Source organism: Anabaena sp. UHCC 0451 (assembly GCF_034931405.1).
Classification (GTDB): domain Bacteria; phylum Cyanobacteriota; class Cyanobacteriia; order Cyanobacteriales; family Nostocaceae; genus RDYJ01.
The window spans coordinates 858-44,892 of sequence record NZ_JAYGHA010000026.1 but is presented as its reverse complement, the minus strand read 5'-3'; the positions used below and the strand labels follow the sequence as shown (position 1 = coordinate 44,892).

Here is a 44,035-nt window from a genome sequence, read left to right as displayed (position 1 = left end):
GATTTTTTCAAAATTCAAATATGAGTCCTATAGTAACGGAGCTATATTAAGAGGAGTGGGTATTATGACTGAAAGAAAAGTTAATTTAGAACAAAGTTTGATTGCACAAGAAAAGGAACTTCTTAATCCTCCTAATGATAGTCCTATTCCTGAATTTGCTTTATATCGTGCGTTAAGAATGGCAGAATTAGCTATATTAGGCGAGTTAGAGCGTTTAAATAGTTCAAATAAGATGGTAGGATTACAATTAGAATATAAGGTTGTAGAGATTTCTGATACTGCTACTGAGGAAGAATCTCAACGCTTATATGAAGAAGCAAAATTATATAGTGTGGCGATAGGTAAAGCATTAATCAATTCTGCTAATTCAGGAAATATATCAAATAGTTTAAAAACAGACGTTAGAGATTCATTAGTAGAAAGATTATATGAATATCTCAATCAGTATCTTTTGGGTATTATTCCCATAAAAAAATTATATCTTAGGTTATTAATTAATTTTAGTTATCCTCAACCTTCAGTAAGAGAATCAGATAGGTTGCGAATGAACGCACCTATGAGTAATTTGAGAACTACAGAAAGTACAAACACAAATACATTAAGTTTTGAGTTATCAATTAATTATGATCCCAGTTGTGGTCAAGAATGTAATGATGGTCTACCTCATCTGCGAATCAACGGAAGATGCAAATGTTGAAAAACTCTTAACCAAACAATTATGTTTAGTTTATATCGTGAGTCAGTAATGCCTATGAATTTTCTAAAATTCCATTAATAATTCGTTTCCATTTTGGCTGAGATTGTTTTAGTTTGTTTAGTTTTTCTACTATATACAATTGTTGGGATTGTTCAAGCTGAAGTAATTTATCATGATATAATATAAGAATATTTTGACAATCTTGATCAATTTCTGGACAAAGTGTGTATAAATCTTCAATAGCACCCTCAAATTTTTTACAGTCAAAAAATCTGGTAGATGCTCTTACTTCTAATCCAAGAGATAAGTCAGATGCAACAGATTTATTGAACTCTTGTTCGGCTTGCTCACATTTGCTTTCTTTGGCTAATAAGATACCAATTTGAGCAAAAGATAAAGATTTAATTTCACTAGGAACTCTGTCAGAATTAGTTAATTCTGTATATATTAGTTTAGCTTTTGATTTCTCTCCTTTTTTATTATAAATATTTGCAATTTGAAAACGGATGTTATTGGCATTATTATCAATCTTTAATCCACATTCATAAGATTTTAGTGCTGCTTCTATATTAGTAAATCTTTGATCCTCGTAAAATAATCCTAATTCAAAATATAGCCTAGCAATTTCCTGATTTTTAGCTATTTCTTCGGACTTTTTTATATTACAATTAACAGTTTTATCTAAAGCATTATGAAGATATTCTTGAGATAGTACCAATTTATTAAGTTTATAATAAAAAATTTTGCTTAGTCCATAACTGGTAAATAAGTAAACTTTGTTAGCAAATTTATTATCTAAAATTTTACGAGTATTATTTTCTACATCTAAATCAAAAGTAAGAGGAATATCTGGCATATTATCATTAATAAATTCTATTCCACCTGTCAATGTTGATTCATTTAGCCAAATTATTAATACTAAATCTCTACTTTTTTTAGGGAAGAGTTGTTTACCAAGTTCTCTAGCCTCTAAATTATTGGTAATTTTTTGTTTTGTATTAGTAGTCAAACAAACGACAACTTTTGATGCGTTGGATGTAAGTTGATCATCTGGATTATCAAATTTTTGATATAAATAATTTTCTAATCTTGGTGAAATACTACCATTAAAGTTAGAGATAATAATTTTTATACTATTATCTTTTTTTTGTAATTCTGTATCATCACAAGATAAGCGGGGTTGATTAAAATTTTTATGCACAATAATACCAATGGGGATGATTAATATACCTAAAAACAAGTTAAGAAATAAAAATATTTTCTTCTTGTTTCGACTTTTTTGATCATCTTGATGATAGTCTGGATTTATTTTATTATCTTGAGAAGATTTTTCTAGCAAAATTTTAAGAGTTTCTTGTAATTCTATATTATCAGGAAGATTTTGAGAAATAGCATTCAGTAAATCTTGTAATTTTCCTCTAGTATCCGCCCATTCAATCAGCTTAAAAACTTTTTGTTTATTGGTACTTCCACCTGCAATATTATCTAAATTTTCTCCTAATTCAAGTCTAAGCAATATCTCCAGATCAGCTATGTCTGGATAACTATCAATAATTACTTTTAATAGTTGTTTACGAGCATCTGATGATAATTTCATAAATCAATCTCCTCATTAAACTGATTTTTTCTTGATATCTTCAACAGGATTAATTAAAGGAATAGTTAAATTATACAAAATCAACAAAATAGATCCATAAACAGGATTATAAAAACTCAAAGAATCAAAAGGTTCTCCTAATGCCAATACCCAAACAATAAAAGCTATAGTGGAAATGATCGTTTGTTTAATCGCTAGGGGCTTTTTTGGTTCAAAGGTTTGCTTGAGAATATAAAGAGCAGTTAGTCCAGTAAAGATAATGAATAAAATCCATAATATAGTATTTATGGGTATATTACTAGCACCTTTAATTAGTCCTGTAATCGCAATCCAAGCACCGACAATTTCCGTGGGAATATATTTAATTAACTTATCAAAATATCCGTCTAACTTGGCTTCTTCGCCTTTAGATTGTAGCTGATTGGTAATGATTCTGCGTCCCATAGTAGCTCCTTAAATTAATTTAAAAAATCTTTAATTTCTTGATATATATTAGCAAATAAAATCCCCTCTCTAATTGAGCCAAAGGTTTTCGCTTTTTGGGCATGATGTAATGCTACTAAATACCAATTTTCATCAAAACAAGGTGAACCACTTGATCCTACAGCGGTTTTATTCACATATTGAACTAAACCACTATTTTGGTAAACTCCTGTAATACCATCTTGACTAACTGATAATTTCATTGAGTCTCCTTCAGGATGTTGTAGGACACTGATTCCCATCTTTTCTATAGGTAATTTTTGACTATCCCAACGAGCAGGTTTAATGTCAGTTGCTTGAGTAATTTTCGCTTCTACTTGTAATAAAACATAATCCAAATCTTCTGTTTTACTAGAGCATAAAATTGGGTGTTCTCTATCTAATTGAAAAGATTTACCTTGGGTTTCTACTCTATTATCTGAAGTTAAGCAGCCAAATTTTAAAATGGCATTTAAAGCATTATTTTCTAGGTTATCTTCTTCACTATATTTTAAAACATGATAGTTAGTCAGGACTTTATTAGGAGTAATTAAAACTCCTGTTCCCATAATATTACGAGACGGAATTTCAATCCGACAAACTGAAGATGATTGGGCGATAGCTCGTTTTAAAAATCCTACATCCCAATAATCTGGTTCAGGTTGTAGCCAACTTTGGAGTTGAATTTCATCGGTTTCTCCACGCCAGTTAATATCGGGTCCAAAATCTGGTTTTTTGATGGCAGAATCTACAATAAACCGTTTCTTGATAACCATAGATTCATAAAATTCTTTGAGTTCTGGATTACCCGGATTTGTTTCATAAGCTGCTATAATTAGAAGGGAGATTTTGCCTCTAGGAATTGCCCATTTTGTGACTAGATTAAATACTAACTGGGTAAGATTGCCACCGCCGGCGATCGCCTCTAAATTTTCTGCTAATTCAAACTGAACCATCATTGCTAAATCCTCTTTAGTGGGATAAGCACTAATAATGGCATTCACTAATTTTTTTAACTCAGCACCAGATAGATTCATAGAATTTCTGTATAAAAACCTGTATCAAAAAGAAATTATAGGCTTTAATTGTTGCTTTTGGGGTAAAAGTTCAGAAAAGTTAGCGAGAAACTATGTTTGCATTAGACATATTTATTTTTTGGCTAAATATAAGCTAATAGAAAATTACATTTGAAGCCAATGTCTTCAGCACGCTACACGAACGCTACAAAAAAACCAAGATGAATCCAAATTTAACACAGGAAATACAGCAAGTAAATCTGCGTTTGAAGTCTGCGAAGGTTAGGGTAACAATTAGAGAATCTAATGGATGTCTGCAATTACGGGCAACTTTACCTATTAAACCGGGAGATGTGGATATAAGGGGAACGGGAAAAAAGCAATACAATCTCAGTTTAAATATTCCGGCAAATTTACCAGGCTTGAAAACGGCGGAAGAAGAAGCTTATGAGTTGGGTAAGTTAATTGCTAGAAAAAGTTTTGTTTGGAATGATAAATATTTGGGAAATGAGGCAATTAAAAAGGAGTTAAAAACTATTGGTGAGTTATTAGAAAAATTTGAGGAGGAATATTTTAAAACCCATAAACGCACGACTAAAAGTGAACATACTTTTTTCTATTATTTTTCTAGAATTAAGCGTTATACAAAAGTTGATGATTTGGCAATTGGGGAAGTTTTGATTAATGCAATTGAGAAAATAGATAAGGAATGGGCTAAATATAATGCTGTGAGAGCTATTTCTGTATTTTGTCAACTTTTTAAAATTGAAATTAATTTAACTAATTATTCTAAAGTTCCTGAAAGTAATTCTCGAAATATTCCTACAGATAAGGAAATAGTTACGGGATTTTACAAGTTTGATAAATATCTGAATAATCGAGGTAAACAAGTTAATCAAGATGTGAAAGATAGTTGGCAACTTTGGCGTTGGACTTATGGAATGTTGGCGGTTTTTGGTTTACGTCCCCGTGAGCTTTTTGTTAATCCTCATATTGATTGGTGGTTGAGTGATGAAAATATAGATTTAACTTGGAAGGTTGATAAAGATTGTAAAACTGGTGAAAGGGAAGCTTTACCTTTATATAAGGAATGGATTGATGAATTTGATTTAAGGAATCCTAAGTATTTAGAAATGTTGACTATAGCCATTAGTAAAAAAGACCAGAATAATCATGCAGAAATCACGGCTTTAATCCAAAGGGTGAGTTGGTGGTTTAGAAAAATTGGTTTGGATTTTAAACCTTATGATTTACGTCATGGTTGGGCAATTAGAGCGCATATTTTGGGAGTTCCTATTAAAGCTGCGGCGGATAATTTGGGTCATAGTGTGCAGATTCATACGAAAACTTATCAACGTTGGTTCTCTTTAGATATGCGGAAGTTGGCAATTAATCAGGCTTTGAGTAAACGGAATGAGGTGGAGTTGATTAAGGATGAAAATACGGGGTTAAAAATGGAGAATGAAAGGTTGAAGATTGAGGTTGAGAAGTTGAGGATGGAAATGGTTTATAAACGCAGTTAAGTAATGCACCATAACACTATTTAAATGCTTCAATTTGATCTGAATAAACATTGATTAGCTTGTGATCAGTGACTAACATTTCAATCTCTGTCCAAACTTTAGCTAGAAATGAGTGAAATTCACGTTTTCGCATATTTCCAAAACGTAGATGCACTATTTTAGGTGGAGAAGAATCAACCATCAACCGATCTGAAAAATCTGCATCTTTAGTAACAATCACCAATTCTTTTTCCTTTGCATACTCCCAGATTTGGGTATCACTTGGACTATTCCCTAAAATAGAAACATGAATGATGGGTAAAGATGGAGTAAATTGGATTTTAGTGGGGAGATTTTCATCAAATAAAAACCCATTCATGCAATTTTTCTCACTTCGTAATGATTCCCCATCAATTTTGCTGCGAATTGGATACAAGCATAAATATCTTCTCTTTCTAAAGATGGGTATTCTTCCAAAATTTCTTCGATAGAATCTCCTGCACCTAAAAATTCCATAATTGTTTGTACAGAAATTCGAGTGTTAGTAATAACAGGTTTTCCATTGCAAATATCTGGATGAATAGTTATCCGCTTTTGCATAACAGTTTTTCCTTTTTATAAACCTAGTGTTAAGTAGCTAAGAATAATATTATTTTACATAATTATTGGCAAGTTGTCATTATTTTTTAAAAAAGTTAAAATGTGTAATTAAATTTAGTTGGTGAATAATAGAAATTTAATTGTATTAATAAGGATGAAAAATACGGAGTTAAAAATAGAGTGATATAATATAATGATTTCTTGAATTGATATCTACCAGTATTTTACCTATATGGAACTAAGAGAAATAGACAAACTTAAAAATCTTGTCAGAACGGGTAAAGTTGGAGCTATTACCCTCGATACATCTATTTTTGATGCTCAGGGGCTGCGGTTAGAGTCAGGTTTACTTAAGCAACTAGAACAATTTCGAGATAGTGCTACAAGATTCATTCTTTCTGAAGTTGTCAAAAAAGAGACAATATCACATCTAACAGAGAAAGCAAAAGACGCACACAGCAACATTGACAAATCTCTCAAGCAAGCAAAGTAACACTGGCATATTAAGGATGAGGAACTTGAAAAAATAAAAAACTCTATTTTTGGTGATTATAAACCACAAGAATTCACATTTGAGAGATTCAGTAATTTTGAAAAGGCTACGTCTTTAGAGATAATTAATGCTCAAGACAATGTAATGATTGGTGATTTAATAGACAAATACTTTCAAGCAAAACCTCCATTTTCAGAAACAGGTAAGAAGAAAAATGAATTTCCTGATGCTATTGCTTTGATTTCTTTAGAAAACTGGGCTAATAAAAACAAAACAAAAATTTGTGTTGTTTCGTCTGATAATGATTGGAAAAATTTGTGTGAGGGTTCAGACAGACTTATTTATGTTGATGATTTTGCTGTAGCTCTAGGATTATTCCAACTTCAAGATGCTGATGATATATGTAGATATTTGTCAGAAAGGTATGAAAAAGGTGAGCTTGATAATGTACAACAAGCTATTACTAATGCTTTGGAGTATAAAATAAGTGATATTGATATTAGTCCAGAAGCAAATTCTGGCTTTTATTGGGAATTAGAATCAACAGAAATAAGTCTCAATGACTTTGAATTTATGCTAATTGATCCTCCTAATATAATATTTAGACCCGTGAACTTAGATGATAATATGTTGGTAGTTGAATCAAAATTGAGCATTGATGTCAATATCGAGTGTAGTTTTTCATTTTCTGTGTGGGATTCTATAGATAGAGATTATGTTTCAATGGGGAGTAGTAGTAACAATATTCAAACTAATTTGGATGTAGATATTTTAGTTTCATTTGTAGGTGATTTGAATAAAATTGGCGCAGAATTTGAGGTAAATGATGTTGAAATTGAGATGAAAACACCTGATGTCATTGATTTTGGAGAGGTAGAACCTGATTGGATCTATGAGGACTAGGATTCTTGAAAAGAATTATAAATACCGTGTGTGTAATCTCACTTCCCAAACCCTAAAGAGCGATCGCACCAAAATCTCAAATATCCTAAATATGGAAAGATGATAGAATTATTAAGATATCAGGGTTTTTTAGATGCACGTTATTACTCGCAAACGGTTGAATGAATTTGCTAAAATCCATTCAGATACAAAAAATGCTCTATCTCAGTGGTATCAATTAGTAAAGGAAAATGAATTTACCTCATTTGTAGAACTCCGGGAAATGTTTCCATCAGCAGATCAAGTTGGTAAATTAACAGTATTTAACATTGGTGGTAACAAAATTAGACTCATTGCTGCAATTCACTACAACCGCCAAAAAATCTATATTCGTGCAGTGTTAACTCATCCAGAATATGATCAAGGAAAATGGAAAGAATAATGCAAAGTTTAAACATCAATCAAACTATCACTGCTTGGTCATCCATTACCGAAAATGTTTTTGTCCCTCACACAGAAGCGGAATATGAACACTTAGTTGAGATACTTGATGCTCTTATTGATCAAATTGGTGAAGATGAAACTCATCCTCTCGCATCTCTTATGGAAGTCATTGGTGCATTAATTGAAAACTATGAAAATGAACATATTCCTGAATTATTGTGATCTATAAAAATATGCTAGAAAAACTCATACTTCATAATTTCAAAAGCCATAAATCTACAGAAGTCAATTTTGATAATTCCCGATTACATGGAATTGTAGGAAAAAACAGTGCTGGTAAAACAATTGATGCACTTGCTCCTTCTCAAGTCCACATCTTAAATAACAGTAAATCAGGTTTCACAATTGCTAAACGGTTGGATGAACATCCTGATGTAGAATGGGCAAAAGAAACCTTAACAACTGGTGAATTTTGGGATGCTGAAGGTGAAGATTGGGTGGTAGAAGGAGAAGTCAGTGATTGAGTTTATTGTCATAGTTGAAAGTGGTGCAGATTCTAGAACAGCGACTAAATTAGCCGAGCGAGTTTTGCAGGAAAAATTCGATTGGTTAGATGATTCAGTGGACTGTTTTAGAGTCAGGAACAGAATATTCATGTTGGAGAGACATTATCAAAATCATTGATGATGCAAAATCACAAATAAAATATAAACCTTCCAGATTTCTCGGTCATGATAGTAAGGGTGTGCCTTTAAAAGCTGATGGAGCAGCATCTATCAAGATTCTTAATTTAGTACGTTTTCTGCAAAAGAGACGACATATTAAAGCTGTTATATTTATCCGTGATTTAGATAATCAACCGGAACGTAAAGAAGGAATTGAACAAGCACGTTCAGAACATATTAATAAAACACCGAAATTAGAAATTATCATTGGTGCGGCTGATCCAAAACGTGAAGCATGGGTTTTAAATGGGTTTATTCCATCTAATCAACAAGAGGAACAAATTCTCGAAGAAATCAAAAATAAATTGAGTTTTGATCCTTGCATAGAGTCTCACAGATTACGTGCTACTTCTGAGAAAGAAGCTGAACGAATGAGAAATGTAAAAGTAGTTGTTGAACAACTTACAGGAAATGATATGGAACGGGAAAAGCAGTGTTGGGAAGAGACAAATTTAAAATATCTACGAGAAAGAGGAGTTGATACGGGTTTAAAAGATTATATTCAAGAAGTTGAGAAACGATTAGCTGCAATTATTTTATCTGAATGAGAAATATTATAGAGTTGAGAGCGATCGCACCCATAGATCCCAACAAGCGATACCTTCTCTATGAGATGTGACAACTAACCGTCAGTTATCTCTTATGAATGATAAGTAAATGTTATAGCATTTTATAAAAATCAGTAGCATTTTAATAGCTTTTATTGAAACAATAAACATCTAGAGGCATCTATAAATATAGTAGAGACAAAATTATCAACTGTCCCTACGATAATTTTCACCAGATATCTAATCTGGTTGACTGTGTTCATTAAGTTTGGTTAATGATAGGTTTCTCTATAAGTATGCAAATTAATCTTTCTGTCACAGCTGCTGCTATTGCCTTCTTAGCTGCTGCTCCATCAATGGCCAAAGCTCAAGTTAATAACATCATTATTGGTCAAACCTCATCAACCCCCAACACTTCAGTAGTCAATATGACCATCACTGAGTCTGAAGTCCTAGCAGCCCAAAAAGCCTGGGGCGACGCATTAGTTGCAATTTCCACCACCCACGATGAGAAGGGAAAAGCCGCAGCTAAGGCGTTGGCTAAAAAGGTTATCGATCAAGCCTATGGTTACCAGTTCGGAGCAGTGTTGTTCAAGCCGACTCTGACACAGACACCACAGACTTTCCGCACCACACGCGAAGGTGCATTGGCCTATTTCGTAGGTGGCGATCCGTCTTTCCCTAATGATAACGGCTTTGCTCTCAAAGGATGGCGAAAGGCGGAAATTCGCAACGCTGGAGTCTTCATTGTTGGTAATGTGGCTACAACAATGGGTAATGTCTTAATTACTGACAACAATGGTAAAGTAACGACTGTGGACAAGACCTGGAAGTTCGTCAAGGACAAGAATGGTAAATTGCGTATTGTTGTACACCATTCCTCCCTGCCCCACAAAAATTAAAATCACCTGTTTCATCAGAAAAATAACAGGTTGGTGAAAAATTCAGCACCTTTCCAGCTGAGTAAGTAATGGTGTTTCTTCTATACTGACTTATTGTAACTTAGTAGCGATCGCCTATGACTCGTAAATTGGCGTAAATGTTATATTGTAGGCGATCGCATTTTAACCAAAATCATGGCAGAAATATCCTTTACTGACAAAAACAAAATCGCTGAAATCATTAACACATCCAACCGATTAAAATATATTATGGATTTATAATATTGTTGATGAGTATTTGTAAGCAATTCTCGACTGTACATTTTTGTTTACCGTATGTCTAATGAAATACATAGGCAAATTTAATTGCAGACATCATCAATATGGATATTTTTGGAAGTTGCTATAATCAAAACAAACTTAAAAAATCCTGATATGATAGCCATTCCCCAACAACCGCAAAAAATGACCATTGAGGAATATCTCGCATGGGAACTTAACCAAGATATTCGCTATGAATATATCAACGGCGAAGTTTTTGCCATGACTGGTGGTACAATTCCCCATAATGATATTGCTCTCAATCTTTACAGACCTTTATACTCTCATCTCCGTCCTAGAGGTTGTCGAGTCAATGTATCAGATGTAAAAGTCCAAGTTACCTCTAAAAGCCCATATTTCTATCCTGATCTTATCGTTAGTTGTCACCCTGAAGACCTCAACGCCCGCAAATTTATTCAAAATCCTAAATTAATTGTGGAAGTTCTTTCTCCTGGTACAAGCAGTAAAGATAGAGGGGAAAAATTCAGATATTATTTAACAATGCCTAGTTTACAAGAATATATCTTGATTGATTCTGAAAAAATATCCGTTGAACGTTATTGTCGAGGAGAAGGAAGAATGTGGCTTTATTATCCTTACACTACTGGAGATATCATCACTTTATCAAGTATTGAATTTGAATTTCCGATTGAAATGCTTTATGATGGTGTTGGGTTGGAAACTGAATAAGAGAACTCCACAAAAAAGATGATCCAATAACTATGCTGGTTTAGTAAAAATTTCCACAAACCATTTTTTGACATGGGGGAGGCGGTGAATTTGTGTTTCAAGTTCTGCCATCGCTAAAGTTGTGAGTTTAACTCCTGTGGAGTAAACCTTGTCTACCAAATTGACAACTTCAAAGCTTCCACAACAGATCAGGGGAAACTCTGCTGTTTTTTTCGCCGGGAAGAAAAGCGATTAATTGTCATTTCCCGTCTTGTTGAAATTCGCTAAAGGTTCTATGTGTCTTTTTTAAGTCGAAATCAGTCGCCATTAAATCAATACCATCAATAATTTTACTGGGTTCGGCAATTCGCAAAGCCGTAAAACATTTGTCTCGATAATTGGGGTGATTTTGGAAAAAAAGTATCGCTTTTTTTAAAGGTTCAATTACAGGATAAGCTGATTCTGCCTTCTCAATAGCTGCTTGAGGAATGGGAGAATTGAGCCTTTGAATAGCCAAATCAATCAAATCTCTCGACTCTACTGAGGAATCATTCCATCTGTCAGAATTAGCTAAAAGTTTTTCTGCAAAACTGTCAATTTGATTTAAGCATGGGACAGGCGACCAACTGGGATAATTTGCTTCTCCCAATTCAATCCGTCCTTCCATAATTATCTCAAATTTAATCAGGGTTTCATCAACTATAATGGCAAATCTTATTCCGTACTGGTCAGCTTTAATTTCTCCAGGTAGGTTGAGATTATTTTGAGTGTTGAAAAGGGCATTATATTGATTTTCAGCTATTTTTTGTCGTAGTAGTCGGTAGCCAGTACCAGTAGAACAGAGAAAATCTATATCCTTGCTTAATCTATATTCTCCATGATTTAAACTAATCAGAGTCCCACCGCCAAAATATGCGCCACATTCTAATAAAAAATTAGCCTTTAATTGATTAAGAACATTTAAAATTTTTTGATGAAATTCCCTCTCAAACATTTTCGCGCCTAACCATGAATGATAATATTGAGCTAATTGTTGCACAAATAAGGCTTCTGTATGGCTCAAGTCGCCTAAAACTCCCCGGTAGTGCCACCCGCGTTCATATATTCTCAGTATTTCTAAAGGAGTAAGATTTTCGGTATTTTCTCTTTGCCAACATAATTTTTGCAAAAAGGGTAATTTTTCAAATTGGGTTAACATTTTCATCAATGAGATTGCAAACGCAGATGGACGCTTTAGGTTCTCCGTGAGTTGAATGATAGATTTTGGACGCATGAGGTCGGCTGCACACTGAAGTTATCTTCTCTCATTACTAGGATCAATCATTTTGTGGAGTTCTCTAACAATACTACAATTAATAGACTCTAGCAAATAAATATTACTGTAAAATAAAATTTAGTGACTTATTACGATTATGGCAAAACGTAAAAAAAGCAATTTTCAGTGGATTAAAGAAACTCTGGAATTAAAACCAGATCATCATTGGGAATCTCCCCCAGAATATAATATTTTTGTCGCAGGTAGAGGGGCTGTGCGTTTCAATGTTCCTCGCGGTTGGATCTCTGAACCAAAGGAAAAATCATTTAAGTTCATGGATAAAAAACCACCTGATGATGATTGTTGTTTAGAGGTATCTTACAATCATTTACCTCCTAATGATTGGACTCTATTTCCTCTCAAATCTACTTTAAAAAAAATCATGGAAGATGATAGCCGTGATGTGATTGCAAGAGGAGAAGTGATTACCGTCAAGCGACAAACTGCCCGAATTATGTGGTGTGAAATTAAATTTATTGATACTCAAGCCGAACCAAGGGAAGCTTTTTCTCGGACTTGCGTGGGTTTAGGTTCTAATATTCAATGTTTAATTACCTTTGATTATTGGGCAGATCAAGCGGAACAATTAATACCTGTTTGGGATGAAGTGATGCGGAGTTTGACACTGGGATTATATATTAGAGATCCCAGAACTGGTTTAGCTTTCCCTGATTAAAACGCCGAGAAAACAACCTCATCTTGAGTTTCTTGATCACAAGTGGAAATTGTAAGTTTGAAAAGTTGTGGATTTTAGTCAACATTATGTTCAATATTTTGGGTAAACTAGAAGCGACAAAATAACCCATTGCACAGATTAGTAATTCAATATTCATGGCAAATCCCACCGCAACCCTTGAAACTTCCCTTGGTACTATTACTCTTGAGCTATTTACCGATGTTATGCCCATAACGGCGGGAAATTTCATCAAATTGGCTAAAAGTGGCTTTTATGATGGTCTGCATTTCCACCGTGTGATTAAAAACTTCATGGTGCAGTTTGGTTGTCCTCACAGTAAAGATCCTAGCTCTCCTCGTGCAGGGACAGGTAATGGTCCTGATGGGTGCATTCAAGATGAGCATCCTGAAGACGGGAAAATTTCCAATGAACCAGGAACTCTATCTATGGCTAATACAGGGGCCCCTAATAGTGGAAGTTGCCAGTTTTTCATCAACACTGTTCACAACTCCTATTTAGATTGGTTTAGTGGCGGTCCATCCAAGCATCCTGTTTTTGGTCGAGTTACTGAAGGGATGGATGTTTTGAAAGCCATTGAAACGACTCCAACGGGACAAGGCGATCGCCCCAAAACTCCAGTTAAAATGATCAAAGTGACTATCCACGAATAAAATCAAGGATTTAGTGCGGAGAAACCTCCGCACACCGCTAATTTTTTGGCAAAATTCCATATTTCTCATTAAAGAACTCCACAGAAAAACTAATCTGATCAAACAAACTAACCTTGAGTTTCCTCTTCAGTAAAAATAGGAGGCCATAATTCAGAAACAGCTAATTCCCAACCGGGAAAAAGTTCATGTAAAGTTAAAATATCGCCATTATTTAAAATAGTTGGTTCACCTTGATGACGATAAACTGTTACAGTTTCCTCATCAGGATCAATTAAAATTCCAATCACAGCACCTAAGTTTATAAAGTTGAGAATTTTAGTAACTAAAGGTTTAATTCTATCACTTTGAGATTTAATTTCTACTACTAAATCTGGTACAAGTTCACCAAAATAACGGGGACTTTGACGCAGACGTGCAGCCCGAACAAAAGAAACATCTGGTGCGGTGAGATTGCTATCAGGTAAAATAAAACCACCAGCAGAATCAAATACTCTTCCTAAACGACGGGGATTTACCCAAGCAAAGAGAAAAGCTATCAACCGACTAGAAATTTCACTAGATACAATATCCGATGGACCCACAATAGAAATTCTCCCGTTTGTTAATTCAACATCATAATCTAACCCGGCTTCACTAAAAGCAGTTTGGACTTGTTCTACATCTTTGATTGTCATAATTAACATAAAATCATCCTCCTAATATACAAAGTTGGCGTAATTAAACCAAACACAATTTGATTTTATATTTCATTAAATTGAATCTGGATCAATATTTAACTCTCTCAATTTTGCGGCTAACCTTTGAGATTTTTTATCGGATATTTTCGCCTTTTCTGCTTCCATTGCTGCTCTTTTAGCTTCAATTTCTGCTCTTGTTGCTTCCATCTCTGCGCTTTCTTCTGGTGTAGGAACTAAAACTCCTGATGATGTAAAATATCTTAATAAACCATCATAAATCCCTAAATATAAACCCAATTCTTCACTCCATAAATGTCCTTTTTCGTTAGGTTCTAAGGGTTGATATTTGCCACTGATTAAATTAAATCCTGTAAATTCTAATGTATAAGGATCAAACCAAAAATAATCAGGTGTACGGAAAGTATCTTGATAAAGTAGTTTTTTAGTTTCTCTATCAGTTTTAGCTGTGGTTGGTGAAAGAATTTCGACAATGACATGAGGATATTTGCCATTTTCTTCCCACACTACCCAACTTTTTCTAGTTTTTCGTTCTGTTCCTAAAACCACGAAAAAATCTGGACCTCTAACATCTTCTGATTTCTTTTGATGAGGAGTATAGTAAATACTCAGGTTTCCAACAGCATAAAAATCAGTTCTCTCTTTCCATAACCATTCTAAACATTTGAAAAGGAGAATAATTTGACGTAAATGCAGTTCTGTTTCCACGGGAGGTTCATCACTATATAGGTCACTGGGTGGGAAAATGATATCTTCTGATATATCTTCTAAGGCGTTAGGTTGTAATTCCAGTGCTTGAGTAATCATCATGATATGATACCAAGTAATTATTTTTTTATTGTAGCATTAATTGTCAGATAGCGTAGCGCAAGCCATATCAAGATATCCAGGATTTTAGAATTTACAGGATTTTATTTATGATTTTATATTATTTAAGTGATCAGTGATAATTTCTAAAATTACTTGCTCAATATCTGGAATTTTAGATGGGACGATTTGATCTTGAATATGCTTATGATCTGCGTAACCCAAGTCAGGTTTGTGTTTTGCATTATCGTATCGAAATATTAAGTTGTTTTCATGATTTTGATAATGGAATGAATAAGACAGTTTTTCCACTGATTCTTGGAGATCAACATATTCTTTGAAAAATAGCCGTGATCCTTGTAAAAATTCTAAATTTCCCTGGATAAAACCAACATAATTTGATCTAGTATCTACTGAAAAATTAAAGGATAGAATCCATCCGTCATTCACATATTTTTGAATAATGGAAATGATATTAGATTGGTAATTGTTGAGTAACATATTCTATCGCTTCTAACTTTTGTAGAGAATTAGTTAATTTTTTCTTTATTTTTATCTCTCCAGACCAACTGACATATTCTTCGTCCCCCCCTTCCAGGTCTTCTGCTGTCCAATGACTTAAGAAAAATTCGGATGAAATTTGATATTTTGTTTCAAATTCTATTAACAATTTGTTGGTTTTTGCTATTGAGCGTTGTAGGCTTTTAATCTCTGATTCAATGGCTGCTTTAACTAGGTTTTGTACAATTTCAAGGTCAGGAGAATCGGATTTAATTTGTAGTTGCAGCATAAGGTTTACCTCAAATAAATTGTACTGGTTTACTTAATAATAACTTCTCTGAGATGTTTCGTTGTAATTTCAGTGCTTGAGTAATTATCATAATATGATAGCAAGTAATTATTTGTTTATTGTAGCATTAATTGTCAGAATCAGGATATCCAGGATTTTAGGATTTACAGGATGTAATTGATTATTTTTTCAAATTATATTGGGTTTTGCTGTTGCTTAACCCAAGCTTGTATCTTAGAGGTATGTTAGAGGAAGTGGTAGACCATGCCTCCAGGTTTATAAATTTGCTAGTATCAAATCTTGACACTGAGTGAAATTATACTGTAAAATTATACTGAATCAAATCAAATGGCAGTTTATATATTCATGATAAACCAACAAAATACAAGTAATAAAGTTATTCAAGAACTACAAAACCAAGTTAGCGAAAAAATCATCGCTTCTTTTGATATGGTTGCCCAAGATAGAAGTAATTATTTTGCTAAAAATCCTTATCAACATCAAAGAGCTTCCATAGAGTCAGCTAATTCAATTGTTAATGGCTATGCAACACGCAATGGAGGGATATCAGCAGCAGCTAATTTAGTACCAGGTCTAGGAATGTTAGCAATTGCTCCAGAAATTATTACAGTTATGCGAAACCAAATTGCCATGATTTATGATGTGGGTGTAGCTTATGATAAGCAGCAATATTTAAACAAAGAACTATTAGAATGAAAGTTGATGGTAGTATTGAGCCTCAAGAGAAAGAATATCTCAAGACGATTATTACTAATGCTAATTTAACATCGGCAGAAATTCAGGAAATCAAAAATTTATTATCTGCTCAGAGAATAGAGGTAGATTATTCAATAATAGCTAAATATCCTGATGATGCTTTAGGTTTATTAATTGATTTGATCGCACTTGCAAAGCGTGATGGTGATTTTCATATAACGGAAAAAATGTATATTAAACAAGTGGGAAAGTTAATGGGATTTTCTGAGGTAGATGTTGCAGAACTGATGTTATCTTAATTCAAGCTTCAGTAGTAGGGTGCGTCAGACCGATAAACTATAAATAAAAAGATAAATTAAAAATCTGACGCACCCTACGGCATATAATAATTTATCACCAATTCATTTTAATTATGTCGAACTATCGCCGAATAATGATACCAGGTGCAACATATTTTTTCACCCAAGTAACCTATAAAAGAATATCTTGGTTATGTACTGATATTGGGCGGGAGACTTTACGCAAGGGTTTACAAAGAACACAAAAATTATATCCGTTTTCTATTGATGCAATTGTACTGTTACCCGATCATTTTCATTGTATCTGGAGTCTTCCCAAAGGTGATAGTAACTATCCCATTCGTTGGCGTTATTTAAAAAGTTTTGTTACTCGAAGTTGTGGACATAAACTACAAATTTCAACAGAAATTAGCTTATCTCGTGAAAAACGTCAAGAAAAGAATTTATGGCAAAGACGCTATTGGGAGCATTTAATTAGAAATGAAAAAGATTTTAGTAATCACTGTGATTACATTCATTATAATCCTGTAAAACATGGTTTATGCCAATCACCTCAAAATTGGCAATTTTCTAGTTTTCACCGATTTGTTGCAAAAGGAATTTATCCTCAAGACTGGGGTGCAAATGAATCTTTAAATATTCCTGAAAATATTGGACATGAATAATATAAATCTATTTGTAGGGTGCGTCAGATTTTTAATTTATCTTTTTTTTACTAAGTTATTTGTCTGACGCACCCTACCCAGCATGAAGTATATCAATTTCTGTTGGATGCGTCAGTGCGTCAAATTTTTAATTTATCTTTTTTTACTAAGTTATCTGTCTGATGCACCCTAATATTTAGTCTATAAAATCAACCCACAAAAAGTTATCACATTTAACTAAATCACCAAAATTCAAAAATTCACAACCATCTCAAACCCAGACAAAATAAGACCTTTACTACTTGCAGTTATCCACAAACAATGTTATTATCAAACATAATAAATTACATTTAGTCTAAAAATTAAACTCTCCTAATTCCTCAACAAAAAAACCTCAAATTAACGCACCTTTCCACTAACATAATCAAGTTCGGAGTAATCCCAAGAGTGCATTTGACGGAAAGGAAGACCCATTTTTTGGAATACATACTTCTCTTTCACACCAGAAGCAACTAAGTCTGGCTTCAATGCTTTGATGAATTCTTCAAATTCGTAAGCGGTAACGTCGTCATAAACGATAGTTCCGTTTTCGATGTAGTTGGTAGTACGTTTGTAGTCGTCATTATGAGCGAACTCATAACCAGTACCAATCATCTTCATTCCTAAATCTTGGAAAGCAGGAACAACGTGACGAGGACGTAAACCACCAACCATCATTGCTACAGTCTTACCTTCCAAACGGGGGCGATATTTAGAAACGATCGCATCCATGGTAGGTTGATACTTAGCAATTACTTTCTCAGCATTTGCTTGGATCTTTGCGTCAAACTTGGAAGCAATTTCACGTAAGGAAGCTGCAATCTTGGTAGGACCGAAGAAATTATACTCCAACCAGGGTATACCATAAGCTTCTTCCATGTGACGGCTGATGTAGTTCATCGAGCGGTAACAGTGGATGAGGTTCATCTTCACGTTGGGGGTCATCAACATTTCGTTGATTGTACCATCACCAGACCACTGAGCAACAACGCGCAAACCGATTTCTTCTAATAAGATACGGCTGGCCCAAGCATCACCACCGATGTTGTAGTCACCAATGATGGCTACATCATAAGGAGTTCCTTCAAACTTCAATGTACCGTCTTTCTTAGCCTTGTCTGCTCTGGGGAATACCCAGTCACGAATCATGTCGTTAGCGATGTGGTGTCCTAAAGACTGAGACACACCACGGAAACCTTCGCAACGAACGGGAATAACTGGCTTACCGATGGTTTTGGATGTCTTCTTAGCTACTGCTTCGATGTCATCACCAATTAGACCGATAGGACATTCAGATTGAATAGAAACCCCACGATTTAAGGGGAATAATACATCTAATTCTTCAATTAACTTGGTCAGTTTCTTGTCTCCACCAAACACGATGTCGCGTTCTTGGAAGTCAGAGGTGAAGTGCATAGTACCAAAGGTATCAACACCTGTTGTACCTAAGTAGTAGTTACGACGACCAGACCAAGACCAGTAACCGCAACCAACAGGACCGTGGCTGATGTGGATCATGTCCTTGATAGGACCCCAAACCACACCTTTAGAACCTGCGTAAGCACAACCACGAGCGGTCATTACACCAGGAAGGGATTTGATGTTAGATTTAACACCACAATCTGCCTTACCTTCTTCGTATACGTTTAAGTGCTTCTCGCGCTTTTTAGCAGCTTTTTCGGGGTAAGCTTTAAGAACTTCTTTAACGAGTTCTTTTCTTTGTTCAACAATCTTCTTGTCATCGGGAGGAGTCATATTCTGTCTCTCTTGCTCCTAAAGGAACGGAAAATAGGGATGAGGTTTTTTGGAAATGGGGACTTAATGTCCCCGGTTGGGGGGAAGGAAGGTAAAAAGGAAATTATGTAGAGTTTTCCTTTTTCCTTGACCTAACTTATAAATTTCTACTTAGTAGCAGGTTGACCAATGATTTCAGCGTGCTTGGTGTCATCATCAAGAATACCGAATTCAATCAACAATGCTTCTAACTCATCCATTTCAATTGGGGTGGGGATGGTGAGGTTTTTGTTGTTGATGATCTTCTTAGCTAATGCGCGGTATTCATTACCCTGATCGCTATCAGGTGCATATTCGTTAACAGTCATCCGACGCAATTCTGCGTGTTGAACGATGTTGTCGCGGGGTACGAAGTGAATCATTTGAGTGTTCAAACGTTCAGCCAAGGTTTCGATCAACTCGATTTCACGGTCAACCTTACGGCTGTTACAGATCAAACCACCTAAACGTACACCACCGGAGTGAGCATATTTAAGTACACCACGAGCGATGTTGTTTGCAGCGTACATCGCCATCATTTCACCAGAGGTAACGATGTAGATTTCTTGTGCTTTACCTTCACGGATAGGCATAGCAAAACCACCACATACAACGTCACCTAATACGTCGTAAGATACGAAATCTAAATCTGTGTAAGCACCGTTTTCTTCTAGGAAGTTAATAGCGGTGATAATACCACGACCTGCACAACCTACACCGGGTTCTGGACCACCAGATTCTACGCACTTAACACCACGAAAACCGGTCAACATTACTTCGTGGAGTTCTAAATCTTCAACAGCACCTCTTTCAGCAGCCAAAGAAAGAACGGTGGTTTGAGCCTTGGAGTGCAGCATCAAACGGGTAGAGTCCGCTTTAGGGTCGCAACCTACGATCATGATGCGTTGACCCATTTCAGCCATTGCTGCGAGGGTGTTTTGAGAGGTGGTAGATTTACCGATACCGCCCTTGCCGTAGAATGCTATTTGTCTAATATTTGCGTCGGTACTCATTGTTCGTGTTTTCCTAGAATTGGTTGATTGGGGGGGTTTTTTGTCTTTTGGTTCTCACGGCCAAGTTCTACGGCGGTGAGCGTGTGTAGAACGTCGCTATGGTGGCGATCGCTCTACAGACAATTTGGTTGTGTTCATAGTGTTTATTGGGTTGTAAGAATTACTGGTTTGTCATTTATCATTTACTAATGACCAATGACTAATGACTAATTTCTAAACTGCTTCAACGATGATTTCTTTGCTGATGCGATCGCGTAATCTCGCTTCAATCGCAACTTTCAAAGTGGCTGTGCTGCTAGAACATGAACCGCAAGCACCTTTAAGAATAACTTTAATTTTATCGCCTTCTACATCATAAAGTTCTACATCTCCCCCGTCGGCGATTAAAACGGGTCGGACTTCTTCATCTAATACTTTTTGAATCAGGGCAATTTTTTGAACATTAGTTAATGGTCTTTGTTGCCCTTCATTAAACATTGAACTAGGAATTTCTGTAGTAGTTTTCGCGCCTTTGGTGTTGAGAGTTTGTTTGGCGGTTTCCTGCTTTACTTCTCTTATTATATCATCAATTTTCGCTAAACAAGAACCGCATCCGCCACCAGCTTTTACATAATTTGTTACTTGTTCGGCACTGAGAAGATTATTTTGAGCAACAGCTTTTCTAATCTTAGTATCAGTAATACTAAAACAAGTACAAATTAGAGTTCCTTCATCATCGTCATCATGGGCGGCTAAAGGAATGCCTCTATAATTAAATATAGCAGCTTCTAAAGCTTCTTGACCCATAACTGAACAGTGCATTTTTGCTTCAGGTAAACCACCTAAATATGCAGCAATTTCCTTATTTGTAACTTTCAAAGCTTCATCTAAAGTCAACCCTTTAACCATTTCAGTCAAAGCACTGGAAGAAGCGATCGCACTGGTACAACCAAAAGTTTGAAACCGAGCATCAAGAATCTTATCAGATGCAACTTCAACTTTCAAATGTAATCTTAAAGCATCACCACAAGCAATACTTCCGACTTCACCAGTTGCAACCTTCACACCAGCTTCGCCAGTTTCTTCAATTGCGCCTTGGTTTTTAGGATCGTAAAACAATTCTAATACTTTATCAGTGTAGTCCCACATAGTTGTTTTTAAGAAAAAGGAGTTCAGGAGTTCAGGAGTTCAGGAGTTACAGGAGTATGGCTAAAGCCACGCTTCGCTATCAGGAGTCAGGAGTCAGGAGTCAGGAGTCAGGAGTCAGGAGTCAGGAGAGAGAATAAAGATAAATATTCTTTATTTCTATTCCCTATTCACTGTTCCCTGTTCCCTGTTCCCTGTTCCCTATTTACCGATTTACTAAAGTGTGTTCCTGCTGTTGTAACCAACCGGCATCATCATTTTTGAAGGGAGATAAAGCTCGGAGTTTTTCAACAATTTCTGGCATAACTGCAATTACTTGCTCAATTTCAGCTTCGGTGGTGTAGCGACAAAGACTGAAACGAATTGAACCATGTAAAGTAGTGTAGGGTAAACCCATTGCTCGTAAAACGTGAGATGGTTCAAGAGAACCTGAAGTACAAGCAGAACCAGAGGAAGCACAAATACCATGCTTATTTAGAAGTAACAGAATTGCTTCACCTTCAATATACTTGAAACCGATATTGCTAGTATTTGGTAATCTATTTTTGACATCACCATTAACTGCACAATCGGGAATTTTAGCAAGTAAGGATTGTTCCAAATAATCGCGCAACTTTCTTTCTCTCTTAGTTGCATCTTCCAAGTGGAACATTTCCAATTCCGCAGCTTTTCCTAAAGCAATAATACCGGGAACATTTTCTGTACCTGCTCTGCGTCCTCTTTCTTGATGTCCACCAATTAATAAAGGACGGAATCGAACACCACGTCTAATATACAAAGCACCAATACCCTTGGGAGCATGAATTTTGTGACCAGATATAGTTAACATATCTATGGTGCTGGTCTTCATATTCAAGGGTATTTTACCTACCGCTTGTACTGCATCGACGTGAAAGATTGCTCCATATTCTTTAACTCTAGCACCAATTTCTTCGATGGGAAAAATTGTGCCGGTTTCGTTATTGGCATACATCACTGTTACCAAGGCGGTGTTACCAGTGAGAGCAGCTTCTAACTCATTCAAGTCTATTTGTCCCTGCTTATTAACGGACAAATAGGTAACTTGATAACCTTGCGTTTCTAATTGTTTGCAGACATTTAAAACTGCGGGATGTTCTACTTGGGAAGTGATGATATGACGTTTTTCTGGTTGAGCTAATAATGCAGCACGAATAGCAGCATTGTCACCTTCAGTTCCGCAACTTGTAAAGACAATTTCTGACTCATCTGCACCCAGTAAAGCTGCAACTTGTTCTCTAGCTACTTTTACATCTTTTCCAAGTTGTCCACCAAAGGTGTGCATACTAGAAGGATTCGCGTAGTAGTCTGTTAGATAAGGTAACATGACCTCAACCACGTCAGAATCTACTTTGGTGGTAGCGTTATTATCAAGATAGATGCAATTCTTTAACATTTCACTCATTAGTTATTAGTTATTTATTGGGTAATGGGTAATTGCTAAAAACTCTGCCTGTAAGAATTCAGGTGAGGCGATAAGATCCCCGACTTCTTTTGTTTATTGTGACCATAAATGATAAATTGATCTGGTGAAGTCGGGGATTTGGGTATGAACGATTGCTATAACTGAATACTTACCTCTTCCTCATCCCCAATCCCCAATACCCATTCACCTAAACCACTACTTGATGTTTTTTCAATTGTTCAGAGAATTTCTGGGAATAAGTGTTATACCAACGTTCCCAATAATCCTGTTTATCGGTTAACTTCAATAACACACTATTGTATTTAGCAAACCAACTTTCCCAATAGTCACTTGCTTGTTTCACGCAACCATTAGCAGTGGGACAAACTGCTTTACATTGAGGTACGGTGTGAATACTACCATTGCAGTTTGTGCAAAGTTCAGAATCGATCAAGTGTAGACCATCTACTATCTTGACTGCACCAGTGGGACATACAGACAAACAGAGCTTGCAGGAAATACACTGGCTAGTAATTTTGTAAGCCATAATTATTTGCCTTCTTGTGAATTGGTGATTAGTGGTTGGGTACTGGGTATTGGGAAAAGTTTTTTTCTTAGTCCCCAGTCCCCAGTCCCTATTCCCCAGTCTTTACATACTGCTCGTAAAACTCTAAAGCAACTTTTTCAATTACGTCGTAAGCTTCAACAGTTTGTATGCCAGCTTCGTGCAGTTTCTCTTTAGGACAATTACCTATTTTGGAAACTAAAACTGCTTTACAATCTGCGATCGCTTTCATTATATTTTCTGCGGTCGCTTCTTCACCGTATCCACCTTGACAATATTGATCAATCTTCCGATGACTGACAAATTTTACTTCATTACCATCCACTTCATAGACTTGAAATTCCTTTACATGACCGAAGTGTTGGTTGACTAATCCACCACCTTTAGTTGCTACTGCAACCAGGATTTTAGGACTATTAGCAACTTTCTTGCCAGTTTGTACCTTGGCCTTTGCTAGTTTAATTTCTTCTCTAAATTTCTCAATTCCTTCATGGACTTCTTGGCGTGTTTCCAGGTTATATTCTGGAGACATTTCCAGGAATTTATCTTTGGTGAATTCTTGGCTGCGGTCTTCTCCTAATAATCCTACCGCATCTGCTCGACACTGACGACAGTGGCGCATCATTTTCATGTTACCAGAGCAGTTATCTTGAACTTCTTTGAGTTCTTTACCTGTGGGTCCACGTTGACCGGTTAAACCGAAATGTGTTCCATGTTCTGGTGCAGAAATTAGCGGCATGATGTTGTGCAGGAATGCACCTCTTTCACGAATTGCTTTGTTAACTTCTACCAAATGTTGGTCATTAATTCCGGGAATCATCACCGAATTAACTTTGCATAAGATATCCGCTTCCTTTAAAGCTTGCAATCCTTCTAACTGCTTTTCTAGGAGAATCTTCGCCCCTTCAATCCCTCTGTAACGCTTGCGTTTATAGTGAACCCAAGAATAGATTTGTGCGCCTATTTCTGGGTCGATGGTGTTAAGGGTGATAGTAACGTGATCTATATTTAATTGTTTGATGCGATCGACATATTCTGTGAGCATCAAACCGTTAGTAGATAAGCACAGTTTAATATCTGGCGCTTTATCTGCAATCAACTCAAAGGTACGGAATGTTTTTTCTGGATTGGCTAAAGGATCTCCAGGTCCAGCAACTCCCAAAACTGTCATTTGGGGAATTTTTCCAGCAATCACCAATACTTTATGTGCAGCTTCTTCTGGTGTGAGTAATTCGCTTACTACTCCAGGACGGCTTTCATTTGCACAGTCATACTTGCGGTTACAATAGTTACATTGAATGTTGCAAGCTGGTGCAACTGCAACGTGCATCCGGGCGTAATGGTGATGTGCTTCTTCGCTGTAACAGGGATGTTTGGCGATGCGTTCTATGAGTTTTTCGTCCATTTCTGGTGTTGTGCTGCTATCGCAACCGCAACCACCTGATTTGGATTGGATGATATTGGGTTCCTGTTCGGAGGAGGTGAGGAGTCCTGTAGCCGGTAGTGTCATTGAATTTCGCAAGGGTTCGGTGGACTAGATGGCCACTGTGGGAGATGCCGTTGCTACTTCCAATGCCTATGAACTGAAGTCACGTCTGATACTCACTTTGCCCGCATGAGTATGATACAAATTTTGGATTATTTTAGTGTTATTTGAGATGATGGCAACAGTCTATTAATTAAGACTTTGAATCCAAAATCTAAAATCTAAAATCCAAAATTTCTCCAAGGTTCGGCTGGTGTGTGTCAACTGTGGGTCTTGGCTAGACTAAGTTTGTACAGCCGCGACTCCTATTCACTTCAGGCATGGTGCTATCTCATCCCTCCACTCACTTTTGGCTTTTGATTTGTTAAGGAGCGTTAAGTGATTGGCGATAAATGATTTATAGCAGCACTTTCTAAATAGGTGTTTGGTTATATCAGGATAGGATTTATTGGATTTATTATGTTTGTACTCAAATCTATAAATCCCTATCTTTACCAGGATTACAAAAATTAAATAATATTTTTTTGGGTAGGGGTACTAGTATTTTTAGGTTGGGGTACGAGTATTTATGAAGCGGGGTTCAGGATTTATTTGCACTCACTCAAAATCCCTTATTTATCAGGATCTTGTCCATATTTGCTGGGATTTTGAGCTATATTAAGTATGTACTCAAATTATCTCAAATCCTCCTGAAAGTCTTAATTTACAGGGTATTTGAGGTGAAAAACTGGAGTAGGATCAACCTGACTACTCCAGTTATGTGCGAAATTCAATTCTGTATACAGAATATCATTTTTTTTTAGATAAAAATGCAGTTTATATTCTTTTAAGTTTTCAATAGGTAATGATGATAATTTCATTTTTCGCCTACATTGCAGCATGATTTTAGCTTTAATAAAAGCATAACTCTTAATGCAGATAATTTGCAAGTAGTTGATTTTTTGATAGTTTTTTTCTGGGTTTTGAGTTCTTTCAGCCGTGCGGGAATGAGAAATAATATCAAAATTGGGGAATAAGAAATTCGGACAAAAATTAATTAAATCTGCTTGCTTCGCGTTTAATCCAAAACAACACCATTTCTTTTAGTCTTTTTAGAATAAAATACGCTTAATACATTATGTGCTGTAAGAATTCAGGTGAGGTGATAAGATCCCCGACTTCTTTTGTTTATTGTGTCCATAAATGATAAATTGATCTTAGAAGTCGGGGATCTGGGGATGAACGATTGCTATAGCTGAATACTTACGTATTGCTTGATGATGGGATCTTAAAAATAATCCCAAGTTTAACTGTAACTGTAAAATAATGAAAAAAGGCTTGATCAAAGAGCAAGCCTTGGGTAGAAGTAGATTATATTTTTATAATTTAGATACTTGATTCGATAAATTAATCAGTCTTAAGGAAGGATGATTTTTTGCTCATTAATCTTATTGCCTGATTTATGTAAAAAAAAGGTTTAGCTCCGCTAAACCTCCATAGAAAGCAGTTATTCGACACACCATGCTTAATTTAAATCGACTCTTATTTATAGTCATCTTCCTATAGGATGTGTCCAAAATCTTACATATCTGATATACACTAAACCAGTGAAAATCTCGGATAAATCTACTATCAAAAGATAGAGAAAAAATCAAAATTATTAGCTTCTAAAACAATATTATCACTAAGTTGAAAAAAAGACTTATTGATTACTTAATTTTATAGATGTAGGACTTACGCAAGTGTCACACCAAAAATCTGTTGTAGGGTGCATCAGATATCAACAATCCGTTTATTTGCAGAATTTATGCAGTCTGGCGCACTATACCAATGTGCCAGTTGCGTAAGGGACTTCCAAAAAATAAATTATCCGAATCAACTAACCGCAGAGGCGCAGAGAGCGCAGAGGAATGAGGGTTTGATAGATTTTTTGCGTTAGGTGGTTGAATGTTTTTTTATTTGGAAGCTCCTAAACCTTATGCACTTCACGTTAGAAACGCTAGACTTATCCGGCTGCATTATCACTATTGATCCAATGGGGACACAAAAATCAATTACCGAACAAATCATAGCTGGAAATGCTGATTATATTTTAAGCCTAAAAGATATATTGAAACTAAAGCTGGTTTAGGAGTTCTGAGAAATAACTAAAATTTAGTGCTATCTTGCATAATTGTGATAGGCAAATGTCCACCCCACAAAAATAGCTTTAAATTTAATTTCTCTACCAAAAGGAAACCTGATTTCTCACTTCTTCCATATCTAAATAGTCATTAATAAATGCCTTCCGTAACAACTCATTAGGAATAAACCGATCATATTTTTGCAATTCCGGTGCTTCTGCATGACTAACTAAATGTTCGGCTGTAATTCTTTGCTCACATAATGAAGCAATTTCTGAATAAACAGAAGAAAACTTATCCTTCCCTAATTTCAAAGTCAAATAATAGGGATTCATACCCCCAATACTGCTAATTTCTAAAGATTCCCGACAAAAGCAATTAAGCAATCTTTCTAAGCTGCGATAAGCCACCGTACCCATCCAAGGAAAGATGCAGCATTTATTCTTTTCTATTAACAGAATACTATGTTTATCTAATCCAGCTTTTCGCGCTAATTTTCTCACTTCCTGTAAACGTGAGTTAGCATTTTTTTGTAAATAACTATATTCTGTATCTTCTAACAAAATCTGACGCATTCTTTGTAAAATTCTCCCATGAATATTACCACTACCCCCACGCCAATAAATAGTAGCTTTACCGTCAACTTGCTTCACAAAAATTACCTGCTTTTTAAAATCAACTTCTAAAACTTCCCAACTTTTACCAGCTAACCCAAATTGATTACCCACAGCAGGAGGTGTAACAATACTACCAATTTCTGTTTTACCCTGTTTCACAGTATATTCTTGATTGTCAGAAAACACGGCATAAAACTGAAATTTATTAACTATTTTTTCCCCAGCTAAACCAATAATTAATTTACCTCGTTCAGTTTTTTGAATGTGATTAATATCAATTAAATATCGTAATAATAACTTATAATCATCGGTTGAAATATTAGCAAATGGTTGTAAGGTTAAAATTTGTTGAGCTAAAGCCGCCGATGAAATTTCTCCCGTTGCTGCTAAAATGCTCATTGTTTGATGATAAAGTAAACTGAAAGGATATTTAATTGGTGTAATTGGTTCTAGCCAACTTTCTTCTAAATAAAGTTGAATAATAGCGATAGACTGTAAAAGTTGCCAGGGAATTTGTTCTGGTAAGTAAGCTTCTGATAAAGGCTTTTCTTCTGCACAAATAAAGCGCATATCCGCCGATTCACCTCTTCTTCCACTGCGTCCTAATCTTTGTAAAAAACTAGCAACAGATAAAGGTGATTCTAATTGAATAACTCTTTCTAAATAACCAATATCTATCCCTAATTCTAAAGTCAAAGTCGCAGCAGTCACCGCAGGAGTATTTGGTTCACGCATAGCATTTTCGGCAGATTGTCGCAACCTGGCAGAAATACTACCATGATGAACATGATATATATCTGGGAATCCTGTATTTTTGGCTATGTTTCGCAAAGCAGAAATGATAGATTCTGTGTAGGTACGGTTATTAGCAAAAATTAGACATTTACGAGATTTACTAATATTAAAAATATATTGTTCATAATCAGATTCATCCATATCTTTATGAATAAAAAAATGTTCTACAGCGAGTTTAATTTGCCGCTTACCTGCCTCAATATTTGGGGTAATCACTGGCTTATCTGTTCCTGAACTTAGCCATTTTTCCGCCATTGAATAATCACCAAGAGTTGCTGATAAACCAATGCGTCTGGGTTGAATTTTAGTAATTTTAGCTAATCGTTGTAATTGACAAATAATTTGACAACCTCGTTCTGAACCCATAAAAGCGTGAATTTCATCAATAATTATAAAGCGTAAATCAGCAAATAATCTAGTTAATTCTTGATTTTTATTAATTAATAAACTTTCTAAAGATTCTGGTGTGATTTGTAAAATACCTTGGGGATGTTTTAAAACTTTATTTTTGCGACTTTGAGAGACATCACCATGCCAAGAATGTACAGGAATATCTGCTGTTTTTAATAAGTCATTGAGTCGTTGGAATTGGTCATTAATTAAAGCTTTGATAGGACTAATATACAAAACACCTATAGTAGTAGATGGGTTTTCTTGTAATAAAGTTAAAATGGGTAAAAACGCTGCTTCTGTTTTTCCCGCAGCGGTAGCAGCAGCAACTAGCAAATGAGCATCAGTCTGAAATATAACTTCACAAGCGGCAATTTGTACAGGTCTTAATTCTGTCCAATTGTGAAGATAAATGTATTCTTGAATGAAAGGTGCGAGTCTAGAAAATGTATTATTAGTCATTAAAATCCCCAATTTATTTGTTTATCTTGATAAATATACGATGAATTGATGTCAGAAGTCGGATATCTGGTTTTTGATTATTTTAAGTAATATTACAGGACTATAGGCATACAGAGTATAATTATCAAAGCAACGAAGTTGTGAAATTTAGGAAAATGATAAATCAAGATTTGGGTGATTTTGCCAAAGAGACGCTATTAGAACGCTATGAAGTACAGCAGCAACTGGGTAAAAAAGCTGGACGGAGAACGCTATTAACTCGTGACCTGCAAACCCAAGAACTGGTAGTAGTGAAATTACTAACATTTGATGATGAATTTCAATGGGAAGATTTAAAGTTGTTTGAACGCGAGGCCGAAACACTAAAATCAATTTCTCATCCTGCTATTCCCAGCTATTTAAACTATTTTGAATTAGATGCTGCTAACTACAAAGGATTTGCACTTGTACAAAGTTATATTCCTGCTCAATCTTTAGAAACTCAACTAAAAGCAGGACGCAGTTTCAATGAACAAGAAGTTAAGCAAATAGCTAAAGCATTACTAGAAATTCTCAAATATTTACACAGTCAGCAACCACCAGTAATTCATCGTGATATTAAACCTAGTAATATCCTATTAACAAATCGTTCTGGTAATAGTGTTGGTGATGTTTATTTAGTTGATTTTGGTTCTGTGCAAACTATTATTAGAAGCAATAGTACCATGACTATTGTTGGTAGTTATGGATATATGCCACCTGAACAATTTAGTGGTAAAGCTAGTCCAGCATCTGACCTTTATGGTTTGGGTGCAACTTTAATTTATTTAGTTACTGGTCAACATCCAGCAGATTTACCGCAACAAGATTTAGTGATTAAATTTGAACAAGCTGCTAATATTAGCCCGGATTTTAGTAATTGGTTGCGGAGGATGACACAACCGATTTTGAGTCAACGTTTGGCTTCTGCTCAACAGGCTTTACAGTCTTTGCAAGCTCCTACAAAGCAAATTTATACTGCAAATAAGGAATCTAATTTGATTTTAGATAAGCCTTTTGGTAGTACGATAGTTTTAAATAAAAATGCTGATTTTATAGAAATTATCATTTCCCCCAAAGGAGGAATGTCGAAATTAGGTGTGATGTTTGTTTGGTATTGTATCTCAGTTATTCCCATTTATATTGCAGTGGGTTTTACTGGCAACTTATTGGGCATTTTATCAAACTTACTACTTCCACTTAATATAGGGATATTATTTTTTGTGATTATCATGTCTACTTTCGGAAGAAAAAGACTGTTTATCAATAAAAGACAAATTTCTTTATCTCATGAATTATTTGGAATGAGACGATATACGAGGTTTCCGAGTGCAAGAAAAAATATTATTCGCTTGGAACGTAGCAATATTTATTATAATCTCGCTCCTCAGCTTTGCTTAATTATTTGGGCAGGACTGATAAAATATGAAATTCACACCAGTCAAAATAATATGTTTTCTGTGAGTACCTTAGAACTTGATTGGTTAGCGCAAGAACTGAGTGATTGGCTAGACTTACCAATTACCAAAGAGTAAGTTACTAAATTGCAAACAAAAATTACCGCATGGAATAGATTCCAATACTGTTCGGTTAAGAGTTTTTGTAGGTTGGGTCCAAAGAAAGCGCAACCCAACAAAAGTTCGTAAATGTTGGGTTTCCTAACGTCAACCCAACCTACCTAATTTAATTTTTTTAGCTTAATCGACAAGTATTAGAATAGATTCTCCTCTTTCTCTTCCTCAGCGTTCTCTGCGTCTCTGCGGTTAAATAAATAAAACGTCATTAATCACAAACTAAATTCGGCTACATCATCATCTAAATCAACATCTTTACCAGCAGCAGTAGGTTTAAAATTAGCACCGTGAATTAATTCAGTAAACTTAATTTCTGGGTTTTGATAAAGAACATTCAACACACTAATAAAATCTCTAATAATTTCTCCTGGTGTCATTAATGCTTCCCCACCCAAGCGAGTGATAATTTCTTGAATAAATTCCTGTAAATCACTATTTTTCCATCTTGGTTGATAACCAAAATTCAGTGCATGAATTTCTGTTAACCGCTGTAAAAGTGTGAGAATTTCTGTTGCTGTTAAAGGGTTAAGACGAATTACAGGACCTAAATATTCCTGTACATTAGCTTGGGATACAAATCTACTTTCTTGGGTACGTCTGCGCCAAGCTGGGTCAGCAAAAAGCCCTCTATTTGGGTCTTCTAAAAATTTGGTAGTTCCCCCAATAACAATACCAAGATTTTCGGCTTTACATTGCATGGTATCGTTAAACATTGCTAAAAGTCTATTGTAGTTTTTTTCACGAGTAACTGTAGTAGTTATTTGATATAAAATTACGGCTTCATCTACTAAAATTAACAGTCCTTTATATCCTATTTCGGCGACAAATTTAGCTAATAATTTGATATAATCATACCAAGTTTCATCATCAATAATAACACGCACTCCTAAAGCTGCTCTGGCTTCAGTTTTGGTATTAAATTCTCCTCTTAACCAGCGCAAAGATGCGTTTTTTAAATCATCATCATCTAAGCGATAACTACGCCAGTAAGCGATAATTACACTCCCAAAATCAAAGCCATGCACTAAGTCTTCAATATATCCAACTACTTCCCGAATTTTTATTTCTACTTGTTCATCAAATCCTTCGTCATGGGGACGCATTCCCGTTTCTTTGGCTACTTCTTGCTGAATTTTATTAATCCATCCTTCTAAAATGGAAACTAAAGCACCACCATCAGGACGGGTTTTTGTAGCCAGACGACTCATCAATTCTCGATAGGTTGCTAAACCTTCATTATGACTTCCTGCTAGTCTGCGTCCAGAAGATAAATCAGCATCAGCAACTACAAATCCTTGTTCGATGGCGCGGTTACGAACCATTTGTAACATGAAGCTTTTACCTGAACCGTAGTTACCGATTATAAACCGAAATGCAGCTACACCTTCGGCTATATCATTGAGATTTTGGAAAAGACTATTTAGTTCTTTTTCTCTACCTACGGCTATATGTTCAATTCCTGTTCTGGGAACTACTCCTGCACCAAGGGAATTAATCAAAGCTGTGGTGATTTTTTTCGAGATTTTGTTTTTTGTCATGCAGTTGATTGTAATTTATTTTCAACTTATTTTCAACATCTAATAACCATGAAAAGTATAGCAGAAAAGTACAAATTCCAGATATTAAGCAAATGGAAAATGGTATTATTTTAGTTTGAGGATGTTGATTTCTTTAGGGAGTTTTCATACACTGCTATTATTTGTTTAATGTTGAGTAGATGTTCTTGATAAATTTCGGGAATTTCTGCACTGGTTTCGATAATTAGCTCACCAAGAGTATTATTGGCAATTTCATTGATGCCATCAATTAATAAATTTGGCATAGTTATCTGTGCTTCAGCTATTTGTTTAATCATAGCTTTGGGATTATCTTGCTCGACTATAGCTTTTAATACCTGGATTTGATAAGTTGGTAAATTTTCTAAAAAATTACTCCATTCTGAAGGTAAAGAATTTGATTTTTGGGAATTTATAGGTTCTAGTAATTCATCAAAAGGAAATAATTCAATTTCACTTTCTTGGATATTATCAGTTAGTGGTTCTTGATGGAGATTTTCTACATTTTGGAGTAATTCCCAAACTTGGTTTTGTAATAAGTCGCGCTCATCTTGTAATAAAGAAATGTGATTTTGTAACTGGCTAATTTCCGCTTGTTGGGTTTGTTTTTGGGTTTGTAAATCAGTCAGAGTATTTTCTAAATTTTTCCTGGTGGTTATTGTCTCTGTGAGTAAGTTATTTTGATTGACTACTTTAATGTCTAACTCTTGAATTTCCAACCGTAGTTCATAAAGTTTTTCTTCTAGTTGGGGTTTGAGTCTATTGGAAAGGATTAAGTTATTTTCAATTTCCTGTTTTTCCTGATTAAAAGCTTCTATCTGAGCTTGCAGTTGGTTGATTTCTGAACGGGATGCGTTGCAATTTAGTTCTAAGCGGCGTTTTTCAGATGTGAGTTCAGCACAGTAATTTTTGAGTTCTTCTGTGCTATTTTCTATATTTTGTAGTTCGTTTATCAGTCCATTAATTTCTAATTCTAACTGTTTTTTTTGTCCGGCAAAATTGCCTATATCTCGATGAAGACTGTCTCTTTGATTACGGGATTCTACTATTTGATTTTGCAGTTGTTGTGATTCTGTGTAGAGAATAATTTTATGTTGTTGTACTTGTTCAACTTCCCTGGCAATTCGATATTTTAAGCTTTCTAATTCTCTGATTTTTCTATGGAGAGAACTTAAAACCAGCAGTTCATAATTTCTGCGTCTTTTATCAACAAATAATGCGGCTGAATAGGTAGCCAGTACGGTAATGATGCCTGTGATTAGGGCTTGAGTAAAATTCCAGTTAGGAACAAGACTTAAACCAAAACTGACACTAAAGGCACATACACCGAGAATCAAACGATTACTTACTATTCCTGATTGCATTTTGCTTGTTTTGAGCGTAGTAACCTGGTGGGAATCAGTAGTTATTAAGGTCATTATTTTTCACATCTTCTGGAAAATCAGTTTGTGTAAATAAAAAATTATTAGTAAGTGAATTACAGACTATTTCCATTATTACCATACACGGCTAAATCTGCTTTTAAAAAATCAATAAACTGTCGTGCTGTCCGGCCAGAACGGCCATTATGACGAGTTGCCCATTGTAAAGCTTGAAATTCTAAATCTTTTTCATTAATATTAATACCTGCTTGTACTGCTAAATGCTGAACAATTTGTAAATATGTTTTTTGATCTGCGGCTTCAAAGGTTAATGTTAAACCAAAGCGATCGCTAAAGGAAAGCTTTTCCTGCATTGTATCCCAAGCATGGACTTCTTCGTTATCTTTGGGGGTCGGTCGATCACTAAAATACTCCCGAATTAAGTGCCGACGGTTAGATGTAGCATAAACTACTACATTTTCTGGTCTAGCCGTTAAACTACCTTCTAAAACTACTTTTAGTGCTTTAAAAGCATCATCATCTTCCTCAAAAGAAAGATCATCCACAAAGATAATAAATTTTTGTGGCACTCCCCGCAAATGTTCGACAATTTCTGGGAGTTTTTGTAGTTCCGATTTTGCGACTTCAATCAAGCGCAGGTTTTGATGGCTATATTCATTCAATAAAGATTTGACTAAAGATGACTTACCAGAACCACGACTACCATAAAGTAATATGTGCAGTGCTGACTGTCCTGACAATAAAAACTTGGTGTTTTTTAACAAAGTCTCTTTTTGCCATTCATAACCTACCAGTGCATCTAGTTTAACTGGATCATGAGCAGGAATACCAATAAACTGGCCATCTTGCCACCTAAAAGCGTGATATTGTGCAAATAAACCAGTTCCATGTTGTTGATAATAATTTGCTAAATTTTTGATAGCATCTGCCCAAATATCTAACTGTTGCAGAGAACTAATTAAATTTTTATCTATATCTCTATCGACTGGTTCTGGTTCTTGATACCACACAACGGGAGAAATAGGCAAATGAGATACAACTTGTACCCACTCACTTAAAACAGCACTGTTACATTCATATAAATTTTGTAACACTTGTAAATCATGTTGGGCTGCTGAGATTAAGGCGGGTGGTAAATCAGTAAATTCTCGCTGTTGAGCTAGTCTAGTAAAGGGGTTGTCAGCAATGAGAATTTGGCTAATTAAGTATTCTTCCCAGGTTTGTTTGCTGGCTGCTAAAGCTTGAAAATAATTACCGTAAGCTTGAAGACAGTCGCGCCCATCAGCGTCAGTGTAACGTATAGCTTGCAGTAGATCAAGAAATGCGATCGCTACTTCGCCGCCCAGGACAGATTGGTAAAGTAAAAGAGACGCAGCTTGACGTTGGAAGAATTGAACTTTGGTGTAAAACGAAGAATTTGCCGTAGACATCACTGAATTATCCATCAATCAACTGTAATTGTCTGCTGAATCTAAAAGTAAAATCCAAATCAACACAGGTCGTAACAATGAATTTAGGTATAGTTGCCGCTTTTGGCTATGGCATTTTAGCATTTGTAGGTGGAATCATTGGCTACACCCAGGCTAAGAGCAAAGTTTCCTTAATCAGTGGTATCATTAGTGGTTTGTTAATCATAATTGCTGCCTATTGCCAATTTCAAGGACAAACCTGGGGTTTAACTTTAGCCGCCGTTGTTACTGGCATTTTAGTAGTTTTCTTTGCTTTTCGATTAGTTAAAACACGTAAATTTATGCCTGCGGGATTGATGATTATTTTGGGGATGCTGGCATTAACTGTCATCTTGAATCAAATTTTTGCTCCTCAGTAGCATTAGTGTTTAAATGAAAACTGACTTCTCCCTGAAGTCCGTAAAGTAGTACAATTATATCATAAAAAACAACGTGATTTTTATGACAATTCAGGGAGGATGGAGAAAAAACTCCTGGAAAGCAAACAATATCAACTAGCAATTATTAACTTGTTAGTAAAAATTACTATCAATAAGATTTAACCACAGAACAATATATATACTAGAGTTATTATTATCAATAGTGTAAAGATTTTATGGTGTGATCAGTATAGTTTAAAGAAAAAATAAAGGTAAATTTGCCATTTTGGCAGGTTTTCCTGGCATAAATAAGATATCACTAGATAGTAGCAATCGTTATTAATGTTTACGCTATTGTAGCTATCTACCGCATCCCGTTCAGACTAAATTCAGCCAAATCTAAGTAATTCTCTCAGCAATTTAAGAAACTAGGAAAATCATACATGATATTATCACTGTCTTCTCAAAATGTTATCCAGTACCTGCAAAAAGCAGGTCTGTGTAGCTCAGAAGATGGCGCATTATATGAATCGGATTTACCAGAAAGTAGCGGTAATAATCGGAATTTACTGGTGAAGCTGGCAGATAATCGTAAACTTCTGGTTAAACAAGAACGACACATTAATTTTGATGGCAGTCCCCATGATTTTTTTAATGAGTGGCTGTTCCACACATTACTGCAACAGTTTCCTGTTCTTGGTAATATTCCCGCGATCGCTTCATTATTGCTCCATTTTGATCAAGAAAATTCCATCCTTGTCCGCAGTTACTTAAGCGAATATATGGAATTGGGGAAATTTCACGAAAGCAACAGTATTTTCCCCATAGAAATTGCCTCAGCCATTGGTAATACATTAGCAACATTACATCGTTCTACCTTCCAAAAACGAGAGTATCGTGATTTTATGGATACTGCTCCCCAAGGACAATTTCGTTATCACTATTACAATCCGGCTCAAGGTATAAACTCCATCAATCAAGATATCTTTGGTCATATTCCCACTGAATCACTCAAATTTCATAGCCTCTATCAGCAGTATGAAAGTTTAGAATCAGCGATTGCCGATTTAGCATATCAATGGAAACCTTGTTGTTTAACTCATAATGATTTACAGTTACACAATATTTTGGTTCATTCTCGTTGGCAACAACTAGATAATTGTCTGGTAAGATTGATTGATTGGGAAGCTTGTGCTTGGGGAGATCCAGCTTTTGATTTAGGGACTTTACTCGCAAGTTATGTCAAACTTTGGCTATCAAGTTTAGTCGTAGATCACAGTCTAGAATTAGAAGAATCTCTACATTTAGCAATAATACCCTTAGAGGTGATTCAACCTTCAATTTTGGCAGTAATCCGCGCTTATCTTCATGCTTTCCCCATGATTTTGGAATATCGTCCAGACTTTATCTTACGTGTCATTCAGGTTACAGGTTTGGCACTAACTCATCAAATTCAAAACATGATTGAGTATCGCAAATACTTTGATAATACCCATCTGTGTATGTTGGAAGTTGCTAAAAGTCTATTAACCATGCCGGAACAAGCTGTGTTAACTATTTTTGGCAGTTCTGAATCAGAAATTCTCCAATCTGTAACCGGAGTAAACACAATTGCTAAACCTGAAAAAGAAAAACAATTATTGCGGATTTATTACGAAAAAACTCGCCTACGTGGTTGTTAGTATTTTAGTTAGTATTCTAAATTTGGAGGTGCAAGTTTATTAATGTTAAATAATTCTACCAATCAAGTCATCAATTCTTTATTTGATATTGCCAGTAATATTCAAATTTCATCCAACTTTTCTATTCAACACCCTAATTATCAACCCTTTGCTTTACCCACAACAGTAGCAAATAGATTCAAGCAAAATTCACCAGATTTACAACATAAATATCTGGCTCTACTATTGCGAAATTTTCTACATGGTATTTACTACAATGGTTCACTGCAAACTGTCCTATCAGCCAATGCTAATCATGGTAATTATTCACCACAGCAAAGCTTAAATCAAAACTATAATATGGGGATTGATTGGGATTTTTATGAACAATTACACAAAAATAATCATGGTATTGGTCACTATGATTCTAATTGGGAAGTATTAAGATTAGAACCAGACAAGACTATAGCCGTAACTAAAAATGCTTTGACATTATATGTTGAGCCACAATGTTATCTCAAATCTAGTAAAAAATCCGTAAAAGTAGGTGATTTAATTGCCATTTGGATGCCCAAAAATCGCTTACAAAATGGGTGTTATATGGCTGTTAGTAATCTAGGACAGGAACGCCAAAGTACATCATTGGCTAATTTGGGAGTAGGACGAATTTATTTTAATTTTACACCATTGGGTGCGATCGCTCTCATGGATACCCTCACCCAACAACTCAATAATGCTAATATTCCCTTTAGTTTTGAAGTTCTTTATAACCCCAATATTTATGGACGATATGATGCGGGGATACTTCACTTTGAAAGACAAGATTATCCCGCAATTCACAAAATTCTTCAGGCTGTTTACAAACAACATCAGTCTTATTTTCAGCCAGAAATTCCCCTATTTACAAAATTTTTAGCTCCCGGTCTGAGTTTAGCTGAAGAACCAAACCAAAAATTTGCCACACAAGAAAGTTTTGGGATGAACCGTTGTCAAATAGTTGCTAATGCTTTGTTAGAATCCTGGGAAAAAGGTAAAAATGCCATTGAAGAAAGAATGCGGATTATTGATGAACATTTTGCACAGCATTTAATTGATGTTCAGCGTCCTTATCTTAACCCCAGTTCTGAAGATATATATATTCCCTTAAATTGCTAATTTTGCCCAGTGGAGTACAATGATTTTTTAGGGCAGGTAAAATACCTGCTTTTTGTTTGAATTGAGGATTCTTAGTAAATGATTTTCACATATCAAAGAACTGTCAGATTTCAAGACACTGACGCAGCTGGAGTGGTTTATTTTGCTCATACTTTAAGTATGTGTCATGAAGCTTACGAAGAATCACTACAGCATTCAGGCATCAATATCAAAACTTTTTTTACACATCCCAATGTGGCTTTTCCCATCGTTCATGCAAATGTAGATTTTTTACGCCCGATGTATTGCGGTGACAATTTAATGATTAGCTTAATTCCCCAAAAAATAAATGTTGATAAATTCGACATTACATACTTAATTACGGTGGCTGAGGTAATAGTTGCTAAAGCAGTTACTAGGCACGTTTGTATTGATGCGAATAGTAAAATTAAGCGGGAATTACCCGATGAGATGATTTCTTGGTTAGAAACGAACCGCAGAGACGCAGAGGGCGCAGAGAGAAGAAAGTCAAGGGAAGAAATTATGTAATTAATTATTGAGTTTTTAGAAAATCCAGTGCTATTTGTTGGAGTTGTTGACGGTTGATTTTACCTTGATAATTACGGGGTAAGTTTGGTAGGGGAATCCAATATTTAGGAATTTTGAATTTAGTCAGTTGATTTTTGAGTTGGGTTTGAATTTCTAAAATAGTAATATCTGGGTTTTTAGGAATATAAATAGCTGTTAATGCTTGTCCCCAAATTTTATCAGGTATACCAATGACACAAACATCAACAATCATGTTTGTTTTAATAATCGCTAATTCAACTTCTATCGGGTAAATATTTTCGCCCCCAGAAATAATTTTATGACTACTACAGCCGAGAATATGTAAATATTCTTCTGCATCAAAAAAACCAATATCATCTACTAATAAATTATCTGGATTTTCCCAAAGTTGGGGATAATAACCTAAAGCTAAGGATTTAGCCTTAATATTAATATTTCCTGTTATATTATCAATTGTTATTTCCGCATGGGGGAGAATTTGCCCACTGTTATTTTTACCATTCAAAAAATCATCAGGTTTCAAAGTAGCAACCTGAGAAGCTGTTTCTGTCATTCCATAGGTAGGTGCTAATCTAATTTGATGAAATCTCGCTTTTTCTAACAATTCCTCCCATGCTGGCGCACCTCCTAAAAGTACAGTTTCAAAACTACTAAGCCATGCAGTTAATTCTGGCTTTTGCAGCAGTCTTTGTAATTGAGTGGGAACTAAAGATATAAAAAAATCTGAAATATCAATATTAGGTATTCGCTGAGATTCGATTTCTTTAAATGAGGTAATAAATAATTTACCTCCAGTTGTAAAACTTCTCATAAATTGCATCAAACCACTGACATGATATAGCGATAAAACACAAAAAGAATTAACTGAATTTAACTGAAAATATTCTGTAAATCCTTCTACAGAAGCTGTTAATGTTTCCCAGGTGTGAATAGCAAATTTAATCTTTCCCGAAGAACCCCCTGTAGGAATCATAATCCAATTTTCGATAGCTGATAAGTTATTATTCCCAGTCCCCATTCCCCATTCCCCAGTCCCCAGTCCCCAAACTATATCCGGCTCAACCAAATCAAAAACTTGTTCCCATTCATTTTTTCCCCAGTCGGGGTTACATAAAAAAATCGGACATTTAGCAGCGCAAGCAGCAATAAAACTGGCTAAAAATCTTACTGGTTCACTTTCAGCTAAAATGATTTTTGGTGGTGTTCCATTTTTTGATAATTTTGTTAATTCTAAATATAATTCTGTCGCTATATTATAAAAATCCTGGCTATTTTTAACAATTAACCAATCATGATTTTTAAGATTTCGTAAATAATCTAAAGGTTGTTCCATAAAGATTGAGGCCAGTTTGCTTCTTTTTCTGTAAAATAGTGATTGATGCCAAAACCTACTGCGCGATTATTTCTAGATAATTCTGCTGCTAATTTTAATGCAGCTTGTCTACCAATTCTAGTTTCAAATACAGATGAAAATACGATATCAATTGGATATTGTTGACAAAATTTTCTTAACTGAGATGGTGAACCTACTATACCAGGTTTAATCACAAAAATACCCCGCCAACCTTGTTTGTAACAACTTTTAAGTTGTTGTAATGTAGCCACAGATTCATCTAAAGCAATTTTTGTACTATAATTGTTACTCAGTTCCAGCATTTCTGGGAATTTATCTAAAGTTAACGGTTGTTCAATAAATTCAATTCTATTTTTTAGATTTTCGCAAGTTTTCAACCATAATACAGCTGATTCATAACTAAGTCCACCGTTAGCATCTAAACGCAGTTTTCCTGATATGGGTAACTGCTGAATCAGTAAATTAAAGATTTCTAATTCTTTGGCTATTTCATCAACTCCTATTTTCCATTTAAATGTTTTATAACCCTGTTTCCATAAACTTTCCCATTGATTTAAAGCATCTTCTCCTGCTGATAATAAGCCGCTATAATTGAGATTGTCGTAATTAATAAGTTTGGGTTTTTCTGATAAATTCTCTAATGCTGACTCAAAACCAAATTGACAAGCTGGTAATTTATCTGGGATATCAAAAATTATCTCTGGTGTAATTTTTGTTGGTAGTTGACGACAAAAATCTAAAACTTGTTCTAAGGTTTCCGAACCAAACCAATAAATAGGGGAAATTTCCCCCCAACTAACTCTACCTCTAACATCAATCAGACGGATAATTACGCTTTCGCGGATTTCCCAACTTCCATGATTAGTAATTACAGGACGAGTGAATTTTTGATGAATAGAACGATAGGAAAATTGATATTTCATGAGAATATATAGAGGTATAGATCCCCGACTTCTTTAAGAAGTCGGGGATCTGGGTAAACTTGATTTGATTACCCCAGCATAAATCCTATACCTAAAAATAAACAACTGAAAAAATGAACTTTTACAGCGATGAATTTAGAATTACTGACTTTTTCTGGGAGATGATGATTTTCTAGAACATGACGACATAATTGAAATGCAAAGGGTAAACTTAGCCAACTTAGTAATATCCAACTTGGGAAAATTCCCAATCCAACTAACAACAAAGATAAGGGATAAATACTAGCTGTAAACCCAACTAAAACTTTCGCACCTGTTTCCGTACCCAAACGCACAATAGGCGATCGCTTTCCAGCCGCTATATCATCCTTAACTTGATGAAAATGTGAACAAAATAAAACTAAACTGGTGACAATACCAACAATCACAGAAGCGGCTAAATTAGTAATTGACCAAGTTTGAGTTTGACTGTAATATGCTGCTGTCATTCCCAATGGTCCAAAGGCGAAAAAGCAGAGAATTTCCCCTAAACCCTGGTATCCTAGACGAAAGGGAGGTCCTTGGTACATATAACCCAAACCGCAGCACAGCAGGATTATAGCAATAATAGTCGGGTCTTTTTGCAAAATAGCGATCGCAATTATTCCCAACAAACCTGAACCTAAACACAAATTACCTAACCAAAACATTAACTGCTTATTACCAGTTAAATTCACCAAAGAATGATGTTTATTTTTATCAATACCTGTTTCTGCATCAAAAACATCATTACTAATATTTTCCCAGGCTAAAATTAAAATCGCCGCAGTCATAAAAACTGCAAATATTACGCCATTAAAAATCTTAGTTTCTGCAAAAGCTACCGATGAACCTACCCATATAGGCATAATAGCAACACTGTACATTGGCGGTTTAATAGCCGCCAGCCATAATTTATTTTTGGGGATTGATATCTGATTTGTAGTCATCAGTCGTGTTCAGTTACATTACTAGAAATTTTCTTATCAGTTAGATATCTCCGAAAATTAAATATGCGTAACCTGAAACCCTTTGTAGGGACAAGACCCTGCGGGAAGCAAGCTACATGAATTGTCCCTACGCCTTTTTCGGAGATGTCTATTAGATTTTATAGTTTGCTGAGACATTTAACGATAGTGAATTACCAAAAAATGTTAATTTTGTGATTGCTGGTTTACCTCCTGTTCACAAAACTTGACTTGACATTTTGCAGCCTCCAAGAGTATGTGTTCTCGGTTTTCCCAGAACCCAACAAAGTTGAGGCTGGTTAATGGCCACTTAATATGCTACCTATAGAAATACCAGCACGACTTATTACACTTTAGGAAGATAACTTAAAATAAATTAACTTATACATCCATGACAATTTCACCATGTCGCAGCAGTTTCTTTGTAGACTATAAAGATTTACATCAATTACTGTTAGCAATTCAGGAAAAGTGCTATGAAAATCATAGCCAGCAAATTGTTAGTATTTCCTTAAATATTGATGTCATAGACCCTTTAGTTGTATTAGATAATTTTACCCAAGCAAATACATTAAATTTTTACTTGGAGAACAGAAGTAAAGGTGAAGCTATTGCAGCCATTGGTGCGATCACAAAATTAGAGATTGCTGGTAAACATAGATTTAGTAAAACTGAAGAATTTATCAAAGATTGTCTCAAAAATGTGATTAATTTTGGCAATACTAACCAACCTTTCGGCGCTACTCACTTTTTTTGTAGCTTCAGCTTTTTTGATCAGCATCATCAATTAGATTATCCATTTCCATCTGCTACTATTTTTCTACCTAAATTACAGGTAGCTGTCAAAAATTCATCTTGCACCTTAGTTGTCAATCATCTTATTCATGCCGGCATTAATATTCAAACGATATTACGGGAATTAGAAAGCCAAATTAAGACACTCCAATCTTTAGTAAATTCCTCTCCAAACCTTGAAATCTCTCCATCGAATTTTATCAAGAACAAGATTACAAATTCCGACATATTTAAACATTCTGTATTATCAGCTTTAGAAAAAATTGCCTCTAATCATTTAAGAAAAATTGTTTTAGCAGATACTTTGGATGTCAGATCATATAATTCCTTCAATTTATTCAAATCTTTAAATAATCTGCGACATTTGCATCCTAATTGTTATGTATTTTCTACCAGTAATGGCAAGGGACAAAACTTTATCGGTGCTAGTCCAGAACGTTTAATTAGTATTCAAAATCAGCAACTAATTACTGACGCTTTAGCAGGTTCAGCACCCAGAGGTAAAACACCTAATGAAGATGCCGATAATGCTAATAATTTGGTAAATAGTACCAAAGAAAAACATGAACATACATTAGTAATTGATTTTATTACTCAACGTCTATCCAAACTCGGTTTATTTCCCCAAATTTTAGCCCCGCGTTTACGACAATTATCTAATATTCAACATTTATGGACACCAATTACTGCTGTAGTACCTACTAACATTCATCCTTTAAAAATTGTTGCCCAATTACATCCTACACCAGCGGTTGCAGGTGCTTGTAGAGATATTGCTTGTGAGGAAATTCGCCGTTATGAAAGTTTTGAAAGGGGTTTATATGCTGCACCTTTGGGCTGGGTAGATGCACAGGGAAATTGTGAGTTTATTGTGGGGATTCGTTCAGCATTAATTGATGGTAATTACGCCAGACTTTATGCAGGTGCTGGTATTGTTGCAGGTTCTAATCCTGACAAAGAATTTGCTGAAGTACAACTTAAACTGCAAGCTTTACTCAAAGCATTATAGGGAT

Annotated in this window: 43 protein-coding genes and 2 pseudogenes; 21 read left to right on the top strand and 24 right to left on the bottom strand. The window is 35.3% G+C overall.

What is annotated here, in order from left to right:
• Positions 1-64 precede the first annotated feature (64 nt).
• Entirely contained in the window at positions 65-697 is a 633-nt protein-coding gene (locus tag VB694_RS17965) for a hypothetical protein (RefSeq protein WP_323361701.1), read from the top strand.
• A 52-nt stretch (positions 698-749) separates the two neighbouring features.
• Here VB694_RS17965 and VB694_RS17960 read toward each other — a convergent pair whose 3' ends face one another.
• From VB694_RS17960 to VB694_RS17950, 3 genes are read right to left on the bottom strand one after another with little or no spacing between them, the layout of a single operon-like run.
• The gene (locus tag VB694_RS17960; protein WP_323361700.1) at positions 750-2,294 is read right to left on the bottom strand and encodes an effector-associated domain EAD1-containing protein; all 1,545 of its coding nucleotides are present in this window, start codon (positions 2,292-2,294) and stop codon (positions 750-752) included.
• Positions 2,295-2,309: 15 nt separating this feature from the next.
• Positions 2,310-2,738 carry a hypothetical protein gene (locus tag VB694_RS17955; RefSeq protein ID WP_323361699.1) on the bottom strand — a complete coding sequence of 143 codons (429 nt, stop codon included), beginning with the start codon at positions 2,736-2,738 and terminating at the stop codon, positions 2,310-2,312.
• Between the two features lie 14 nt (positions 2,739-2,752).
• Positions 2,753-3,793 carry an effector-associated domain EAD1-containing protein gene (locus VB694_RS17950; protein ID WP_323361698.1) on the bottom strand — a complete coding sequence of 347 codons (1,041 nt, stop codon included), beginning with the start codon at positions 3,791-3,793 and terminating at the stop codon, positions 2,753-2,755.
• A 200-nt stretch (positions 3,794-3,993) separates the two neighbouring features.
• On the opposite strand from VB694_RS17950, the gene VB694_RS17945 reads away from it, so the two are divergent.
• Positions 3,994-5,295 carry a site-specific integrase gene (locus VB694_RS17945; protein WP_323361697.1) on the top strand — a complete coding sequence of 434 codons (1,302 nt, stop codon included), beginning with the start codon at positions 3,994-3,996 and terminating at the stop codon, positions 5,293-5,295.
• 16 nt (positions 5,296-5,311) lie between these two features.
• Here the strand turns inward: VB694_RS17945 and VB694_RS17940 are convergent, their stop codons facing one another.
• Together VB694_RS17940 and VB694_RS17935 are read right to left on the bottom strand one after the other, a co-directional pair.
• The gene (locus VB694_RS17940) at positions 5,312-5,653 is read right to left on the bottom strand and encodes a DUF5615 family PIN-like protein (protein ID WP_323361696.1); all 342 of its coding nucleotides are present in this window, start codon (positions 5,651-5,653) and stop codon (positions 5,312-5,314) included.
• A complete protein-coding gene (locus tag VB694_RS17935) occupies positions 5,650-5,874 on the bottom strand; it encodes a DUF433 domain-containing protein (RefSeq protein ID WP_323361695.1) in 225 nt (74 codons plus the stop codon). The genes VB694_RS17940 and VB694_RS17935 overlap by 4 nt, the downstream gene beginning before the upstream one ends.
• Positions 5,875-6,106: 232 nt before the next feature.
• Between VB694_RS17935 and VB694_RS17930 the strand changes: the two are divergent.
• From VB694_RS17930 to VB694_RS17900, 7 genes and pseudogenes are all read left to right on the top strand, one after another.
• Positions 6,107-7,270 (top strand): annotated as a pseudogene (locus VB694_RS17930) (PIN domain-containing protein).
• Between the two features lie 133 nt (positions 7,271-7,403).
• On the top strand, positions 7,404-7,691 hold the full coding sequence (locus VB694_RS17925; RefSeq protein ID WP_323361694.1) for a type II toxin-antitoxin system HigB family toxin: 288 nt from the start codon (positions 7,404-7,406) through the stop codon (positions 7,689-7,691).
• Positions 7,691-7,915, top strand: a complete 225-nt coding sequence (locus tag VB694_RS17920) for a hypothetical protein (RefSeq protein WP_323361693.1) — start codon at positions 7,691-7,693, stop codon at positions 7,913-7,915. Before VB694_RS17925 ends, VB694_RS17920 begins: the two co-directional genes overlap by 1 nt.
• A gap of 11 nt (positions 7,916-7,926) precedes the next feature.
• Positions 7,927-8,217: an AAA family ATPase gene (locus VB694_RS17915; RefSeq protein ID WP_323361692.1), complete on the top strand. Its 291-nt coding sequence runs from the start codon at positions 7,927-7,929 to the stop codon at positions 8,215-8,217.
• A gap of 89 nt (positions 8,218-8,306) precedes the next feature.
• Positions 8,307-8,966 (top strand): hypothetical protein, encoded by a 660-nt coding sequence (locus VB694_RS17910; RefSeq protein ID WP_323361691.1) that lies wholly within the window; start codon positions 8,307-8,309, stop codon positions 8,964-8,966.
• A gap of 296 nt (positions 8,967-9,262) precedes the next feature.
• Positions 9,263-9,868, top strand: coding sequence for a hypothetical protein (locus VB694_RS17905; RefSeq protein ID WP_323361690.1), 606 nt, complete (start codon positions 9,263-9,265; stop codon positions 9,866-9,868).
• Positions 9,869-10,282: 414 nt separating this feature from the next.
• Complete coding sequence (locus VB694_RS17900; RefSeq protein WP_323361689.1) at positions 10,283-10,858, top strand: Uma2 family endonuclease; 576 nt, start codon at positions 10,283-10,285, stop codon at positions 10,856-10,858.
• A 30-nt stretch (positions 10,859-10,888) separates the two neighbouring features.
• Here VB694_RS17900 and VB694_RS17895 read toward each other — a convergent pair whose 3' ends face one another.
• Positions 10,889-11,017, bottom strand: a complete 129-nt coding sequence (locus VB694_RS17895; RefSeq protein ID WP_323361688.1) for a hypothetical protein — start codon at positions 11,015-11,017, stop codon at positions 10,889-10,891.
• Between the two features lie 79 nt (positions 11,018-11,096).
• Positions 11,097-12,035 (bottom strand): nucleotidyl transferase AbiEii/AbiGii toxin family protein, encoded by a 939-nt coding sequence (locus tag VB694_RS17890; RefSeq protein ID WP_323361687.1) that lies wholly within the window; start codon positions 12,033-12,035, stop codon positions 11,097-11,099.
• Positions 12,036-12,249: 214 nt separating this feature from the next.
• On the opposite strand from VB694_RS17890, the gene VB694_RS17885 reads away from it, so the two are divergent.
• Together VB694_RS17885 and VB694_RS17880 are read left to right on the top strand one after the other, a co-directional pair.
• Positions 12,250-12,828 (top strand): hypothetical protein, encoded by a 579-nt coding sequence (locus VB694_RS17885; RefSeq protein WP_323361686.1) that lies wholly within the window; start codon positions 12,250-12,252, stop codon positions 12,826-12,828.
• A gap of 155 nt (positions 12,829-12,983) precedes the next feature.
• A complete protein-coding gene (locus VB694_RS17880; protein WP_323361685.1) occupies positions 12,984-13,499 on the top strand; it encodes a peptidylprolyl isomerase in 516 nt (171 codons plus the stop codon).
• Between the two features lie 107 nt (positions 13,500-13,606).
• Here VB694_RS17880 and VB694_RS17875 read toward each other — a convergent pair whose 3' ends face one another.
• The 4 genes from VB694_RS17875 to VB694_RS17860 form a co-directional block, all read right to left on the bottom strand.
• Positions 13,607-14,182 (bottom strand): Uma2 family endonuclease, encoded by a 576-nt coding sequence (locus VB694_RS17875; RefSeq protein ID WP_323361684.1) that lies wholly within the window; start codon positions 14,180-14,182, stop codon positions 13,607-13,609.
• A 66-nt stretch (positions 14,183-14,248) separates the two neighbouring features.
• Positions 14,249-15,004 (bottom strand): Uma2 family endonuclease, encoded by a 756-nt coding sequence (locus tag VB694_RS17870; RefSeq protein ID WP_323361683.1) that lies wholly within the window; start codon positions 15,002-15,004, stop codon positions 14,249-14,251.
• Between the two features lie 105 nt (positions 15,005-15,109).
• The gene (locus VB694_RS17865; RefSeq protein ID WP_323361682.1) at positions 15,110-15,502 is read right to left on the bottom strand and encodes a toxin-antitoxin system TumE family protein; all 393 of its coding nucleotides are present in this window, start codon (positions 15,500-15,502) and stop codon (positions 15,110-15,112) included.
• Entirely contained in the window at positions 15,477-15,791 is a 315-nt protein-coding gene (locus VB694_RS17860; protein WP_323361681.1) for a hypothetical protein, read from the bottom strand. Before VB694_RS17860 ends, VB694_RS17865 begins: the two co-directional genes overlap by 26 nt.
• Before the next feature lie 366 nt (positions 15,792-16,157).
• On the opposite strand from VB694_RS17860, the gene VB694_RS17855 reads away from it, so the two are divergent.
• From VB694_RS17855 to VB694_RS17845, 3 genes are all read left to right on the top strand, one after another.
• Positions 16,158-16,508: a hypothetical protein gene (locus tag VB694_RS17855; protein ID WP_323361680.1), complete on the top strand. Its 351-nt coding sequence runs from the start codon at positions 16,158-16,160 to the stop codon at positions 16,506-16,508.
• Positions 16,505-16,807, top strand: coding sequence for a TerB family tellurite resistance protein (locus tag VB694_RS17850; RefSeq protein WP_323361679.1), 303 nt, complete (start codon positions 16,505-16,507; stop codon positions 16,805-16,807). The genes VB694_RS17855 and VB694_RS17850 overlap by 4 nt, the downstream gene beginning before the upstream one ends.
• Positions 16,808-16,920: 113 nt before the next feature.
• The gene (locus tag VB694_RS17845) at positions 16,921-17,472 is read left to right on the top strand and encodes an REP-associated tyrosine transposase (RefSeq protein WP_323361678.1); all 552 of its coding nucleotides are present in this window, start codon (positions 16,921-16,923) and stop codon (positions 17,470-17,472) included.
• A gap of 378 nt (positions 17,473-17,850) precedes the next feature.
• Here VB694_RS17845 and nifD read toward each other — a convergent pair whose 3' ends face one another.
• The 6 genes from nifD to nifB all read right to left on the bottom strand — a co-directional run bounded on the left by nifD (position 17,851) and on the right by nifB (position 24,899).
• Positions 17,851-19,245 carry a nitrogenase molybdenum-iron protein alpha chain gene (gene nifD, locus VB694_RS17840; RefSeq protein WP_323361677.1) on the bottom strand — a complete coding sequence of 465 codons (1,395 nt, stop codon included), beginning with the start codon at positions 19,243-19,245 and terminating at the stop codon, positions 17,851-17,853.
• A 146-nt stretch (positions 19,246-19,391) separates the two neighbouring features.
• On the bottom strand, positions 19,392-20,276 hold the full coding sequence (nifH, locus tag VB694_RS17835; protein ID WP_323361676.1) for a nitrogenase iron protein: 885 nt from the start codon (positions 20,274-20,276) through the stop codon (positions 19,392-19,394).
• 213 nt (positions 20,277-20,489) lie between these two features.
• Entirely contained in the window at positions 20,490-21,404 is a 915-nt protein-coding gene (gene nifU / locus VB694_RS17830) for a Fe-S cluster assembly protein NifU (protein ID WP_323361675.1), read from the bottom strand.
• A 202-nt stretch (positions 21,405-21,606) separates the two neighbouring features.
• Positions 21,607-22,815, bottom strand: a complete 1,209-nt coding sequence (gene nifS, locus VB694_RS17825) for a cysteine desulfurase NifS (protein ID WP_323361739.1) — start codon at positions 22,813-22,815, stop codon at positions 21,607-21,609.
• A gap of 217 nt (positions 22,816-23,032) precedes the next feature.
• Complete coding sequence (locus VB694_RS17820) at positions 23,033-23,371, bottom strand: 4Fe-4S binding protein (protein WP_323361674.1); 339 nt, start codon at positions 23,369-23,371, stop codon at positions 23,033-23,035.
• An 88-nt stretch (positions 23,372-23,459) separates the two neighbouring features.
• Positions 23,460-24,899 (bottom strand): nitrogenase cofactor biosynthesis protein NifB, encoded by a 1,440-nt coding sequence (gene nifB / locus VB694_RS17815; protein ID WP_323361673.1) that lies wholly within the window; start codon positions 24,897-24,899, stop codon positions 23,460-23,462.
• Positions 24,900-26,844: 1,945 nt separating this feature from the next.
• Here nifB and VB694_RS17810 point away from each other — a divergent pair.
• A pseudogene (locus VB694_RS17810) lies at positions 26,845-26,958 on the top strand (ISAs1 family transposase); the annotation flags it as partial.
• Positions 26,959-27,078: 120 nt separating this feature from the next.
• Here VB694_RS17810 and VB694_RS17805 read toward each other — a convergent pair.
• The gene (locus VB694_RS17805; RefSeq protein ID WP_323361672.1) at positions 27,079-29,241 is read right to left on the bottom strand and encodes a DEAD/DEAH box helicase; all 2,163 of its coding nucleotides are present in this window, start codon (positions 29,239-29,241) and stop codon (positions 27,079-27,081) included.
• A gap of 155 nt (positions 29,242-29,396) precedes the next feature.
• Between VB694_RS17805 and VB694_RS17800 the strand changes: the two genes are divergently transcribed.
• On the top strand, positions 29,397-30,794 hold the full coding sequence (locus VB694_RS17800; RefSeq protein ID WP_323361671.1) for a serine/threonine-protein kinase: 1,398 nt from the start codon (positions 29,397-29,399) through the stop codon (positions 30,792-30,794).
• A 251-nt stretch (positions 30,795-31,045) separates the two neighbouring features.
• On the opposite strand, the gene VB694_RS17795 is transcribed toward VB694_RS17800, so the two are convergent.
• The 3 genes from VB694_RS17795 to VB694_RS17785 all read right to left on the bottom strand — a co-directional run bounded on the left by VB694_RS17795 (position 31,046) and on the right by VB694_RS17785 (position 35,201).
• Positions 31,046-32,371, bottom strand: coding sequence for an ATP-binding protein (locus VB694_RS17795; protein WP_323361670.1), 1,326 nt, complete (start codon positions 32,369-32,371; stop codon positions 31,046-31,048).
• Positions 32,372-32,481: 110 nt separating this feature from the next.
• Positions 32,482-33,753 (bottom strand): tellurite resistance TerB C-terminal domain-containing protein, encoded by a 1,272-nt coding sequence (locus VB694_RS17790; protein WP_323361669.1) that lies wholly within the window; start codon positions 33,751-33,753, stop codon positions 32,482-32,484.
• 113 nt (positions 33,754-33,866) lie between these two features.
• Positions 33,867-35,201, bottom strand: coding sequence for an ATP-binding protein (locus VB694_RS17785; protein WP_323361668.1), 1,335 nt, complete (start codon positions 35,199-35,201; stop codon positions 33,867-33,869).
• Between the two features lie 77 nt (positions 35,202-35,278).
• Here VB694_RS17785 and VB694_RS17780 point away from each other — a divergent pair, with 77 nt between their 5' ends.
• From VB694_RS17780 to VB694_RS17765, 4 genes are all read left to right on the top strand, one after another.
• Positions 35,279-35,599, top strand: coding sequence for a TMEM14 family protein (locus tag VB694_RS17780; RefSeq protein WP_323361666.1), 321 nt, complete (start codon positions 35,279-35,281; stop codon positions 35,597-35,599).
• 443 nt (positions 35,600-36,042) lie between these two features.
• Complete coding sequence (locus tag VB694_RS17775) at positions 36,043-37,281, top strand: phosphotransferase (RefSeq protein ID WP_323361665.1); 1,239 nt, start codon at positions 36,043-36,045, stop codon at positions 37,279-37,281.
• A gap of 42 nt (positions 37,282-37,323) precedes the next feature.
• On the top strand, positions 37,324-38,415 hold the full coding sequence (locus tag VB694_RS17770) for a T3SS effector HopA1 family protein (RefSeq protein ID WP_323361664.1): 1,092 nt from the start codon (positions 37,324-37,326) through the stop codon (positions 38,413-38,415).
• Positions 38,416-38,493: 78 nt separating this feature from the next.
• Positions 38,494-38,943: a thioesterase family protein gene (locus tag VB694_RS17765; protein ID WP_323361663.1), complete on the top strand. Its 450-nt coding sequence runs from the start codon at positions 38,494-38,496 to the stop codon at positions 38,941-38,943.
• Positions 38,944-38,947: 4 nt separating this feature from the next.
• Here VB694_RS17765 and VB694_RS17760 read toward each other — a convergent pair whose 3' ends face one another.
• From VB694_RS17760 to menA, 3 genes are all read right to left on the bottom strand, one after another.
• Entirely contained in the window at positions 38,948-40,297 is a 1,350-nt protein-coding gene (locus VB694_RS17760) for a 2-succinylbenzoate--CoA ligase (RefSeq protein ID WP_323361662.1), read from the bottom strand.
• Positions 40,282-41,241, bottom strand: a complete 960-nt coding sequence (locus VB694_RS17755; RefSeq protein ID WP_323361661.1) for an o-succinylbenzoate synthase — start codon at positions 41,239-41,241, stop codon at positions 40,282-40,284. Before VB694_RS17755 ends, VB694_RS17760 begins: the two co-directional genes overlap by 16 nt.
• Before the next feature lie 68 nt (positions 41,242-41,309).
• Entirely contained in the window at positions 41,310-42,209 is a 900-nt protein-coding gene (menA, locus tag VB694_RS17750) for a 2-carboxy-1,4-naphthoquinone phytyltransferase (protein WP_323361660.1), read from the bottom strand.
• A gap of 409 nt (positions 42,210-42,618) precedes the next feature.
• Between menA and VB694_RS17745 the strand changes: the two genes are divergently transcribed.
• Positions 42,619-44,031, top strand: a complete 1,413-nt coding sequence (locus VB694_RS17745) for an isochorismate synthase (RefSeq protein WP_323361659.1) — start codon at positions 42,619-42,621, stop codon at positions 44,029-44,031.
• The last annotated feature ends 4 nt before the right edge of the window (positions 44,032-44,035 follow it).

Excerpts from the sequence above, each read along its gene's own strand:
- VB694_RS17965 (WP_323361701.1), top strand. The coding sequence starts at position 65 with ATGACTGAAAGAAAAGTTAATTTAGAACAAAGTTTGATTGCACAAGAA.
- VB694_RS17960 (WP_323361700.1), bottom strand. The coding sequence starts at position 2,294 with ATGAAATTATCATCAGATGCTCGTAAACAACTATTAAAAGTAATTATT.
- VB694_RS17955 (WP_323361699.1), bottom strand. The coding sequence starts at position 2,738 with ATGGGACGCAGAATCATTACCAATCAGCTACAATCTAAAGGCGAAGAA.
- VB694_RS17950 (WP_323361698.1), bottom strand. The coding sequence starts at position 3,793 with ATGAATCTATCTGGTGCTGAGTTAAAAAAATTAGTGAATGCCATTATT.
- VB694_RS17945 (WP_323361697.1), top strand. The coding sequence starts at position 3,994 with ATGAATCCAAATTTAACACAGGAAATACAGCAAGTAAATCTGCGTTTG.
- VB694_RS17940 (WP_323361696.1), bottom strand. The coding sequence starts at position 5,653 with ATGAATGGGTTTTTATTTGATGAAAATCTCCCCACTAAAATCCAATTT.
- VB694_RS17935 (WP_323361695.1), bottom strand. The coding sequence starts at position 5,874 with ATGCAAAAGCGGATAACTATTCATCCAGATATTTGCAATGGAAAACCT.
- VB694_RS17925 (WP_323361694.1), top strand. The coding sequence starts at position 7,404 with ATGCACGTTATTACTCGCAAACGGTTGAATGAATTTGCTAAAATCCAT.
- VB694_RS17920 (WP_323361693.1), top strand. The coding sequence starts at position 7,691 with ATGCAAAGTTTAAACATCAATCAAACTATCACTGCTTGGTCATCCATT.
- VB694_RS17915 (WP_323361692.1), top strand. The coding sequence starts at position 7,927 with ATGCTAGAAAAACTCATACTTCATAATTTCAAAAGCCATAAATCTACA.
- VB694_RS17910 (WP_323361691.1), top strand. The coding sequence starts at position 8,307 with ATGATTCAGTGGACTGTTTTAGAGTCAGGAACAGAATATTCATGTTGG.
- VB694_RS17905 (WP_323361690.1), top strand. The coding sequence starts at position 9,263 with ATGCAAATTAATCTTTCTGTCACAGCTGCTGCTATTGCCTTCTTAGCT.
- VB694_RS17900 (WP_323361689.1), top strand. The coding sequence starts at position 10,283 with ATGATAGCCATTCCCCAACAACCGCAAAAAATGACCATTGAGGAATAT.
- VB694_RS17890 (WP_323361687.1), bottom strand. The coding sequence starts at position 12,035 with ATGTTAACCCAATTTGAAAAATTACCCTTTTTGCAAAAATTATGTTGG.
- VB694_RS17885 (WP_323361686.1), top strand. The coding sequence starts at position 12,250 with ATGGCAAAACGTAAAAAAAGCAATTTTCAGTGGATTAAAGAAACTCTG.
- VB694_RS17880 (WP_323361685.1), top strand. The coding sequence starts at position 12,984 with ATGGCAAATCCCACCGCAACCCTTGAAACTTCCCTTGGTACTATTACT.
- VB694_RS17875 (WP_323361684.1), bottom strand. The coding sequence starts at position 14,182 with ATGTTAATTATGACAATCAAAGATGTAGAACAAGTCCAAACTGCTTTT.
- VB694_RS17870 (WP_323361683.1), bottom strand. The coding sequence starts at position 15,004 with ATGATGATTACTCAAGCACTGGAATTACAACCTAACGCCTTAGAAGAT.
- VB694_RS17865 (WP_323361682.1), bottom strand. The coding sequence starts at position 15,502 with ATGTTACTCAACAATTACCAATCTAATATCATTTCCATTATTCAAAAA.
- VB694_RS17860 (WP_323361681.1), bottom strand. The coding sequence starts at position 15,791 with ATGCTGCAACTACAAATTAAATCCGATTCTCCTGACCTTGAAATTGTA.
- VB694_RS17855 (WP_323361680.1), top strand. The coding sequence starts at position 16,158 with ATGATAAACCAACAAAATACAAGTAATAAAGTTATTCAAGAACTACAA.
- VB694_RS17850 (WP_323361679.1), top strand. The coding sequence starts at position 16,505 with ATGAAAGTTGATGGTAGTATTGAGCCTCAAGAGAAAGAATATCTCAAG.
- VB694_RS17845 (WP_323361678.1), top strand. The coding sequence starts at position 16,921 with ATGTCGAACTATCGCCGAATAATGATACCAGGTGCAACATATTTTTTC.
- nifD (WP_323361677.1), bottom strand. The coding sequence starts at position 19,245 with ATGACTCCTCCCGATGACAAGAAGATTGTTGAACAAAGAAAAGAACTC.
- nifH (WP_323361676.1), bottom strand. The coding sequence starts at position 20,276 with ATGAGTACCGACGCAAATATTAGACAAATAGCATTCTACGGCAAGGGC.
- nifU (WP_323361675.1), bottom strand. The coding sequence starts at position 21,404 with ATGTGGGACTACACTGATAAAGTATTAGAATTGTTTTACGATCCTAAA.
- nifS (WP_323361739.1), bottom strand. The coding sequence starts at position 22,815 with ATGTTAAAGAATTGCATCTATCTTGATAATAACGCTACCACCAAAGTA.
- VB694_RS17820 (WP_323361674.1), bottom strand. The coding sequence starts at position 23,371 with ATGGCTTACAAAATTACTAGCCAGTGTATTTCCTGCAAGCTCTGTTTG.
- nifB (WP_323361673.1), bottom strand. The coding sequence starts at position 24,899 with ATGACACTACCGGCTACAGGACTCCTCACCTCCTCCGAACAGGAACCC.
- VB694_RS17805 (WP_323361672.1), bottom strand. The coding sequence starts at position 29,241 with ATGACTAATAATACATTTTCTAGACTCGCACCTTTCATTCAAGAATAC.
- VB694_RS17800 (WP_323361671.1), top strand. The coding sequence starts at position 29,397 with ATGATAAATCAAGATTTGGGTGATTTTGCCAAAGAGACGCTATTAGAA.
- VB694_RS17795 (WP_323361670.1), bottom strand. The coding sequence starts at position 32,371 with ATGACAAAAAACAAAATCTCGAAAAAAATCACCACAGCTTTGATTAAT.
- VB694_RS17790 (WP_323361669.1), bottom strand. The coding sequence starts at position 33,753 with ATGCAATCAGGAATAGTAAGTAATCGTTTGATTCTCGGTGTATGTGCC.
- VB694_RS17785 (WP_323361668.1), bottom strand. The coding sequence starts at position 35,201 with ATGTCTACGGCAAATTCTTCGTTTTACACCAAAGTTCAATTCTTCCAA.
- VB694_RS17780 (WP_323361666.1), top strand. The coding sequence starts at position 35,279 with ATGAATTTAGGTATAGTTGCCGCTTTTGGCTATGGCATTTTAGCATTT.
- VB694_RS17775 (WP_323361665.1), top strand. The coding sequence starts at position 36,043 with ATGATATTATCACTGTCTTCTCAAAATGTTATCCAGTACCTGCAAAAA.
- VB694_RS17770 (WP_323361664.1), top strand. The coding sequence starts at position 37,324 with ATGTTAAATAATTCTACCAATCAAGTCATCAATTCTTTATTTGATATT.
- VB694_RS17765 (WP_323361663.1), top strand. The coding sequence starts at position 38,494 with ATGATTTTCACATATCAAAGAACTGTCAGATTTCAAGACACTGACGCA.
- VB694_RS17760 (WP_323361662.1), bottom strand. The coding sequence starts at position 40,297 with ATGGAACAACCTTTAGATTATTTACGAAATCTTAAAAATCATGATTGG.
- VB694_RS17755 (WP_323361661.1), bottom strand. The coding sequence starts at position 41,241 with ATGAAATATCAATTTTCCTATCGTTCTATTCATCAAAAATTCACTCGT.
- menA (WP_323361660.1), bottom strand. The coding sequence starts at position 42,209 with ATGACTACAAATCAGATATCAATCCCCAAAAATAAATTATGGCTGGCG.
- VB694_RS17745 (WP_323361659.1), top strand. The coding sequence starts at position 42,619 with ATGACAATTTCACCATGTCGCAGCAGTTTCTTTGTAGACTATAAAGAT.